Raw genomic sequence first — 56,311 nt, 5'->3', positions numbered from 1 at the left:
GGCGTTGTTGTAGGTGACGCCGGAGCTGGTGTCGCCCGCCTTGACCTGGGCCAGCTCGGGGACGATCACCGCGGCGATCATGCCCGGGATGATGATGATCAACGCGATGAACGTCTTGGGGTAGGCGCCGATCAGCGGCGTGCGGCGGGCCGCGGACATGCTCTTGGCCGACATGGCGCGCTGGACCTCGGCGAAGTTCGTGGTCCAGTACCCGAAGGAGAGCACGAACCCGAGGCCGAACACGATGCCCAGCACGCTCAGCGTGGCGTTGCCGATCCCGGTGAGGTTGGTGCCCGGCCACGAACTGAGCTGCGCCTCCGCGGTGGCCGGGTTGGCGGCGGTGATCTTGTCGACCAGTCCCTGCCAGCCGCCGACCTTGTGCAGACCGATGAAGGTGAGCGGCAGCAGCATCGCGACAATCACGAAGAACTGCATCACCTCGTTGTAGACGGCGGCGGACAGACCGCCCAGTGAGGTGTACGCGAGCACGATGGCAGCGGCTACGACGACGCTTAGCCACAATGGCCAACCGAGCAAGAGGTTGACGACGGTGGCCAACGCGAAGAGGTTTACCCCGGCGATAAGAACCTGCGCGGTGGCGAAGCTGAGTCCGTTGACCAGATGGGCGAACTTGCCGAATCTGCGCAAGAGGAACTCGGGGACACTGCGGACTTGGGAGCCGTAGTAGAACGGCATCATCACCAAGCCGAGGAACACCATCGCCGGGATGGCGCCGATCCAGTAGTAGTGCATCGTCGGCAGGCCGTACTGCGCGCCGTTGGCGGTCATGCCGAAGATCTCGACGGCGCCGAGGTTCGCGGAGATGAACGCCAGACCGGTGACCCAGGCGGGCAGCGAGCGGCCGGACAGGAAGAAGTCCAGACTGCTGGAGACCGACCGGCGGGCCAGGTAGCCGATGCCGAGGACCATCACGAAGTAGATGGCCAACAGGATGTAGTCGATGGGGGCCGCGTCGAGTCTCAGGTCGGCGTCCGCCAGAAGGTGCATGTCCTCACCCGCCGTTCACCTCGGTGTGATCGGCATCAGCATGGCCCCGGTGGCGGATTGCCGCACGACGAACTCGATCGTGAGCCGATTTGTCCGGTTCTACCGACGATCGCGGCCCCGCAGCCGGCGCCGGATTGTCCACAGTGGAGGAATGACTCGCCCGTTCGGGTGAGAGCCGGCCGCACGGCGCACCGGCCGTCGACCATGATCGTTCTGTCTCCGGTGGCGGGCCACGCCCGGTGCCGAGGAGGGGTGCCAGGTTGCTGCTAGAGACAGCAACCTGGCACCCCGTCAACCTGGTAGCCCCGGCTCAGGCGGCTCGCGGCCGCCGTCGGCGGTTGCGGTCGACCTGGTTGGCGAGCACCAGGGCGATCGTGCTGCACACAGCCGTGCGCCCCTCCGGGGACAGGGCGTCGAACCAGATCGGCGCGGCCACTATTGGCAACGCCAGCGCGACGAGCCGCAACGGCTGTTCACCACCCGCTTTCCGGGTGATCGCGGCCATCCGGTCGAGCCAGCGTTCACGGGGGATTCCAGGCAGACCTGAGCCGTCGGATTGAGCGCGGGCGACGGAGCGACCGTTCTCGTTCGGCGCACCGAGCGAGAACGTTTTGTCAGACATGCGGTTGAGACCTTTCTGGGTTTCGGAGAGGGGAGAAACGCCGTCTCAGAGCGGGAAGTCGGCCCCCGCGACAAACGCTACCGGGTTGAACAAGCCCCCTGCCGGCGCGCTCTCCCCGCGCGAAGTGCGCCAACCGACGAACGGTCCGCGACGCGCGACAAACGGCCCGAGGTGAATAGTCGGGCAGAATCTTGGACAAATGCTGGAATCACACCATTGGGAAGATCAACATGAATTATCAGCTCCGCTCACACTCACTGCAACATAATTGGGCCAATCGTGAAACCCGAATGGGCGACGACTGGGTGGTAGGTAGCGGCACGTGTTCGATGTGGGGTGCCTCACCCGTACCCCTGGTCAGCCGGTGAAGCTGGCGAAGTAGCCGGCCGCCATGTCGTCGTCGCCGTGCCCGAGCGCGGACGCGCGGGCGAGCCGCTGGGCCCCAGCGGCGGTCGCGTCCAGCCGCACGCCCGCGTGTTCGGCCGCGGCCAGGACCAGGCGGGCGTCCTTTTCGGCGTTGTCGACCGAGAACGCCGTTGTGTAGTCCCCCGCGCGGATCGCGGCGGACTTGGTCTGGAAGTAGCCGTTGTCCAGCGGACCGCCGGTGACCGCGTCGACGAAGTGCGCGGGGTCCACCCCCAGCCCCTTCGCCAAGGCGAGGGCCTCCCCGACGCCGTGGTTCAGGGCGAGGACCCAGGTGTTGAGGACCAGCTTCAGCCTGCTCGCGCTACCCGACCCGGCGTCGTCGGCGACCCAGACCGTCTTCTTCCCGATGGCGTCGAAGAGGGGCTGCACCACACCCCGCACCGCTGGGTCGCCCGCGGCCAAGACCACCAACTGCCCCTGCTCCGCGGGCTGGCGGGTGCCCAGAACTGGAGCGTCCACAAAGGTCAGTCCGCGCTCGGCGGCGAAAGCTGCCAACTCGTCGACGGCCTCGCCGACCGTGCTCAGCTGCACCCAGACGACGTCGTGGGCCAAGCCGGGAGCGGCCGCGGTGACGGCCGCCAGCACCGCGGGAGCGTCCTTGAGGACGGTCAGCACGATCTTGGCACCCGCCACCGCCTCGGCCGGGGTGCCGGCCACCCGCACGCCGTGCGGGGCCAGGGCGGCGGCCTTGTCGCGGGTGCGGTTCCAGGCCCGGACGTCGAACCCGGCCGCGGCCAGGTTGCGGGCCACGGGCGCGCCGATGATGCCGGTGCCGAGTACGGCGATGGTCGGTGTCGCGTCCATTCGGTGCTCCCTCGCGGTTCGGGTGTGCGTCCAGGGTCGGGCACCGCGGCCGACACCGCAGGGATCAGCGCTCGACGAGCCCCTCGAAGACAAGGTCCAGCAGCCTGCGGGGCGACTCCTCGACCACGTGCTCGTAGGCCCACGCGACGCCGGAGATCAGGATGAGGAAGTCCGAGGCGGAGACGTCGGCGCGCACCGCACCGGCCTGTTGCGCGCGTTCGAGCAGGGCCGTGGCCACGGCGCGCATGGAGACGCAGGCGGCGTGCAGGGTGGTGCTCTCGTCGCGCAGGGTCGCGGTGAGCGCGGCGGTCAGGCCGCGGTAGGTGGAGGTCATCGCCACGAACGCCGACACCCAGGTGACCAGCGCGGCGCCCGCGGAGACGTCGTCGAGCAGGTCGCGCCCGGTGGCGGCGAGGGCGTCGAACTGCTCGCGCAGCAACGCCTCCAGCAGGTCCTGGCGGGTCGGGAAGTGCCGGTAGAGCGTGCCGATGCCGACCCCGGCGGCACCGGCGATGTCCTCGAGCGACGCCTCCGTGCCGCGTTCGGCGAAGGCCGCACGGGCCTGGTCCATCAACCGCTCGTAGTTGCGCCGGGCGTCCGCCCGCATCGGCTTCGCGGTGTCGACCACGGCACCCCCTTGTCGAAACGGAGCCTACCTCCGTATGCTGGCGGAGACCAATCGGAGGCAGGCTCCGTTTTAGTTCGCAGGGGGTGGCGATGATCGAGCAGACTCGGGAACGACTGGGCGGCTTCGGGGTGTGGATCTCCCCGGTCGCGCTGCTGAACGCACCGATCGACCAGCAGCGCGAGGGGTTCGCCCGGATCGAGGCACTCGGCTACCGCTCGGTGTGGTTCGGCGAACCACCCGCGGTGGCGCCGGTCGTGGGGCGGGAAGTGATCGCGCAACTGGCCGTCGCGCTGGCCTCGACCGAACGGCTCGTCGCGGCGAGCGGCATCGCGAACATCAGCAGGCGCGACGCGGGCACGACGCACAGCGCCGCGGCGACCTTGGCCGAGGCGTACCCGGGGCGGTTGGTGCTCGGCCTGGGCGGCAAGATCGGCGACCGACCACTGACCGGACTGCGCACCTACCTCGACCAGATGGACGCCGCGGCGGAACTGTCCTCGGTGGGCGTGCCGTACCCGCGGGTGCTCGCCGCACTCGGCCCGAAGGCCCATGCCCTGGCGGCCGAGCGCACGCACGGCGCACACCCATTCCTCCAGCCGGTCAAACACACCGAATCAGCCCGGCAACTGCTCGGCCCGGACCGACTGCTCATCCCACACCAAGCGCTCCTGCTGGAGACCGACGCGGACACCGCCCGAGGCCAGATGCGCACCATGCTCGCCCTCGGCCAGCGCGACGCGGAAACCCCGTACACCCGCCACTACCGGCGCCTCGGCTACACCAACGCCGACATCGCGGGCGAGCGCAGCGACGCACTCATCGACGACACCTTCGCCTGGGGCACCCCAAAAACCATCACCCGCCGGCTGCACGACCACCTGGACGCAGGCGCCGACCACGTACTGCTGCACCCCCTGACCGACGACTTCGCGGAAGTCGTCGACCAACTGGCCGAAATCGCCCCACACCTGCGCGGGTAGCGCCCAACTCACGGATGGCCGACCGCGAGTCGATTCCCCACCAGATAAATCCGGACACCGACGCACGGAAACCGGAGCGCTTTCCGACAGCATCGGCAAATGGCCGATAACCGCGACCCACCCGGCCTGATGACAGCTTCGGAAAAGCTTCTGCCCGGGCGGGAGATCTGCCATGGTGTAACACGCTACCGACGCACCGCGACGTGACCAGCGGTGTGGCTGGCCACCCGCTGTTGTGGCAAGATCAACAGCCTGAACGGACGAGGTGCCCCGACAAGTGTCCCGCCTGCTCGGTGGTCCCGCCCCGGTGGGACCGGACCCCGTTCGACCAGTGTCGTTGGAACGGACCCCGACAATGCCCGGCCAGCGCGGAGCCCGCCGTGTCCGATAAACCGGCACCGCGCGGTGCGACAAGGATAGCCGGCGGCCTCTTGGCCACGCTCATCACCGCGATACTGCTCCAGATCACTGGGAACCCGATTCTCGCGCTGCTACTCGGCGCGGTTTTCGCGTTGTCCATCGGGGTGGCGATCGACCCGATCACCGGGCGCCTTGGACCTGACCGCGAAGTGTCGGACCACTTCCCCCAACCCGAGCACACCGGTGAGTCCGGCAGTGGCCCACATCGTGTTCAGCGGACCCCAGTGGAGCACCAGCAAAAACGGGCCACCTAGCAAGACCAGCCACGTGACGACGCCCAGCACGCGCAGGTGGACCATCTCGTGGGTCAACCAGTCGTTGAGCCCGCGGAGAGCCCGGCCCAGAGTCGTGCCGTACCAGTCCAGCAGCCGCAGCCTGCCGACCACCTGGACCGACGGCGGCGGATCGGGCAGCGGAACCGGCGGTCGCGGGTCATCGGGCGCCACCGGGTCGGCGCGCGCGGCCACCGCGGTCGGCGACGGGTCGCGGACCGGGACACCTGGCCGCGCGCGTTGCCGGGAGCGACGGGTCCGCTTGGAGCGGGCCTTGCCTGCCATGGGGACTCCGGAAAACGGGGACGGGGGAGGGATTTCTCGCGTCGCGGGGGCGCTCACGCGGACAGCTCAGTCGCCAACCGGTCCCGCAGCTCGGCGATGAGCGACCGGGACGCCGGGGCGTCGAGCGCCTGCGCGGCGGCCGCGGCGTAACCCGCGCGGAACTCGGCGACTCGCGGGTCACCGCCCCGGATCAGGTGCTCGCTGTCGCCCACCTCGCGGTAGAGGACGGTCTCCCGCAGCGTGTCGGTCAGCGGCGACCCGGGGATCTCCATGATCATGAACGGCTCCCACAGGCCGAGGTGCTCGCCCGCGGTCAGCGGGATCACGCGCAGCTCGACGGCGGACCCGGCGGTGATCCGGTGCAGGTGCGCGAGCTGGTCGAGCAGCACCGCGGGGCCGCCGACGCGGCGGTGCAACGGCGCCTCGTCCAACAGGAAAGTGAACCGCGGGCCACCGTCCTGCTCGAGTAGCCGCTGCCTGAGCACCCGGGCGTCCACCAGCGCCGCCACCTTCTCCGCCGGGTGGCGCAGCGAGAGCAGTGCCCGCGCGTAGCCGGGGACCTGCAACAGGCCCGGCACGACGACCGTGTCGATCGACCAGACCTCCGACGCCGAGCCCTCATAGGACAGCAGCACCTGGTACACGTCGGTGAGGTGCTTGCGGTAGGGGGCGAAGGCGTCCCGACGACGGGCCTGCCTGGCCATCGCGAGCAGGCTGTCGGTCGTCTGCCGGTCGGCCATCCCGTAGAGGTCCACGAGCGCCTTCGTGTCGGTCACCGAGATGCCGACGACGGCGGTCTCGATCCGCTGGAGCTTCGAGGCAGACCACCCGAGCCGCTCCGCCGCGGCACCCTGGCTCAGGCCCGCGCGCTCGCGGTCGGCCCGCAGGTGCTCGGCCAGCCAGTGGCGCAGCACCAGCAACCGGGGGTCGCCCGGCGGCTCGTTCATGATCACTCCCAGTCGCCCGATCCAGCTTCAGCCATCCGAGTGAGTGGCTGGACCGCAATGTGCGGTCCAGCCACTTAGGTCCAGCACGGGGGACGTTAGCACGATCGCCGCAGGTCCACGCGGAGCGACCGCGCGGCGAGCCGACAGTCCATGGTAGAGCCGGAGGGCACAGTGCTAGTAACCCTGAGTAGTTGCCGTGCCGGTCGGCCCGCGCGGCGGGCGAGCCGTGAGCGGACGGCGTACGGACTCACACCCACTCAGCGGATCCCACCATTTCCGAACCACTCGATAATGGGAGACCGCCCGGCAGGAATGGCAGCACCCGAGGGGGACACCGTGCGATCGGAAAACACCGGTTGGCGCCGCAGTTCGCGGTCGATGAGCGGCAACTGCGTGGAAGTCGCCTGCACAGCGACCGGCGCGCATATCCGCGACTCCAAGAATCCACGACAGATCTTGGACATTCCCAGGACACCGGTGGCGGAATTCATCCGGCACATCGCACTGGGCGCCCGCTGATCGCCATCCACCCGCCCCGCCATTTCGGCGGACTTCCCGACGGCGTCACCCAGCAGGCCGAACTCGGCGCGGCAGGCGCCGCTAGAACAGGCGGAACTCGTCGGACTCGATGCCGCGGAGGGTGTCGTAGTCGAGGGACACGCAGCGGATGCCGCGGTCGGTGGCGAGGACCCGGGCCTGGGGTTTGATGATCTGCGCGGCGAACACGCCCTGGACCGGCGCGAGCAGCGGGTCGCGGTTGAGCAGTTCCAGGTAGCGGGTGAGCTGCTCGACCCCGTCGATCTCGCCGCGGCGCTTGATCTCCACGGCGACCGAGCCGCCCGCGGCGTCGCGGCACATGATGTCGACCGGGCCGATCGCGGTGGGGAACTCGCGGCGCACCAGGGTGTAGCCGTCGCCGAGGGTGGTGATGTGCTCGGCGAGCAGTTCCTGCAGGTGGGCCTCGACGCCGTCCTTGACCAGGCCGGGTTCGGCGCCCAGTTCGTGGGCCGAGTCGTGCAGGATCTGCTCGATGGAGATGATCAGCTTCTCGCCCGCCTTGTTCTGCACGGTCCAGACGTCGCCGTCCTCGACGAGCCAGCAGGGCGGCGTCATCCAGTTGAGCGGCTTGTAGGCGCGGTCGTCGGAGTGCACCGACAGCGAGCCGTCCGCCTTGACGAGCAGCAGGCGGTTGGCCATCGGCAGGTGGGCGGTGAGCCGCCCGGCGTAGTCGACCTGGCAGCGAGCGATCACGAGACGCACCGCAGCAGGTTAGCCCGCCGTGACGGGGCGGGTGCGGCGGGGCAGGATCTCCCACCGTGGAAGCACTCGACTCGACCCAGGTCTACGCGAACGCGTGGATGACCGTCCGGGAGGACGCCATCCGGCGCCACGACGGCAGCCCCGGCATCTACGGCGTCGTCGACAAACCGGACTACGCGCTGGTCATCCCGCTCGACGGCGAGCGGTTGATGCTCGTCGAGCAGTACCGCTACCCGCTGGGCGCGCGCCGCTGGGAGTTCCCCCAGGGCACCGCCCCCGACCGCGCGGAGCTCGACGCCGCGACGCTCGCGGCGCGGGAGCTGCGGGAGGAGACCGGGCTGGCGGCGGGCCGGATGACCCACATCGGCACGCTCGACGTGGCGCCCGGGATGAGCAGCCAGCGCGGCAACGTGTTCCTGGCGACCGAGCTGGTCGAGGGGCCCGCCGAGCGCGAACTGGAGGAGCAGGACATGCGCGCGGCGTGGGTCCCGCGCGCGGAGTTCGAGGCGATGATCCGCGACGGCCGGGTGACCGACGCGCAGTCGATCGCCGCGTACACCCAGCTGCTGCTGCACGAACACCACGGCTGACCGGCACTCGTCACAGCTGCCGTCCCCCGAGCACACCGGGCCAGACTCGCTAGCCGACGAGGCCCGCCTCCTGGGCGAGGACGGCCGCCTGCACCCGCGAACGCAGGTCGAGCTTGGTGAGCACCCGGGACACGTGCGTCTTCACCGTCGCCTCGCCGATCCCCAGCCGCCTGCCGATCTGCTGGTTGGACAGCCCCTCGCCGACGCACACCAGCACCTCGGCCTCCCGATCCGTGAGCTGGTCCAGGCCCGCCGGGCGCACCGGCTCGCGCGGCTCGGCGGCGGCGAACGCTCGGATGAGGCGGCGGGTGACGCTGGGTTCGATCACCGCGTCGCCCGCCGCCACCACGCGCACGGAGTCGATCAGGCGGGGGGCGTCGACGGACTTGAGCAGGAAGCCCGCCGCCCCCGCGCGTAGTGCGCCGTACACATAAGAGTCCATGTCGAACGTGGTCAGCACGAGCACCGGGCAGACTTGCGCGTCCACCAGTTGCCGCGTCGCCTCGATACCGTCCACGCCGGGCATGCGCACGTCCATCAGCACCAGGTCCGGGCGCAGCGCTATCGCCTTTCGGACCGCCGCGGCGCCGTCCTCGGCCTCGGCGACGACCTCGATGTCCGGGGCGCCGTCGAGGATCATGGACAGGCCCGCGCGGATGGCGGCGTGGTCATCCGCCACCAGGACCCGGATCACCGGCGCTCCAGCGGCAAGCTCGTGCGCACTCGCCAGCCCTCGGCGCACGGGCCTGCTTTGAGCACGCCGCCGACAGCGTCGGCCCGCTCGGCCATGCTGATCAGCCCGGTGCCGCCCGCGTGGTGCGCGGCAGGGCGCCCGTCGCTGCGGACCTCGATCTCCAACATGCCTCTTTCCCGTCGCACGCACACCGATACCTGACTACCTGGAGCGTGCTTTACCGCGTTCGTCAGCGCCTCTTGGACAATCCGGTACGCGGATAGGTCTACCGCCGCGGGGAGGTCGTCGACACCATCGACGGTGCAAGAGACCGCCAACCCCGCCGCGCGCGCCGAACGGACAAGAGCGTCCAGTTCGCGTAACCGAGCAGGGGCAAGCGGTCCGTCCGGGTGGCCCTCGCCGGAGCGCAGCAGTCCGATCATCGCGTGCATCTCCGACAGCGAAGCGACACTGTTCTCCCGTACGGACCTGAGCACACCGCGCACCCGCGCGGGGTCGCTGTCGGGCAACGTCAACAGCGCCTCGGACTGGATCGCGATGGCGGACAAGTGCCCGGCGATGACGTCGTGCAGGTCGCGGGCCATGCTCGCGCGCTCGGCGTACACCGCCGCGGCCCGGTCCAGCTCGGCGATCTGGGCGAGCTGGTCGGCCCTGGCCCGCTCGGCCTCGGCGATCTCGCGCTGCTGGCGGACGTTGAGCGCCCACCACACCGGCAGCACCGGCAGCGGGCACACGCCGAGCACGATCAGCACCGAATCGCGCAGCGTGTCGCTGACGACCAGCGCCACGACCGCGACGCAGCAGCCGAACACCCACACCGCGGCCAGAACCGCACGGCTGCCGCGGCGGGAACCGTGCAGCACGGCCAGGTAGAGCAGGTCGCCGAACCCCAGCAGCGCGGCCAGTGACACACCCATCGCGGCGTCCAGGCCGAGCAGCGGCAGGCCGGCCAGCAAGGCGGTGATCGGCGCCCGGTCCCAGAGCAGCTGCAACGCGCCCAACGCGACCAGCACGAGCAGCCGCGCCCAATCCGGCCCGGGGATGAACGCGTGCTCCGAGACGGGCGGGAAGTCGATCGCCAGCAGCAAGGCGCCGAACCCGACGCCCAGCACCGCGTGCCACATCGGGGTGCGCCATGACCTCACCACCCCATCACAGCACAACCGCCCCGCGAGCAAGTCCACCTTGGTCGCACGACCGGGTCCGTCGAAGTGATGACCCGATGTGCGGCGACTCGCTGACGCGACGCGGGTAGCGCAAGAGGCAGCGTTGGTGTGGTGGGGAACCTCTTCGACAATCCGATGGTCTTGCTGATCGCTTGCTGCGAGGTCGGGTTTTGGGTGTTGTTGGGCGCCGGGCTGCTCGCGCGGTACGTGCTGCGGTGGCGGCGGGTGGGCGCGGTGCTGCTCGTCGCGACGCCGGTGGTGGACGTGGTCCTGATCGTCGCCGCGGTCCTGGACATCGGCCGCGGCGCGGAGGCGACCACCGCGCACGCGCTGGGCGCGGCATACCTGGGCTTCAGTGTCGCGTTCGGACACAGCATGGTGCACTGGGCGGACCAGCGGGTGGCGCACCGGTTCGCGGGCGGGCCGCCGCCGTCGCGCCCGCCCAAGCGCGGGCCGGAGCGGGTGCGTCACGAGTGGCAGGAGTGGCGGAAGTGCTTGTTGGCGTGCTCGATCGGGGTCGCGATCCTCGCCCTGCTGTCCTTTGTGGTCGGCACGCCCGAGCACACAGAGACGCTGTGGCGCGACTGGATCCCCAAACTGGGCCTGGTGGCACTCGTCTGGTTCGTCATAGGTCCTCTGTGGACGATGCTGGACCGGCGCACGACCTGAGCGCGGGTTCGCGGTACACCACACGGTTCCCGGCGCGCACCACCGGCACCACCGCCCGACAAGCGGGAACCGGGGTGGTCCAGCCGAGAACTGGGAACCAGCTGGCCAACCGTTCGTCGACCCGGGGGTTGACAGGCGCAGTGGTCTAGTCCATTTTGAGGTGGTCTGGATCACCCTGCACCTGCACATGCCCCTTTGGAGGCAGCCATGACGTCCCACGCGAAGCGTGCGCTCGTCGCCCTGCTGTCCGCCCTGTCGGTCACCGTCGGACTCGTCCTGGCGTTCTCCGGCAGCGCGGCGGCGGCCAACCTGGTCAACAACCCCGGCTTCGAGACGGGCGCGCTGTCCGGCTGGGCCTGCAGCGGCGGCGGAAGTGTCACCAACAGTGACAAGCACACCGGTTCGTACGCGCTGACCGCCGCCCCGGCCGGGTCAGACAACGCGCGCTGCTCGCAGACGGTCACGGTCAACCCGAGCTCGAAGTACACCCTCACCGCCTGGGTGAAGGGCTCCTACGTGTACCTGGGCGCCACCGGCACCGGCACGACCGACGTCAGCACCTGGACCCCCGGCGCGACGGCCTGGTCGCAGCTGTCCACCAGCTTCACCACGGGCGCCTCCACGCGCTCGGTCACCATCTACACCCACGGCTGGTACGGCCAGCCCGCCTACCTCGCCGACGACATCAGCCTCGACGGCCCCGGCACCCCGCCGACCAGCACGAGCACCACCGTGACGACGACGTCGACCACCACCACGAAGCCGTCGACCACGACGACGACCACGACCACCACTCCCCCGTCCAGCACGACGACGACCACCACCACACCGCCGACGACCACCACGTCCACGCCGCCCGGCCCGCTGCCCAAGCACGTGCTGACCGGCTACTGGCAGAACTTCGACAACGGCGCCAAGACCCTCACCATCGCCCAGGTGCCGACCACCTACGACATCATCGCGGTGGCCTTCGCCGACGCGACCGCGAACCGCGGCGAGGTCACCTTCACCCTCGACCCCGCCCTGGCCACCAAGCTCGGCGGCTACACCGACGCGCAGTTCAAGGCCGACATCAAGACCGCCCAGGCCCGCGGCCAGAAGGTGATCATCTCCGTCGGCGGCGAGAAGGGCACCGTCTGGGTCGGCGACTCGGCCTCCTCGAGCGCCTTCGCCAACAGCGTGTCCAAGCTGATCCGCGACTACGGCTTCGACGGCGTCGACATCGACCTGGAGAACGGCGTGAGCTCGCAGTACATGGGCGCCGCGCTGCGCACCATCTACGCCAACGGCGGCAAGGTCATCACCTTCGCGCCGCAGACCATCGACGGCCAGTCCGCCCAGCAGCCGTACTTCCAGCTCGCGCTGGCGGTCAAGGACATCCTGACCATCTGGAACATGCAGTACTACAACTCCGGCACCATGAACGGCTGCGACGGCAACGTCTACAGCCAGGGCACGGTCAACTTCCTGACCGCGCTGGCCTGCATCCAGCTGCAGGGCGGCCTGCGCGCCGACCAGGTCGGCCTCGGCCTGCCCGCCTCGCCGTCCGGCGCGGGCGGCGGCTACCAGAGCCCGGCCAACGTCAACAGCGCGCTGAACTGCCTGGCCAAGGGCACCGGCTGCGGCACCTTCAAGCCGTCCACGACCTACCCGGGCATCCGCGGCGCGATGACCTGGTCGATCAACTGGGACGCCTCGAACGGGTACGCGTTCGCCAACTCGGTGGCCGCGAACCTCGACACCCTGCCGTAAGGGGCGGACCAGAAGGGCGTGCGCGGCGGGGCGAGGGTGCCCGCCGCGCACGTCCGTTCAGGCACCGCCCGGCCCACCCCCCGGCGGGTCGGGCGGGTGGTCAGCCGAGCTCGCCCAGCACGGTGGCCGTGTCGGTCACCCGGGCGAACCCGCCGCCGTGCAGGTTCACCACGGTGGCCCGGGACAGCTCGTCGGCGCTGAGCCGCAGGCCGTCGGGACCCTCGAGGTCGAAGGTGAACGTCGCGTCGAGGGCCACCGTGACCTGGTAGCCGAGGTTGCCACCCACCCGGGCGGTGGTCTCGACGCACATGTTGGTCTGGATCCCCGCGAGCACGATCCGGGTGATGCCCCGACCGGTCAGCCACGCGTGCAGGTCGACCGCGCCGTGGAACGCGGAGTTGACGTGCTTGGTGAACATCAGGTCCGGGCGGGCCCCGTCCAGCTCGGACTTGAACGCCGCGCCCGGGGAGCCCTCCGCCAGCGGTGAGTCCGCGATGAGGGAGTCGTGGCGCACCAGCACGAGCGGCTGGCCCGCGGCCGCCCAGGCCTCGAGCAGCGCGGTGATGTTGGCCTCGGCCCCGGGGTTGTTCCGGGTGCCGCAGCGCGGGTCGTCGAACCCGCGCTGGACGTCGATCAAGATCAGTGCCGTGGTCGTCATGGCGACAACAGTGCCGGGTCCACGGCCGATCGGGACAGGTGCAGGATCAGCGCGATACGGTACTTTCCTGCCATGCGCACGATCGGTGTCCTGCTGCTGCCCGGTACCCGGGTCTTCGACTTCGCCGTGGTGAACGAAGTGTGGTCGGTCGACCGCGAGCAGCACGGCGTCGGACCGTTCGAGATGCGACTGTGCGCCCCGGGCAAGCGCCCGGTCCCGCTGCACCCGGCGGGCGAGGCCCGGCCAACCCACGGTCTCACCGGCCTGACCGGCTGCGACCTGGTCATCGCACTGGGCCGAGCCGACCCCGGCGCACACGTACCCGCCTCGGTTCGGGTCGCCCTGCGCGCGGCCCACCAGTCGAACGCCACCGTGGCCGCGCTCTGCTCGGGCGCCTTCACCCTGGGCGCCGCTGGCCTGCTCGACGGCAGGCGCGCCACCACCCACTGGGCACTGCTCGACGCGCTCGCGACGGCCTACCCGGCGGCCGAGGTCGAACGGGACGTGCTGTTCACCGAGCACGACGACATCCTGACCTCGGCGGGCGTCGTCGGCGGCCTCGACCTGTGCCTGCACCTGGTCCGCCGCGACCTGGGCCCACGCGCGGCCAACACACTGGCCCGCCGCATGGTCATGCCCCCGGTCCGCGAGGGCGGTCAGGCGCAGTACGTCGACGCCCCGATCCCGACCAGACCCGACCGCGGCGACATAGCGTCCACGGTGGACTGGGCGATGGCCAGACTGGGCGACCCGATCGCGATCCCGGACCTGGCGGCGCGGACCAGGATGAGCGTCCGAGCCTTCCACCGAGCCTTCATCGCGGCGATGGGCGACACCCCAGGCAGATGGCTCCTGTTGCAACGCCTCCGCCGTGCTCAGCTGCTGTTGGAGACCACGGACTTGTCTGTCGAACGAGTGGCGGCGAGATGCGGCCTGGGCACACCGGCCAACCTAAGAAGACGAATGCGCGCTGAGTTCGGAACCGCACCCGCGGCATATCGCCGCACTTTCGCCGCATCTTGACACTACGCGCGGAACGCACGTGACAGCAGGTAAAGCGGGTAGCCGCGAGCCCATAAAGAGAAAAAGTCCACGCCCAACTAGGCGCAGCGCGAACAGCCAAGCGCTCGATCAGGTGGATCAGCTTTGTCTGGGGAGAAAAGAGGCGCTAGCCTGGCCCAGGCGGTGGGTATCCCTTTCCCACCCGCTTTACCCACGGCGCCTCTTTTCTTAGGGGCCCCAGACAAAGCTGATCCACCTGATCGAGCATGCCCACGTGAGCAAGCGCCGACGGGCTGCCGCATGAGACCGCCCGATGCTTACTCGGCGGGACACCCGATGGGCTGCCGAGCCGACTTGGTTGGGGGGCTGCCGCCCCGGCCTACTTGGCGGGGCATGCTCGATGGGCTGGAGTGGCTTTGTTCGGGGCCCCTAAGAAAAGAGGCGCCGGGGTGAAGCGGGTGGGAAGGGATCACCCACGCCGAAGCCAGGCTAGCGCCTCTTTTCTCCCCAAACAAAGCCACTCCAGCCCATCGAGCACTTGGGCGGAGAGGTGGCGGCTGAGTGGGAGTCGAGCTGAGGAAAGCTGAAAGAAATGGCCTTGAGCTTCGGGCATTTGGCAGTGGCGACGGGACCGGTCTAGGTGTTTGGGAACAAGCTTATCCATCACGCACCTGGGCCGGGCTGGTTGTCATGTTGCCGAATTGAGGCTCGCCCATCGAGTTCGCGGCAGCGCGCGGCGCGGGCCGGACTGCTGGTCGCGCTGAGCAAAACCGGGCTTGCCGCGCCCACATCGATCCAGAGTTGTCGCGCTCCTACTTGGACTCCTCAAGCCGCGCGCGCAGGCGGTCGCGGATCTCGTCCGGTGTATAGGCGCGACGCTGGCGTTCGGCGCGGGTGACCAGTACGCCGGTGGCGGCCACGCCGAGCACACCCGCGAGGCCGAGGAACTTCCACAGGTTCCGCATCAGCCCAGGCTAGTCCTCGGGCGCGGCCCTAGGCTGGCCCCATGTCCACGATCGACCTCGATGAGGCAGTGCGCCTGGCGCGTACGGGCGATCTCTGGCTCTTCCGCGGCCGTGCCCCGGCTGACCGGGCGATCCGGGCACTGACCAATGCGCCGGTCAACCACGTTGGTATGGCTGTGGTCATCGAGGATCTGCCGCCGCTGATGTGGCACGCCGAGTTGGGGCGGTCGTTGCCCGACCGGTGGACTGGTACGCACCAGCGCGGTGTGCAGTTGCACGACCTGCGGGACGCCGTTGTCGTGTGGGCCACTCGGTACGGACAGCGCGCGTGGCTGCGGCAGTTGGAGTCGCCGGTGACCCGGGAGCAAGAGGACGCCGTGCTGCGCACGATCGCGCGGTTGGACGGCACGCCGTTCCCGTCCACCGCGCGCCTGGCGGGTCGGTGGGCGCGCGGGCGTGTCCCCAAGTTTAGGTGGCAGAAACCGCACCAGGGTGACCTGGAGTCGGCCTACTGCGCCGAAGTGGTGGCGGTGACCTACGAGGCGATGGGGCTGCTGCCCGCGGGCGAGCGACCGAACTCCTACGACCCCGGCCGGTTCTGGAGCGGCGACGACCTGGACCTGCGCTCGGGCGCGCGGTTGAGCGCCGAGATCACCGTGGAGATCCCGCCGGGGAGCACTCCGAGCGCGGGGTGAGGATACGGTCGGGTCATGGCCTACCAGCACATCTTGGTCGAGCGCGTCGACCGGACCGCGCGGATCACCATGAACCGGCCCGCCCGGCGCAACTCGCTGTCCGCGGACCACCTGACCGAGCTGCTCGACGCGTTCACCGCGGTAGCCCGCACGGACGCCACCGGGATCGTGCTCGCGGGCGCGGGCCCGGTGTTCTCCGCCGGGCACGACTTCGCCGACGTGGCCGCCCGCGACCTGCTCGGGGTGCGCGAGCTGCTGCGGCTGTGCACGGAGGTGATGCGCACCATCGAGTCGGTTCCGCAGGTGGTGATCGCCCGCGTGCACGGCCTGGCCACGGCCGCGGGCTGCCAACTGGTGGCCTCGTGCGACCTCGCCGTCGCGGCCGCCTCCGCGGGCTTCGCCCTCCCCGGCGGCAAGGGCGGCTGGTTCTGCCACACACCGGCCGTGCCGGTGGCCCGCAACATCGGGCGCAAACGTTTGATGGAGCTGGTCCTCACCGGCGACGTCATCGATGCGGCCACCGCGGAGCAGTGGGGCTTGATCAACCGCGCGGTACCGGACGCGGACCTGGACGCAGCCGTGGACGACCTCCTCTCCCGCGCGACCCGGGGCAGCGCCGCGTCGAAGGCCTTGGGCAAGCAGACCGTGTACGCGCAGCTGGACCGCCCCGAGGCCGACGCCTACGCGATCGCATTGGAAGTCATGGCCGCCGCGTCCCAGCTCCCCGACGCACGTGAGGGAATGGCCGCTTTCCTGGAGAAACGCCCGCCCGTCTGGCCATGAGCCACCCCGTTTGTCCACAGGGCCAGCGCCAATTCATCCACAATCGCCGCAGCCATCCACTGATTCACCGACGCCCTTTCGGCCGCTTGTCCGCTCACCGAAACTTGGTCCAGACGGCCTGACCGAGGCCGGAGGTGAGACGAGGTGATCGGTGATGGGCCGTGGAATGGCCACCCTTTCGGTGGGCTGGCGTACTCGTGCCACCGCGCGTGCCCGGCCAGCACGGCGCCCGGGCAGGTGGCGTGCCCGGGCGTGGTCAGACGCGGGGGCAGGTCGGGTCACCGGCCCGCACCACCAGAACTGGCTCTATGCCGGGAAAACCCGGCGATCACCGGGGTGCCTGCCGCGCTCGCCCGCGCGGCCCGGCAGGCAGCCGCGGTTCCTAGCGCACGGTGACAGCGACGCGTTGGGCCATGTTGTTGGCCATGCCCTGGGTGTTCCACGGTTGGTCCACCGGCTGGGCCGCGCCGAGCTCGTCGGTCGCGCGGACGAGCAACTCGGTGTCGCCCAAGGTGTCCGCGAGCCAGCGGTGGGTCCAGGCGCGCCAGGCGTAGCGGCCCGCGCTCGGGCTCAGGTCGGCCTCGGTCCAGGAGCGGCCCGCGTCGGTGCTGACCTCGACCCTGGTCACCGGGGCCCGGCCCGACCACGCGCGGCCGAACAGGTCCACCGGGCCCGCGGCCACGACCCGGCGGCGGGTCATGAAGTCCGGGAAGCCGGGTGGCACCACCAGGGCTCGCGGGTTGATCTTGGTGACCGGCACGCCGCGCTCGTCGGTGGCGTGTTTGATCCGGTAGGCCGTCTCGTTCTGGAAGCCGGTGAACCGGTGGTCGAGCACCGAGATCCCGCGCAGCCACTTCACGCTGGCCATCCCGTACCAGCCGGGCACCAGCAGCCGCACCGGGGCGCCGTGCTGCGGGGGCAGGGGCGCGCCGTTCATCTCGTAGGCCACCAGCACGTCGCCGTCGAGGGCGTCGGTCAGCGACAGGCCGCGCTGGTAGTCCTGCTCGACGCCGCGGTCGAGGCCGTGGTCGTGGCCGGTGAACACCACGTCCACGGCACCGTCGAGCACGCCCGCCTCGGCGAGCAGCGGGGCCAGCGGGGTGCCTGCCCAGCGCGCCGTCCCGACCGCCTCGTCGAGCCAGGGCTGGCTCACCGGGCGGGGGTGCAGGCGGGCGCGGCCGTTGCCCGCGCACTCCAGCGTCACGGTCAGCTCCACCCGCTCCCGGGCGTGCAGCGCGTCGAGGTCCAGCTCCAGCGGGCGCTCGACGTGGCCGTCCACGCCCAGCCGCCACCGGGCCGGGTCCAGGTAGGGGATGTCGTAGTGGATCAGCAGGTAGTGCAGCCCCGGGGGCGTCAGGTCGTAGCGCAGGGCCTCCAACGGCATCCCGTGGTTGCGGGCGGCCAGGCGCAGCTCGTCGAGGGTGATGCCCTCGTCTGGCGCGGCGATCCGGGAGGCCTCGGCGGGGCGGGTGGTCGAGGTCATGCCCGACAGCCTCACACGGACGGCCCATCGGTTACCAGGGATTCCACCGCTCGGCGCGCTCCGATCGGCGGTCGCGGCGACCGGGGCGGGCTAGTAGAACTGGACCACTGTCCAGCCGAGGGGAAGAGGTCATGATGCGTGTGAAGCGCGGAATGGGCGCGTTGTCAGCCGCGGTGGTCGCCGCGGCCCTGCTGCCATCGGTCGCGGGGGCGACAACACCACCGCTGGTCAAGGCACCGGTGGCCCAGGGGTACGGGGGCGCGGTCGTCTCCGACACCGTCCAGGCCACCCAGGCGGGCCTGGACGTGCTGCGCCGGGGCGGCACGGCCGCGGACGCCGCGGTCGCGGTGGCCGCGACGCTCGGGGTCACCGACCCGAACATGGCGGGCCTCGGCGGTGGCGGCTACTTCGTCCACTACGACGCCAAGACCCGCAAGGTCTCGACGATCGACGGCCGGGAGACCGCGCCGCGCAGCGCGGACGCCAACCTGTTCATCAACCCGGCCACCGGTCAGCCCTACCCGTTCGCCGACGCGGTGACCAGCGGCCTGTCCGTCGGGACGCCCGGCCAGCTGGCCATCTGGGAACGCGCGCTGGATCGCTGGGGCCGCTACGACCTCGCCGACGTCCTCAAGCCCGCGATCAAGGTCGCCGAGCAGGGCTTCCCGGTCACCCCGCAGCTGCGCAAGGAGATCGAGCAGAACCAGCCGCGGTTCAAGCAGTTCACCTCCACCGCCAAGCTCTACCTGCCCGGCGGCAACCCGCCCGCGGTGGGCTCGACGCTGCGCAACCCGGACCTGGCCAACACCTACCGCGAGATCGCCCGCGACGGCGTCGACGCGTTCTACGGCGGCAAGATCGGCCGCGACGTCGCGAACACCGTGCAGCACCTCCCGCTCGCGGCCGACGTCACCGTGAAGCCGCCCGTGGGCAAGCTGTCGGTCGAGGACCTGCGCCGCTACCGCGCCCTCGACCAGGCGCCGACCAAGGTGGGCTACCGCAACGTCGAGGTGTACGGCATGGCGCCGTCCTCCAGCGGCGGCACCACCGTCGGCGAGTCGCTGAACATCCTGGAGACCACCAAGCTCGGCTCGCTCAACCGCACCCAGGCGCTGCACTACTACCTGGAGGCCACCAAGCTCGCCTACGCCGACCGCGGTCGCTACGTCGGTGACCCGAAGTTCGTCACCGTGCCGACCCGGGAACTGCTGTCGGACTCCTTCGCCGCCGTCCGGGCCTGCCGCATCGACCCGATCCGGGCCACCCCGGCGCCGGTCGCCCCGGGCAACCCGCTCGACCCGGGCCAGTGCACCCCGCCGCCGCCCGCGGCGACCCCGACGCAGGAGAACGAGGTCCACACCAACCACTTCGTGGTCGCCGACGCCCGTGGCGACGTCGTGTCCTACACCAACACCCTGGAGCAGGTCGGCGGCAGCGGCATCGTGGTGCCCGGCCGCGGCTTCCTGCTCAACAACGAGCTGACCGACTTCAACTTCACCCCCACCCAGGGCACCGCCCCGGACCCGAACCTGCCCGCCGCGGGTAAGCGGCCGCGGTCGAGCATGTCGCCGACGATCGTGCTCAAGGACGGCCGCCCGTGGCTCGCCCTGGGCTCCCCCGGCGGTTCCACGATCATCACCACCGCCCTGCAGATCATCCTGAACCGCGTCGACTTCAAGCAGTCCCTGCCCGACGCGGTGGCGGCACCGCGGGCCAGCCAGCGCAACACCCCGACGGTCACCGCCGAGCCCGGCTTCATCACCGCCAACCCGGGCCTGGCGACCTACGGGCACAAGTTCACCGAGCAGGCCGAGATCGGGGCCGCCGCCGCCCTGGAGTTCCTCGGCCACGACCAGATCCTCGCCGTCGGTGAACCCGTCCGCCGCAGCGGCACCTCGGCGGGTGTCGCCTACCCGGCCAAGTAACCCTGCGCCGCGGCCGGGTGTGGACCTGCCACCCACCCGGCCGCGGCCAGACCCACGACTCCAGGACCCCACCACGCCGACCGCGCGACCAACCGCCGGTGATGACGCCACCGCAAGTGGGCTGTGCGTTCGTAGCGATGATCGCGGGCACCAGTGGTCAACGGGTGGTGGCGCCGAGCGTGGTCAGGCCGATCAGGTGGAGAAGCGAGCAGGGTCGGGGCGAGCGGGGTCCGGCTGGTCGACAGCAGGACTCCGACGCGGACCGACCACAGCGGACAGGACGGGCCGCCGCGCGGACGAGCGCGGCGGGCCTGTGCTGCACCTATCCCTTGTGCAGCAAGGAGCTCCAGTGAGCAGACCACGCTCGTACCGCAGCCAAAGGCCGACCCCGCTGGTACGCAACAGGATCTCCACCCCGCTGGAACGCGAGGCCCGCTACGGATGCTCGATCTAGTGGACTCGCTTCGTGTGGGGGGAGAGCACCGCTAAACTTGACCGGTGGTGGGGAATGCCCTTCACCCGCCCTTTTTTCACCACCGCGGTGCTCTAGGGGCCCCACACGAAGCGAGTTCACTAGATCGAGCCTCGCTCGAAACCCAGGCAACGAAGACGGCAACGCCAAGGCGACCCCACGACACCACCCAAAACGACGAGCCCAGGTAAGAGCAGGGCTCGATCGGGCGAATGCCTTCGCGCGGGGCCCACCTACGGCAGGGCCAGTGCCCTGTCGATGCCCGTCTCCCGCGGCCCCAGGAACCGCGGGTCCGGGTCGACCATCGCGTCCAGGACCGCCTTGATCCCGGCCGGGACCTCCCGGACCCAGTACCGCGTGTCCTCGTTCCCCGGCGCGGGCGAGGCGACGCCGCGGGCGTCGATCCCCGCGTCGCGGCAGAGGAAGACCGCTCGGCGGACGTGGAAGGCCTGGGTGATCACCAGGGCCGAGGTGACCCCGAAGATCCGGTGCGCGCGCACGCACGAGTCGTAGGTGTCGAACCCCGCGTGGTCGGCGACCACCTTGGCCTCGGGCACCCCGTGCGCGGTCAGCCACCCGGTCATCGCGGCCACCTCGTCGTAGCCGACCCGGCCGTGGTCGCCGGAGACGAGCAGGGCGCGCACGCGGCCGGACTGGTAGAGGGTGAGCGCGTCCGCCAGGCGGGCCTCCAGGTAGGGCTTGGGCGTCCCGTCCGCCTGCAGCCCGGCACCGAGCACGATCCCCACCGAGGCGGACGGGGCGTCAGCCGCGGCGTAGACCTCGCCGCCGGTGGCCACCCGGATGGTCAGCACCGGTCCGAACAGCACTAGGGCCAGCACCGTCACGACCCCGCTGAACCACACCCGCAGCCGACGGCGCCCCCACCAGGCCCACCCCCGCGCGATCACCGCACCCGCCCGTTGGGCCGTCAACCACCTGCTGGACTCCCCCACGCCGACTCCCCCTCGCCCCTGGACGGCACGCGACGCGGCGCCGCGCGGCCTGGAACACGTACCCGCCGCCGCGCCCACCCGCACGCTCGTCACTACAAAGACGCCGCAGTGACTCGCCGCGTTGCCGCGGTGACGGAGTCGCTGTCAGTCGTCGAGCAGGGCGGCGATCGCGGCCCGCTCGTCCGCCGGGAAGACCAGCACCCGCAGGCCCTCGCCGTCCTCGGCGGGCACGGTGGTGGCCCGCACGCCCGCCGCCTGCAACCGCTCCTCGACGAACCGGGCCGCGGTCTGGCTGGGGACCTTGGCCACCTCGCGCAGCAGCCCGTAGTCCTTGCGGCGGTCGTCGGTGGTGAACGCCCAGCGCAGGACCAGACCGAGGACGCCCACCACCAGCAGGGCGACCAGCGAGAGGTAGGGGGCGGGCAGGTCCATGGGCACATCATCGCAACCCGCCCGGGCCTGTGAGCAATTGCACGGGCGCGGAACCTGTTACCGACCAGTACTGTCAGCCGGAAAGGACTGATTAACGGAGGTTAACCGGTGCCGTATCCCGCAGACCGAGAGCGCGACCGTCCGTGGGTCATGCGCACCTACGCGGGGCACTCCTCCGCCGCCAAGTCCAACGAGCTCTACCGGCGCAACCTCGCCAAGGGCCAGACCGGTCTCTCGGTGGCCTTCGACCTGCCCACCCAGACCGGCTACGACCCCGACCACGAGCTGGCCCGCGGTGAGGTCGGCAAGGTCGGCGTCCCGGTCAGCCACCTCGGCGACATGCGCACGCTCTTCGACGGCATCCCGCTCGGCGGCGCCAACACCTCGATGACGATCAACGCCACCGCGATGTGGCTGCTCTCCCTCTACGTCACCGTCGCCCAGGAGCAGGCCGAGGCCGAGGGCACCGACTGGCACGAGGTGGTCGCCAAGCTCGCGGGCACCACCCAGAACGACATCATCAAGGAGTACCTCTCCCGCGGCACCTACGTCTTCCCGCCCGGGCCGAGCCTGCGGCTGATCACCGACATGGTCGCCTTCACCGTGGCCGCCGTGCCGAAGTGGAACCCGATCAACATCTGCAGCTACCACCTGCAGGAGGTCGGCGCGACGCCGGTGCAGGAGGTCGCCTACTCGATGTGCACCGCGATCGCGGTGCTCGACGCCGTGCGCGACTCGGGGCAGCTGCCCGCCGACGAGTTCGGCGACGTGGTCGCGCGGATCTCGTTCTTCGTCAACGCGGGCGTGCGGTTCATCGAGGAGATGTGCAAGATGCGCGCCTTCACCCAGCTGTGGGACGAGATCTGCCGCGACCGCTACGGCATCACCGACCCGCGGCAGCGCCGGTTCCGCTACGGCGTGCAGGTCAACTCGCTGGGGCTGACCGAGGCGCAGCCGGAGAACAACGTGCAGCGGATCGTGCTGGAGATGCTCGCCGTGTCGCTCTCGCGCACCGCGCGGGCCCGGGCGATCCAGCTGCCCGCGTGGAACGAGGCCCTCGGCCTGCCGCGGCCGTGGGACCAGCAGTGGGCGCTGCGCATGCAGCAGGTGCTCGCCTACGAGACCGACCTGCTCGAGTACGAGGACATCTTCGACGGCTCCCCGGTGATCCAGGCCAAGGTCGACGAGATCCTGGTGGGCGCCCGCGCGGAGATCGACCGCGTGCAGGCCATGGGCGGCGCGGTCGCGGCGGTGGAGAGCGGCTACATGAAGACCCAGATGGTCGGTTCGCTCGCCGAGCGGCGCAGGCGGATCGAGGCGGGCGAGGAGACCATCGTGGGGGTGAACAAGTTCGGCACCACCGAGCCGAGCCCGCTGCAGGCCGAGGGCGCCAAGGCGATCGAGACCGTCGACCCGGTCGCCGAGCGGGAGGCCGTCGCGGCGATCGCCCGGTGGCGCGCGGAGCGGGACAACGCCGCGGTGGACGAGTCGCTGCGGGTGTTGCGCGAGGCGGCCAAGACCGACGCGAACCTGATGGCGGCCACCCTGACCTGCGCCCGCGCGGGTGTGACCACCGGCGAGTGGTCGGCGGCGCTGCGCGAGGTGTTCGGCGAGTACCGCGCCCCCACCGGCGTGTCCGGCGCGTCAGCGTCCGGGGAGGCGGGCGCCGAGCTGGGCAAGGTCCGCGAGTGGGTGCGGGCTACCGGCGAGGAGCTGGGCGGGCGGCTGCGCATGCTGGTCGGCAAGCCGGGCCTGGACGGGCACTCCAACGGCGCCGAGCAGATCGCCGTGCGGGCCCGCGACACCGGTTTCGAGGTCGTCTACCAGGGCATCCGGCTCACCGCCGAGCAGATCGTGGCCGCCGCGGTGCAGGAGGGCGTGCACGTGGTGGGCCTGTCGATCCTGTCCGGCTCGCACCTGGAGGCGGTGCCCGCCGTGGTCGAGGGCCTGCGGGCGGCGGGCGCGGGCGACATCCCGGTGATCGTCGGCGGCATCATCCCGCCGGACGACGCCAAGATCCTCGCCGAGCGCGGCGTGGCCCGGGTGTTCACCCCGAAGGACTACGAGATGACCGAGATCATGGCCGAGATCGTCCGGGTCATCCGACGCGCGAACGACCTCGACTAGTCCCGCGGCAGAGCCTCGGACGACGCGAGGACCGATCACCAAACCGGCCGTGATCCGCACGGCCGGTGGCTGCTGGGTGCGGCCGCGTCACCACCTCGGCCGGCCGGGACACCGCATCAGTCGACTGTGGACAGTGCGGCGGCGTTCAGCGCGCCGGGTACCGCGCGATCCGAGCCCTGGCTAGGAGATGCGCTCCGGGTCGGCGTCCACGCGGCGGACGTCGGCGCCCAGGCGGCGCATGTTCTCGACGAACTTGGGGTAGCCGCGGTCGATGTGGAAGACGTCCCAGACCTCGGTGACGCCGTCGGCGCACAACCCGGCGAGCACCAGGCCCACCCCGGCGCGGATGTCGGAGGCCCACACCGGCGCGCTGGACAGCCTCGGCACGCCGCGCACGACCGCGTGGTGGCCGTCGGTGCGGGCGTCGGAGCCGAGCCGGATCATCTCCTCGACGAACCGGAAGCGGGCCTCGAACAGGTTCTCGGTGATCATCGAGGTGCCGTCGGCGATCGCGGTCAGCGCGATCGCGAAGGGCTGCAGGTCGGTGGCGAAGCCCGGGTAGGGCAGCGTCACGAAGTCGACCGCGCCCGGCCGGTCGTGCTGCACGACGCGGAAACCGTTGTCCAGGATGGTGATCTCGGCACCCGCGGTGCGCAGCTTCTCCAGCACCAGGTCGAGGTGGTGCGGGTTCACCCCGTTGATGGTCAGGTCGCCGCGGGTCATCACCGCGGCGAAGGCCCAGGTGGCGCCGACGATCCGGTCGCCGACCACGCGGTGCTCGGTGGGCGTGAGCGAGGTGACCCCGTGCACGGTGAGCGTGGAGGTGCCCGCGCCCTCGATCTTGGCGCCCATCTGCTGCAGCATCAGGCACAGGTCGATGATCTCCGGCTCGCGCGCGGCGTTGTCGATCACGGTGGTGCCCTCGGCCAGCACCGCGGCCATCAGGATGTTCTCGGTGGCGCCGACGCTGGGGAAGTCCAGCCAGATCTGCGCGCCGTGCAGGTTCTCCGCCTCGGCGACCACGCAGCCGTGCTCGATCTCGCTGCTGGCCCCGAGCTGGCGCAGGCCGTTCTGGTGCATGTCCAGCGGCCGCGAGCCGATCGCGTCGCCGCCGGGCAGCGCCACCACGGCCCGCTTGCAGCGGCCGACCAGCGGCCCCAGCACGCACACCGAGGCGCGCAGCTTGCCCATCGACGCCGAGTCGGCGCGGTGGTTGAGCTCGGCGGGGGTGGTGATCCGGGTGGTGTCGCCGTCCAGGTCGACCGCGCAGCCCAGGCTGCGCAGCACATCGGCCATCAGCGGCACGTCCAGGATCTCCGGGCAGTTGGTCAGCGTGGTGGTGCCCTCGGCCAGCAGCGCGGCGGCCATCAGCTTGAGCACGCTGTTCTTCGCCCCGACGACCTCGACCGTGCCGACCAGCCGCGCGCCGCCGTGAACCTGGAAGTGCTCTGTCACGGGGGCAATGATGCCCCAGGCCACTCGGAGCCGGGCAGGCGGGAGACCGGAGTCAGTAGGCTCGGGGTATGTCGGTTCGGATCAATCGCGTGTACACCAAGGTCGGCGACAACGGCACGACCGCGCTGGGCGACGGCTCCCGGGTCGCCAAGACCTCGCCGCGGCTGGCGGCCTACGCCGACGTCGACGAGGCCAACTCCTCGATCGGGGTGGCGATCGCCCTCGGCGCCCTCACCCCGGAGCTCGCCGAGGTGCTGCGCGGCGTGCAGAACGACCTGTTCGACGTGGGCGCCGACCTGTGCGCCCCGATCGTCCCCGACCCGCCCTACCCGCCGCTGCGGATCACCGAGGAGTACGTGACCCGCCTGGAGGGCTGGATCGACGGGTTCAACGAGCGGCTGGGCAAGCTCACCTCGTTCATCCTCCCCGGCGGCACCGCGGGCGCCGCGCTGCTGCACGTCGCCCGCACCGTCACCCGCCGCGCCGAACGCGGCGCCTGGGCCCTGGTCGAGGACGACGCCGACCGCACGAACGTGCTGGCCGCGAAGTACCTCAACCGCCTGTCCGACCTGCTCTTCGTCCTCGCCCGGGTCGCCAACCCCGACGGCGACGTCCTCTGGCAGCCCGGCGGCGGCCGCTGACCCCAGGTACGGCAGCGGCGGGGCTCGTCGACCTATGAGCCCCGCCGCGAAAGCCGACACACCGGCACGTCGCCGGTGGGGTGAATGACCCTGGTGCGCTCAGGAGGCCCAGGGGAGGCGCTTGCCGGGGGGCGCGCTCTCCATCCAGGACAGGAAGCCGGTGAGGGCGTCGGTGCCCATCGCCAGTTCGACGGCCTGGGCGCCGGGCAGCGGCTCGAACCGCAGGACGCGGGAGCCGTGCGGCAGGTTGGGGGTCTCGATGTGCTCCGGGTCGCGGCGGGCGGCGATCTCCAGGCCGTCGCGGTGGATGATCCGGTCCGGGCCCGCGCGCAGGCTGATCGCCCGGAACCAGGCGAACTCGTCGCCCTGGTAGCGGCCGACGCCCAAGTGCCAGCCGCGGCCCGAGTCGTCGAAGTCGGTGCGCAGGGCCACGTGCACGCCACCGGCGCGCAGCAGCCGCAGGCGGCGCAGGACGAGCAGCAGGAGCACGAGCAGGACGGCGGCCAACAGCGCCACGACCACGGTGCTGATGTCCACTGGCCGCCTCCTGCCCGCTAGGCCGTCATCAGACCGTTTGCTCGGCCGCGCGCAGTCGCGCCGCGGCCCAGTTGCGCTCGTCGGCGTCGCCGTCGCCCAGGGCGGTGCGAGCGGCGCTCACGTCGATCTCGGTGGAGAGCTCGGCCGACTCGGCCAGGATGCTCACCGCTTCCGCGGTCACCGAGAGGAAGCCGCCGTGCACGGCGGCCACGATGGTCTCGCCGCCGGTCGTGCGGATCTTGACCACGCCACCCTCGACCAGCTGTCCCAGCACCGGCTCGTGGCCGGGCAGGATGCCGATCTCACCCTCGGTGGTCTGCGCGACGACGAACGTGCCGGTACCCGACCACAGGCGTCGTTCCACGGCGACCAGCTGGACGGACATCTCAGCCACGTCGATCTCCTTCAGGCTCGCGGTTGTCCGCCAGTCTAGTCGGAGTCCTGACAACCTCCCCAGCCAGCCCGGTGTCGAACAGGGCAACAAGACAAGACGAACACGGGGGGTGAGCACGATCGGACCCGACGACCAGTTCGCCGAGTTCGTCGCGCACCGGTCGACGGCGCTGTTGCGCACCGCGTACCTGCTGTGCGCGGGGGACAGGCAGGCCGCCGAGGACCTGCTGCAGGACGTCCTCGAGCGGGTGTACGCCCGCCGCGGCCGGGTGCGCGGTGATCTTGAGCCCTACGTCCGCGCGGCCCTGGCCAACGCCTCGGCGAACCGGTGGCGACACCGGTCCCGCCGGGTGGCCGAGGCGCCGCTCGACCAAGCCGCCGACCTGGGGGTGGGCGGCTTGGAGAGCGGCGTCTTGGACCGCGACCAGCTCACCAGGGCGCTGGGCGCGTTGCCGCCGCGGATGCGGGCGGTGCTGGTGCTGCGCTTCTTCGACGACCTGAGCGAGACCGACACCGCCGCCGCGCTCGGCTGCTCGAACGGGACGGTGAAGAGCCAGACAGCCCGGGGCCTGGAGCGGTTGCGCACGGTGCTGGGCGCCGAGAACCTGTTGAGGGGATGAGGATGGACACGACCGAGCTCTCCCGCGCGCTGCGGGAGGCGACCGAGGGCATCGAGCCCCGGATCGGCTTCACCCCGGAGGTCCTCCGGGGTGGCAGGCGGCGCAGGTTTCGCCGCCGAGCGACCGTGGCGGGGGCACTGGTGGTCGTGGTCGGGGCGGGGTGGTCGTTGACGCCCCTGCCCGGACCCACGACCACGGCAGGCGCACTGGCCACCGCGGCGCCCGACCCGATGCTGACGGCGCCGACCGCCGGTGACCTCGCGGGCGACCAGGAGTACCTGCGCACCGCGGCGAACGCTTTCACCCGGGGCATGGCGGTCGCACCGGGCGCCGCCGACCCGGGTATGCGGCTGGTCGGGGCGCCGCGGGTCTACTGGGCCGGGAACACCCCGGTCGGCCGGGTGGCGCTGGTCGTGCAGCAGCGGATCGGCGAGTCGGGCATCGCGATCAAGCCCGACGGCACCCGGTTGGACCTGGCCACCGTGCAGCGCACCGTGCTGGGCCTGGTCACCGGCGACCAGGCTACGCTGGTCAACAGCGCTCGCTCGGGATACGGCAGCGACCGGGGTGTGGCCTTCCTATTCGGCCCGAACGACCAGTACGCGATCGCCACCGGCCCGGTTCCCCTGAGCGCGTCACCGCGCTGGGAGATCGGCGCCGACGGGAAGGGCAGTCGGAACTGGACGGACATGGCGGACCTGGGTGGCGTGTGGTTCAACGCCTTCCCGCAGCCCGTCGAGGGCGGCGACGTGCGGGTGGTCCCGACCGCGTACCGGACCAGCGGGGAGACCCAGCGCGCGCTGCTGGTGCTGCCGGCCTCCACCTACGCCGAGGGCTTCGACCACCAGAGCAAGCCGATCCCGAGGCGCACCTCCAGCTTGCCGCAGAAGCGGTACGCCGTGGGGAGCAGCGCATCCCCCGGCATGTCCTCGAAACTGGCCGAGCAACTGGAGCAGGCGGGCTACGCCGACCCCTACGCGGTGGCCGCGGTGACCGGTTTCGAGGTCGTCGCCGACCTCTCCAGCACCGAGCACGCGGTGGCCGTCGAGTACGTCCCCAGCTTCGCGGGCAGCAAGCTGTACCTGGCGGTCGTCGACTCCGGTGGGACAGTCCTGCGCTGGGTCTACGGCGGGCCGGTGCTGCCAGACGCCCCGTTGCCCGTGTCGGTCCTGCTGCCCGACGAGCGGGGCAGGCTGGTCTTCAGCCTGGACGCGCGGCTGCGCTTCCGCTCCACGGTGGATGGACCGTGGACCGCGGTCGACAGCTTCGGGGCGGTGATCCCGGTCGACGCCAAGCAGGTCGAGGTCACCAGGGGCGGCGCGGAGCCGGTCGTCGTCACCCTGTAGGAACGCGAAGAGGGCCGGTGTCCACAACGGACACCGGCCCCTCGTTGCTCGCGCGGCGCTACTTCTTGCCGGTCAGCTGCTGGTACTTGCGCTCCAGGTCGTCCAGGCCACCGATGGAGAGGAAGGCCTGCTCCGGGACGTGGTCGAACTCGCCCTTGGCGACGCGGTCGAAGGCCTCGATGGTGTCGGAGACCTTGACGAACGAGCCCTCCTCGCCGGTGAACTTCTGCGCGACGAAGAAGTTCTGCGACAGGAAGCGCTCGATGCGGCGGGCCCGGTTGACCGTCACCTTGTCCTCTTCGGACAGCTCGTCCATGCCGAGGATGGCGATGATGTCCTGCAGCTCCTTGTACTTCTGCAGGATCCGCTTGACCTCCTGGGCCACCCGGTAGTGCTCGTCACCGACGACCGAGGGGTCGAGGATGCGCGAGGACGACGAGAGCGGGTCGACCGCCGGGTAGATGCCCTTCTGGGAGATCGGACGGGAGAGCTCCGTCGTCGCGTCCAGGTGGGCGAAGGTGGTCGCCGGGGCCGGGTCGGTGTAGTCGTCGGCGGGCACGTAGATCGCCTGCATCGAGGTGATCGAGCGACCCCGGGTCGAGGTGATCCGCTCCTGCAGCTCGCCCATCTCGTCGGCCAGCGTCGGCTGGTAACCCACGGCCGACGGCATCCGGCCCAGCAGGGTCGACACCTCCGAACCCGCCTGGGTGAACCGGAAGATGTTGTCGATGAACAGCAGCACGTCCTGGTTCTGCACATCGCGGAAGTACTCCGCCATGGTCAGCGCGGACAGCGCGACGCGCATGCGGGTGCCCGGCGGCTCGTCCATCTGCCCGAAGACCAGCGCGGTGTCCGGGAGGACGCCCATCTCGGCCATCTCGAGGAAGAGGTCGGTGCCCTCGCGGGTGCGCTCGCCGACCCCGGCGAACACCGAGGTGCCACCGAAGTTGCGGGCGATACGGGTGATCATCTCCTGGATGAGCACCGTCTTGCCCACGCCCGCGCCGCCGAACAGGCCGATCTTGCCGCCCTCGACGTACGGGGTGAGCAGGTCGATGACCTTGACGCCGGTCTCCAGCACCTTGGTCTTGCCCTCGAGCTGGTCGAAGGGCGGCGGGCGGCGGTGGATGCGCCAGCGCTCGGCGTCCGCGGCGTGGCCCGGCTTGTCCAGGCACTCGCCCAGGGCGTTGAACACGTGGCCCTTGACGACGTCGCCGACCGGGACCGAGATGGCCTCGCCGGTGTCGGTCACCGGGGCGCCGCGCACCAGCCCGTCCTGGGGCGCCATCGAGATGCAGCGCACCAGGTTGTCACCCAGGTGCTGGGCGACCTCGAGGGTGATCTTCTTGCGCAGCGACTCCAGTTCGACCTGGACGGTCAGCGCGTTGTAGAGCTCGGGGACCGAGTCGCGCGGGAACTCCACGTCGACGACCGGACCGATCACCCGGACGACGCGGCCGACCGCGTTCTTGGTGCCTGGTTCCTGAATGGCAGTCATCACTCATCACTTCCTGCGGCAGCGAGCGCCTCGACGCCACCGACGATCTCGCTGATCTCCTGGGTGATCTGCGCCTGGCGGACCTGGTTGGCAACACGGGTGAAGCTCTTGACCAGTTCGTCGGCGTTGTCCGTCGCGGCCTTCATGGCCGTGCGCCGGGCGGCGGACTCCGATGCCGCCGACTCCAGCAGCGCCGCGTAGATGCGGGTGTTGATGTACTTCGGCAGCAGGTTGCCGAGGAGGACCTCGGCGCTGGGCTCGAAGGAGTAGGCCGCGGACACGCCGCCACCGGACTGCGCCGGGTCGACGTACTCCAGCTCCAGCGGCGCGATGCGGGTGGCCACCGGGCGCTGCGAGAGCATCGAGCGGAACTCGGTGTAGACGATGTGCAACTCGTCCACGCCCAGCACGCCGTCGCTGCCCGGGGTGTCGTCCACGTCGTCCTCGCCGTGCAGGAACGACTGGATCATCGTCCCGCTGGCGGCGGCGGCGTCGGGGTAGGTGGGCCGCTCGGAGAAGCCGGTCCAGCCGTCCTTGACCTCGCGGCCGCGGAACCTGAAGTAGTTCAGCCCCTTGCGGCCGATCACCCACACGACCGGGGACTTGCCCTGGTCCTGCAGCAGCGAGATGAGCTCCTCGGCCCGCTTGAGCGCGTTGGCGTTGTAGCCGCCGCACAGGCCGCGGTCGGAGGTGACCACGAGCACGCCCGCGCGCCGGTACTTCGGCCGCTCGGCCAGCAGCGGCGAGTCCAGGTTGGACGCCCCGGTCGCCAGTGCGGTGAGCACCGAGGTGATCTCGTCGGCGTACGGCTTGGCCGCGGCGACCCGGGCCTGCGCCTTGCTGATCCGCGAGGTGGCGATCAGCTCCTGCGCCTTGAAGATCTTCTTGAACGACTGGGCCGACTTGATCCGCTGTCGGATCTCCCGAAGTTGTGCCATGGCAGGCCCTTACTCGGTGGGGGCGGGCTTGTTGACCTTGACGGTCTCCTGGCCCACCTCGTCGGCGGCGAGCGCGGCCGCGTCGGCGCCGCGCGCCGAGTCGGCCTTGCCCGCGGTGAAGTTCTGCTTGAACGCCGCGACCGCCGCGACCAGCCGCTCCTCGTTGTCCGGGGAGAACTTCCCGGACACCCGGATCTCCTCCAGGATGCCCTCGTGGCGGTGGCGCAGGTGCTCGTGCAGCCCGGACTCGAACCGGCGGACCTCGGAGACCTCGAGGTCGTCGAGGTAGCCCTTGGTGCCGATGAAGATCGAGACGAACTGCTCCTCGACGGCCATCGGCGAGAACTGGCCCTGCTTGAGCAGCTCCATCATCCGGGTGCCGCGGGCGAGCTGGGCCTTGGAGGTGGCGTCGAGGTCCGAGGCGAAGGCGGCGAACGCCTCCAGCTCGCGGAACTGGGCCAGCTCGAGGCGCAGCGTGCCGGAGATCGACCGCATCGCCTTGGTCTGGGCGGCGCCACCGACCCGCGACACCGAGGTACCGACGTTCACCGCCGGGCGCTGCCCGGAGTTGAACAGGTCGGACTCCAGGAAGCACTGGCCGTCGGTGATCGAGATGACGTTGGTGGGGATGTAGGCGGAGATGTCGTTCGCCTTGGTCTCGATGATCGGCAGACCGGTCATCGAGCCGCCACCGAGCTCGTCGGAGAGCTTCGCGCAGCGCTCCAGCAGGCGGGAGTGCAAGTAGAAGACGTCGCCGGGGTAGGCCTCGCGGCCCGGCGGGCGGCGCAGCAGCAGCGAGATCGCGCGGTAGGCCTCGGCCTGCTTGGTCAGGTCGTCGAAGATGATCAGGACGTGCTTGCCCTGGTACATCCAGTGCTGGCCGAGCGCGGAGCCGGTGTAGGGCGCGAGCCACTTGAAGCCCGCCGAGTCCGAGGCGGGAGCCGCGACGATGGTGGTGTACTCCAGCGCGCCCGCCTCCTCCAGCGCGGACTTGATGCCCGCGATGGTGGAGCCCTTCTGGCCGACGGCGACGTAGATGCAGCGGACCTGCTGCTTCGGGTCGCCGGTCGCCCAGGCCTTCTTCTGGTTGATGATGGTGTCGACGCAGACCGCGGTCTTGCCGGTCTTGCGGTCACCGATGATCAGCTGGCGCTGGCCGCGGCCGATCGGGGTCATCGAGTCGATGGCCTTGAGGCCGGTCTGCAGCGGCTCCTCCACCGGCTGGCGCTGCACGACCGTGGCGGCCTGCAGCTCCAGGGCGCGCTGCTCGTCGGCGACGATCTCGCCGAGGCCGTCGATCGGGTTGCCCAGCGGGTCGATCACGCGGCCGAGGAAGCCGTCGCCGACCGGGACCGAGAGGACCTTGCCGGTCCGCTTGACCTCCTGGCCCTCCTCGATCTTGTCGTAGTCGCCGAGGATGGCCGCACCGATCTCGCGCGCGTCGAGGTTCAGCGCCACGCCCACCACGCCGCCGGGGAACTCCAGCAGCTCGTTGGCCATGGCCGAGGGCAGGCCCTCAACGTGGGCGATGCCGTCGCCGGTGTCGGAAACCGTTCCGACCTCTTCCCGGTTCACGTCCGGGGAGTAGCTGGAGACGTAGTTTTCGATAGCACTGCGGATCTCGTCCGACGAGATCGTCAGCTCCGCCATGAGTTCCTGCTCTCGCTTCGTTATCTGGGAAAGTGTGGGGGTCAGCCGGAGAACCTGCGCCGCAGCGCGTTCAGCCGTCCGGTGGTGCTGCCGTCGATGACCTCGTCGCCGACCTTGATGACCAGGCCGCCACCGAGGCCGGGGTCGACCTCGAGGTGCAGCGCGATCGGCCGGGCGTAGATCCGCTGCAGGGACCCGGCGAGCCGGTCCTGCTGCTCGGCGGAGAGCGGTCCGGCGGAGATCACGTGCGCCACCGAGCGCTCGCGGCGCTTGGCGGCCTCGGCCGCGAGGGCCTCCAGGCCGGTGACCAGCTGCCTGCCGCGCGGGTGCTCGACGAGGTTGGCCACCAGGATCTCGGTGACCTTCTCGACCTTGGCGCCGATCAGCTCGTGCACCACCGCGAGCTTCCCGGCGACGTCGCCGGTGCGGTTGGCCAGCACCTGCTCGAGCTCGGTCTGGTCGGCGACGATCCGGCCCAGCCGGAACAGCTCGTCCTCGACCGTGTCCAGCCTGCCCGCGCGCTCGGCACCCACCAGCAGCGCGGTGGTGCCCAGCGACTCCAGCCCGTCGACCAGCTCGCGCGGGCTCGACCACCGGGCGCCCGCCGCGGTGCCCGCCACGCGCAGCGCGCCCGCGCTGACCTTGCCGCCGAGCAGGTCGGCGACCAGCCGCTCGCGGGCCGCCGGGTCGGTGGAGGAGTCGGCCAGCGTCCGGCGCAGACCCACCTCGCGCTCGAGCAGGCCGACGACGGCGAACAGCTCCTCGCCGAGCGTGCTCGCCGCGGCCGCGTCGCCCTCGAGCACGTCGAGCAGCGTGAGCTCGACGGCGGCGAGGGCTTCCCGGCTCGCGGCGTGCAGCGTGGCGGCCGCGGTTGATGTCGCAGTCATCGAATGCGTCCCCTAGCTCTTCGCCGGCGCGGAGACCGAGTCGAGCTCCGCGAGGAAGCGGTCGACCGTGCCGCGGCGCCGGGCCTCGTCCTCGAGGGACTCACCGACGACCCGGCTGGCCAGCTCGACGGCGTGGCGGCCGAGGTCGGCGCGCAGCTCGGCGACGATCTGGGCCCGCTGGGCCTCCAGCTGCGCCTGGCCCTGCGCGACGATCCGGGCGGATTCCTCCTGGGCCTGGGCGCGCAGCTCTTCCTTGATCTGCTCGGCCTCGGCCCGGGCGTCGTCCCGGATGCGCGCGGACTCGGCCCTGGCCTCGGCCAGCTGCGCGTTGTACTGCTTGAGCGCGGCCTCGGCCTCCTGCTGGGCCTGCTCGGCCTTCTCGATCCCGCCCTCGATCTTGGCGGTCCGATCGGCGTAGAGCTTCTCGAACCGGGGCGTGACGAACTTCGAGATCACGAACAGCAGCAGCAGGAAGGCCACCAGGCCGAGGATGACCTCGGCCATGTGCGGCAGGACCGGGCTCGGGCTCTCCTCCGCGGCCAGGATGAATGCGTTCACCACGTCGTCTCCCTAAACGAAGAAGGGCTGATCAGGCGGTGGACGCGATGAAGTAGACGACCAGGCCGATCAGGGCGAGCACCTCGACGAGGACGAAGGTCGTCCACGCGATGCTCATGAGCTTGCTCTGGGCCTCCGGCTGACGGGCGGTGCCGTTGATGACGGCCGCCCAGATCAGACCGACACCGATGCCGGGGCCGATGGCGCCGAGGCCGTAGCCGATGGCCGCCAGACCCGCGTTGAGGTTGGTGGTGGCGGCTTCCTGAGCGAGGAGAACACTGCTCACTTGTGTATCCCTTTCCAACTCGGTCCGCGGGAACCCGCGGATCGGGGGCTTGTTTCCAGCTGGGTGTGTCTGGTCAGTGGTCTTCGGCGAGCGCGCGGCCGATGAAGCTGGCCGTCAGCAGCGCGAAGATGTAGGCCTGCAGGATCTGGATGAAGGCCTCGAGGAAGGTCATCGCGATGGCGAAGGCCCAGGCCACCAGCGACACCGGCTTGAGCGGCGCGGCGGCGTGCAGGAGCAGGAACTCACCGCCCAGGGTGAACACCAGCAGGATGAGGTGCCCGGCGAACATCGCGGCGAACACCCGGATCGCCAGCGTGATCGGGTCCATGAAGAACTTGAGGAACAGCTCGATCGGGGTCAGCAGCACGTAGACCGGCGTGGGGACACCGGGCGGGAAGAGCTGGTTCTTCAGGTAGCCGCCCAGACCGAACTTCTTGATCCCGACGAAGTGGTAGACCGGGTAGACCACGAGAATCGCCAGCGCCAGCGGGAAGCTGATCCGCGCCATCGTCGGGAACTGGAAGATCGGAATGACCCCGAACAGGTTGTTCACCAGGATGAAGGTGAACAACGAGAGAATGAGGGGCACGAAGGGCTTGAACTCCTTCGAACCGATCTGGTCGCGGGCGATGTTGTTGCGCCCGAAGTCGTAGACCGACTCGGCGGCGAACTGCCAGCGACCCGGAACGATCTTGAGGTTCCGGGAGGTAATGAGGAAGAAGGCCGAGACGATGATGACCGACAGGACCAGCAGCACCATCGGCTTCGTGACATCGCCGAAGATCGGCGGGAGGAAAAAGTCCTTGACACCGGGGGGTGAGAACACGTCACCCTCGGCCAACACCAGCCTGCCCAACGGTGGGCTCCTTCCGGTTCTCCCGGCCGGCGTTCACTCCGCCGGGGGAATCGTCACGATCAGGACGTAACGTACCTGACGAACATGGCATGTCTTCAGGCGGCTACCCGGATCCCGGATAAGCCTCGGCGGGCGCGCAGGTACCTCGGCAGCCCGCCGTTAGCGCGAACGATAGCAGGACCTTCCGGCACTCCGGACGGGCGTACTGCTTGTCACCTGTTCCCAGGTAAGCGGTTACTTCTCGTTAGCCGGAATGATCGTCAGCAGCTTCGTCCGGCGGAACGCGAGCGCCTCGGCGCCCGCGGCCACCAGCACCACGGCGATCATGGTGATACCCAGGGACTTGGGGTCCAGGGCGTCGACCCCGCGCAGCGCGGTCATCACCAGCAGCAGGACCAGCAGCTTGCCGACGAAGCCGCCGAGCGAGGCGGCCATGGCGATGTGCGGGCCCTGGTTGGCGGTCTTGCGCATCAGGGCGAGGGTGAGCAGCGAGGAGAAGCAGGCCAGCGCACCGCCCACCAGGGCGCCGAACACACCGGGCGTGCCCTTGAGCACACCGAAGACGACCGCGCCGAGGACCAGGGTGGCCAGCGAGGGCCACAGGGCGTAGCGGAACATCGCCCTCGCCAGGGTCAGCAGCGCCTGGGTATGGGGGTCGGCCTCGGGCCGGGACCGCATCTCCTCGGACGGTGCTGCCCCGGACTGCGCGGTCCGGGTGCTCAGGTCGTCGTCGCTCATCGTGACCTCAGTCTAGGGATCGCCGAGATGATCACCGCGACCAGGACTCCCGCACCCACGCCCCAGACCACGAACGAGATGTCGTAGAGGGTCACCGCGACCGCGCCGAAGGCCAGCAGACCGGCCCACAAGTAGATCAGCAGCACCGCGCGGCGCTGGGAGTGGCCGATCTCCAGCAGGCGGTGGTGCAGGTGCATCTTGTCCGCGGCGAACGGGCTGACGCCCCGGCGGGTCCGGCGGACCACGGCCATCAGCAGGTCGAGCACCGGGATGAACAGCACCGCGGCCACGATCAGCAGCGGGGAGAAGATCGCGATCGCGTCGGTGGCCCCGTAGAGCGAGGGGTTGGCCTTGCCCGAGGCGGTGGTGCTGGAGGCGGCCAGCATCAGGCCGATCAGCATCGAGCCCGAGTCGCCCATGAAGATCCGGGCGGGTTGGAAGTTGTGCGGCAGGAAGCCCAGGCAGGCACCGGCCAGGGTGGCCGCGATCAGCGCGGGCGAGTAGGTGCCCACGTCGCCGCCGGACTGGTCGAGCAGGTGCAGGGAGAACACGCAGGTGGCCGAGGCGGCGATCAGGCCCACCCCGGAGGCCAGCCCGTCCAGCCCGTCCACGAAGTTGATCGCGTTGATCATCGTGACGGCCAGCAGGATGGCCAGCAGGCCGCCCTGGTTCTGGTCCAGGATGAGCACCGAGCCGACCACGCCCTCGTCGCCGCCCCAGGGCACCCAGAGCACGAACCACTGGATGCCGAAGAGCACCAGGATGCCCGCGCAGGTGGTCTGGCCGGCCAGCTTGGTCAGCGAGTCCAGCTCGAAGCGGTCGTCGAGCATGCCGATGCCGACGATGATCCCGCCGCCGATCAGCACCGCGGTGGGGTCGAAGGAGTAGTCGAACGCGCGGCGCAGCACCGGGAGCTGGTGGGCCAGCAGCATGCCGCCGCAGATGCCCAGGTACATGGCCAGGCCGCCGAGCCGGGGCATCGGGACCACGTGCACGTCGCGTTGACGGGGGTAGGCGACCGCGCCGATCCGGATGGCGAACACCCGGACCAGGCCGGTGAGCAGGAAGGTGAGCACCGCGGTGACGAGGGCGACCAGCAGGTACTCGCGGACCGGCAGGCCCGCGGGAGCGAAGCCGCTCGAGGGGTTCACGCGCGCGAGTCCCTCGCGCGGACCTGGTCCTGCGAGCGGGGGCGGGCCGCCGGGTGGGGGGCCCTGGGCGACGTGGGCACGTCGGGTCGCGTCTCCTGCGTGTCGGGATGTGAGGGGTTCTTGTCTTTCGCGAACACTAACGCGCCGAGCGGACCTCGGTGCCGAGCGCCTCGCGGAGCGCGGGGAGGCTCACCGCGCCCTCGCGCAGCACCAGTGGTTCGTCGCCGGTGAGGTCGACGATGGTCGAGGGCACCAGGTCACCGGACGGGCCTCCGTCGAGGTAGACGCCCACCAGGTCCTGGAACTGCGTCACCGCCTCGGCGGCGGTGGCCGCGGGCGGCTGACCCGAGCGGTTGGCGCTGGAGACGGCCATCGGACCGACCTCGCGCAGCAGCTCGATGGCCACCGGGTGCAGCGGCATCCGCAGCATCACGGTGCCGCCGGTGCGGCCGAGGTCCCAGTTCAGCGACGGCGCGTGCGGCAGCACGATCGACAGGTCACCGGGCCAGAACGCCTCGACCAGCGTGCGCGCGGTGTGCGGCACCGAGAGCACCAGGCCGTCGATGGTGGCCCAGGAGCCGACCAGCACCCCGACCGGCATGTCCGGACCGCGGTTCTTGGCCGTGAGCAGGGCGCTGACCGCGGTCGGGGAGAAGGCGTCGCAGCCGATCCCGTACACGGTGTCGGTGGGGAGCACGACCAGCCTGCCCGAGCGCACCGCGCTCGCCGCGGCACCGAGGCCGTCCTCGCGCTGCCCGGGGTCACCGCAGTCGTAGACCGTCACCCTGGCGAGCCTAGCGGTGCGCGCGCGGGCGCGATCACGAGCCTCGGCCGACCGCTCAGGCGCCCTGCCGGGTGATCCTGGGCGCCATCGCCTCGGCCTGGACCCGCCACACCTGCCTGCGGAAGCGCAGCACGATCAGGTACAACAGGGCACTGCCGAGCACGATGCCGAGCACGACCAGCGCGACGCTGCCGGTGACCCCGCCGACCGCGACCAGGGTCAGCCCGAGCGAACCGGCCAGCACGGCCAGGCTCACCGCGATGCCCTCCGGCCGCCACTGCCACCGGCGGCTCGCGCGCACCTCGGTGAGCAGCCGCTCGGCACCGCGGCGCAGCTCGTGGTCCTCGACGTCGAGGGCCAGGATCCGCTCGGCGGCGTGCTCGCAGGTCAGCAGCTGGTGCTCGCTGGTGATCACCAGGACCTCGTCGGCGGTGCCGGAGCGGACCTGGTCGGCGGCCGAGCACCAGGTGCTGGCCAGGTAGTAGCGCAGCACCGGGTCCGCGGACGTGCCGAACCGCTCCTCGAGCTCCTCGGCCGCCCCCTCGGCGTCCGCCCCGGCCACCCGGGCCTGGGACAGCCCGAGGACCGGCAGTGGGCCGTGCGGGTCGAGCTCGGCGGCCCGCCGGTAGTGCGCGGCGGCGGTGCGCCAGCGGCCGCGCGCCAGCAGCACATCGCCCATGCCCACCTGGTCGTGCGCGTGCGTGCGCAACAGCGCGGCCTGCTCGAACCCGGCCATGGCCTCGTCGAGCCTGCCCGCGAGCAGCGCCGTGCGCGCCCCCGCGAAGAACTGCGCGGCCTCGGTCGGACCGCTCCCGTCGTCACCACCGGCGAGTCGCCACTTGGCGATGACGTCCTGCCACGTGCGAAGCATTGGATCACCCTGCCGGGCACGCTACCCTCGGTACGCCATACCGGGTCTTTCGCGTCCAGGGGAGTCGCCACGAGCAGCCGAGCAACCCGCCGAGTCGCCCAGCCGAGCTCACGTTGGCTGGCGTCCTCGCTGGTCGTCGCCTACGCGGCCGTGAGCGCGGCCGTGGGTACCGTGCTGCTCAACGCGCCGAAGGACCCCGACCCGGGCGGCCTGGCCTTCCCGAGCTACGTCTACACGCAGTCGCCGTCCGCGGGCGCTCAGCCGAGTGAGACCGGCGCGCCGAGCCCGTCCCGGGTGGCCATGCCGGTCCCCGAGGGCTTCGCGCGGGTGGCCGGTCCCGGGGGCATCGTGACCACCATCCCGGTCGGCTGGTTGGTCACCCGCTCCAGCGGGCCCGGCGCCATGCAGGCCACCGATCCGGCCGACCCGAACCGCTACGTCCGCTACGGTGGCGCGCCGGTGCCCAGCACCGATCTCGTCGAGTCGCACGTGGACTACGAGCGCACGTACTCGGCCACCCGCAAGAACTTCCTGCGGTACAGCCTGGGCACCACGACCTACCACGGCGTGCAGGCGCTGGACTGGGACTTCGAGCACGACGTGCCCGACGGCAAGCGGCGCGCGCACTCGATGTACTGGCGGGTCAACGGGATCGAGTACTTCCTCTACGCCAGCTCCACCACGCCGCGCTGGCCGGAGACGCTGCCGATCTTCCACACGATGATCGACAACACCACGCCGTAGCCCGGGTTCCCCCGCGCCACCACCGATCGCGACCCGCGTGAAGCGCAACACCCCGATCCTGACCATCCAGTTCGGACAGTCCTAAGCGGATGTCCTTCGGGCGGTGGCGAAGCGCGGCCTGCCCGCCAGGTCCAGGTGATCCTCCACATCGGACAGGACGCGCCGCGCGGCGAGCAAGGCGGGCACCGCCTCGCCGTGGGTGTCGTCGTGTTCGATGGCCACCGCCGCGCCCGGGCGCAGCAGCCGGGCGGCCGTGGCGACCACCGAGCGGATCACGGTGAGACCGTCGGCGCCCGCGAAGACCGCATGCGGCGGGTCGTGGTCGGCCACCTCCGGGGGCACCGGGGTGCCCTCGGGGACGTACGGCGGGTTGCACAGCACCAGGTCGACCCGGCCCTCCAGGTCGGCGAGCAGACCCGGGGCGGTGACATCGCCGGAGTGCAGCCGGATGGGCGTGTCCCCGGCGGCGACGCGGGTCTCGGCGTTGCGGCGGGCCCAGGCCAGCGCGGAGACGTCCAAGTCGACCGCGTGCACCACGGCGTCCGGGCGCGCGTTCGCCACGGCGAGGGCCAGCACGCCCGAGCCGGTGCACAGGTCGACCACCACCGGGGCGCGCACGTCGGTCAGCGTGGCCAGGCCCCAGGCGAAGAGCAGCTCGGTCTCCGGCCGCGGCACGAACACCCCGGGGCCGACGGCGACCTCGACCGCGCCCAGGTACGCCGAGCCGGTCAGGTGCTGCAGCGGTTCGCGGCGGGCGCGCCGGGCGACCAGCGCGCCGATGGCCACGACCACCGGCGGGTCGACCAGCGGCACCATCGGCAGCTTGCCGCGCTCGACGCCGAGCACGTGCGCGGCCAGCAGCTCGGCGTCGACGCGCGGGGAGTCCACACCGGCCTCGGTGAGCGCGCGCTCGGCGGCGAGGATGGCCAGCCGCAGCGGTTGCCTGCTCATCAGCCCGCCGAGCCGGCGAGCCGCTCGGTCCGGTCGGCGTCGGCCAGCGCGTCGAGCACCCCGTCGAGGTCGCCGTCGAGCACGGCCTCCAGGTTGTGCGCCTTGTAGCCGACCCGGTGGTCGGAGATCCGGTTCTCCGGGTAGTTGTAGGTGCGCACCCGCTCGGACCGGTCGACCGTGCGGATCTGGCTGCGGCGCGCGTCCGAGGCCTGCCGGGCGGCCTCCTCCTCGGCGGCGGCGAGCAGCCGGGCGCGCAGCACCTGCATCGCGCGGGCCTTGTTCTGCAGCTGCGAGCGCTCGTTCTGGCAGGACACCACGATGCCGGTGGGCAGGTGGGTGATCCGGACGGCGGAGTCGGTCGTGTTGACGCTCTGCCCACCCTTGCCGGAGGAGCGGTAGACGTCGACCCGCAGGTCCTTGTCCGGGATCTCCTCGATCTCGGTGTCGGCCTCCACCTCGGGGACCACCAGCACGCCCGCGGCCGAGGTGTGGATGCGGCCCTGCGACTCGGTGACCGGCACCCGCTGCACCCGGTGCACGCCGCCCTCGAACTTCAGGCGGGCCCACACCCCGTCCGGGTCGGTGCCCTTGCTCTTGATCGCGACCGTGACGTCCTTGTAGCCGCCCAGGTCGGACTCGGTGCCGTCGAGGACCTCGGCCTTCCAGCCGTGCCGCTCGGCGTAGCGCAGGTACATCCGCAGCAGGTCGCCCGCGAACAGCGCCGACTCCTCGCCGCCCTCGCCGGACTTGACCTCCAGCAGCACGTCGGAGCCGTCGTGCGGGTCGCGCGGGAGCAGCAGCTCGGTCAGCTTCGTCTCCAGGCCGGGGATGCGCGCGGCCAGCTCGTCGGCCTCGGCGGCGAACCCCGGGTCCTCACCGGCCAGCTCGCGGGCCGCCTCGAGGTCGCTGCGCGCCGCCGCCAGCTCGCGGGCCGCCTTGACCACCGGACCCAGCTGGGCGTAGCGGCGGCCGAGCTTGCGGGCCCGGTCCTGGTCGGTGTGCACGGCCGGGTCGGCGAGCTCGCGCTCGAGCTCGGCGTGCTCGGCGAGCTGCTCGGTGAGCGAGGATGAGTCCACGGTGGCCCTCCGGTCGGTTCCACTGCTGCGGGAACCACAACAGCACGGACAACACAACGGCGCCCGCCCGGGTGTCCCGGGCGGGCGCCGTGCGCGGAGCTACTTGGCGGCGGTCTTGTCCCGCTTGCCGTAGCGGGCCTCGAACCGCGCGACCCGGCCGCCGGTGTCGAGGATCTTCTGCTTGCCGGTGTAGAACGGGTGGCAAGCGGAGCAGACCTCGACGAAGATGCTGCCGGAAGTCTTGGTGCTGCGCGTGGTGAAGGTGTTGCCGCAGCCGCACGTCACATCGGTGCTGACGTACTCGGGGTGGATGCCGTTCTTCACGGTTGGTCGCCTCTCATTCGATGGCCGCCGGGTCCCGAAGGATCTTGGGGTGAACCGGAGCCGGACTCGACCCGCAAGTCTGCCAGATGGCCAGACACCCGCTTCAACACGGGCCGCCGACGCGGTATTCCAACCGCTCGTCGGACGGGGTCGACCTCCCGCCGCAGGTGCCCACCCGCTCACCGACGGTAGTCTGACGCGCCGACCGCACGGCACGCAGACTTGCCGGGTGCGCTTCGTGGTGGGCGAACCGATCTCGATCCGGGCCTGGCTGGCCACGCCGCTGTTCTTCGCCGCCGCCGTGCTCGGGCTCACCGCGCTGGGCGGGCTGCTGCTCGGCGCGTCCTGGCAGGTCACGCTGTCCAGCGCGCTCTTCGGCGGGGCCGCGGCGGTCACCCTCGCGCTGGCCACCTCGGTCGGCTGGCACTCCGCCGAGCAGCGCGGCGCGCTCGCGCCGACCTACCCGGTGCTGGTATTCGCGGCCGGGCTGGTGCTGCACGACGTGCGCGTGCCGACGCTCTGGGCGGTCACCATCGGTGTTCCCGCCGCGGTTGTGCTGGCCGTGGAAATGACGAGTCCCCGCGCGCCGTGGGCGCGCGGGGACTCGAACCGCGACTGACTAGTCGTCGTTCCCGGACGGGGTGGTCTTGGCCACCTGCATCAGGAACTCGATGTTCGTGCGGGTCTTGCGCAGCCGGTCGAGCAGCAGCTCGATGGCGGCCTGGCTGTCCAGCGCGTGCAGCACGCGGCGCAGCTTCACGGTGACCGCCAGCTCGTCCGGGGAGAGCAGCAGCTCTTCCTTGCGGGTGCTGGACGGGTCCACGTCGACCGCCGGGAAGATCCGCTTGTCGGCGATCTTGCGGTCGAGCTTGAGCTCGGCGTTGCCGGTGCCCTTGAACTCCTCGAAGATCACCGTGTCACCCGCGGAACCGGTCTCCACCAGCGCGGTGGCGAAGATGGTCAGCGAGCCGCCGCCCTCGATGTTGCGCGCCGCGCCGAGGAAGCGCTTCGGCGGGAACAGCGCGGTCGAGTCGACACCACCGGACAGGATGCGCCCGGACGCCGGGGCCGCGAGGTTGTACGCGCGGCCCAGCCGGGTGATCGAGTCGAGCAGCACGACCACGTCGTGGCCCATCTCCACCAGGCGCTTGGCGCGCTCGATGGACAGCTCGGCCACCGTGGTGTGGTCGCCCGGCGGGCGGTCGAAGGTCGAGGCGATGACCTCGCCCTTGACCGACCGCTGCATGTCGGTGACCTCCTCCGGCCGCTCGTCGACGAGCACGACCATGAGGTAGACCTCGGGGTTGTTGGTGGTGACCGCGTTCGCGATCGCCTGCAGCACCGAGGTCTTGCCCGCCTTGGGCGGGGACACGATGAGCGCGCGCTGCCCCTTGCCCACCGGCATCACCAGGTCGATGACGCGGGTGGTGAGGATGTGCGGCTCGGTCTCCAGGCGGAGGCGCTCGTTCGGGTAGAGCGGGGTCAGCTTGGTGAACTCGGGGCGGTTCTTGGCCTGCTCCGGCTCCAGGCCGTTGATCGTCTCCACCCGGACCAGCGGGTTGAACTTCTGCCGCTGGGCCTCGCCCTCGCGCGGCTGGCGGACCAGGCCGGTGATGGCGTCGCCGCGGCGCAGCCCGTACTTGCGGACCAGCGAGAGCGAGACGTAGACGTCGTTCGGCCCGGCGAGGTAGCCGGAGGTGCGCACGAACGCGTAGTTCTCCAGCACGTCCAGCACACCCGCGACGGGCAGCAGCACGTCGTCGTCGCGCACCTCGGTGTCGTTCTGACCCGTGGTGCCCTCGGGACGGCCACCCCGGCGGCGGCGGTCGCGGAACCGACGGCCGCGACGGCCACCGCGCTCGTCGTCGTCGTCATCGTCCTCGGGACCGGTGGCGCGGTTGTCTTGGCCGCGGACCTGCTGGCCACGGTCCTGCTGCCTGCCGTCCTGCCGGTCGCCGCGGTCCGGGCGGTCACCGCGGTCCTGGCGGTTGTCCCGGTCCTGCCGGTTGTCCTGCCGGTCCGGGCGGTCCTGCCGCTCGCCGCGCTCGCCCCGGTCCGGGCGGTCACCGCGGTCCTGGCGGTCACCCCGGTCCTGGCGGTTGCGGTCGCCGCGCTGGCGCTCGCTGCGCGGCGGGCGCTCGCCCGGGGCCCGCTCGCCCGGGGCCCGCTCGCCCTGGGTCCGCTCGCCCTGGGTCCGCTCGCCCTGGGTGCGCTCGGGCTGCTGGCGCTCCTCGACGCGCGCGGGCCGCGCCTGCTCCGGTGCCTGCTCGACGACCGGGGCCGCGACGGCGGCGGGCGCCTCCGGGCTCCCGGCGGCGCGGCTGGCACCGCGGCGGCGGCGGTTGTCCCGACCGCTCTCGCGGGCCGCCTCCTGCGGCGCCTCGGCCGGGGTTTCCGCCTTCTCCGGCGCGGGGACCTCGACCGCGGTCTCGGTCGGCCGCACCTCGGCGGGCTGCTCGGCCTTGGCCGCGCCCCGCTTCGGCTTGGTGACCGGCGCCGGGGTGTCGGTGCCGTTGAGGGGCAGCTGCTGGGCGGTGGCCCCGCCCGGGCCACTCCCCTGCCGCTCCTTGATGGCAGCGATCAGATCGCCCTTGCGCATCCCCGCGGTGCTGGCGATCCCCAGCGTCCCGGCCAGCTCGCGCAGCTCGGCGAGCACCATGCCGGAAAGCCCCGCCCGCCGACGGGGCGCGGCCCCGTTGGCGGACTTCTCAGCGGGGGCCTGCGACTCGGCGGCGTCGCTGCTCAACAGATCGGTATTGCTCACACATGTCCTTCCTGACCGGTCCCCGCCTCCTACGTGGACCAGCGGACCGCCGTCCGTCGGAATGCGAGACGGCGTATCTCTGCCCCGTGTGCGCGCCATCGTCGCGAGCTGGGCCACTGAACCGGGCCAGTCGGACGACTCGGTCGCCAACAGGGAGCATCTGGTCACCACGGTCGTCGGGTACCTGCGAGCCCCGGCCCAGCCTCGGTGAGGACAGAGCCGATACCCCGGCAGATGATGCGACCCCGGGAAGAGGTCCCGGGAACGACACCGGGCGCCCGTGCGCGCGGTGACTGAACGACCCCGAGGGTAGACGGCCGTCACTCAAGGTGCAACAACCGGCTCACAGCGCGTCGCCCCGGAAAGCCGCTGTGGCGCGGTGATCTGAGTCACCCGGCCCTCTTGGCGGCCGATAACGTCCAGGTCACAGGCGCTGTCCCGACTCATCCGAGTGGGTCCACGCGTACACCCACACGGTCCACGGCCAGCGGACGGACGGTGAACCCCGCGAGGTCGACGCCCGGCGGCAGGGCACTGTCCGTGGTCAGTGCCAGGACCGTCGGCCCAGCCCCGGAAACCGCCGCGGCGACACCGTGCGCGCGCAGGTCGCGCACCACGCGCAGGGTGTCCGGCCAGGCCTTCTCCCGGTAGTCCTGGTGCAGCGTGTCGGCCGTCGCGGGCAGCAGCAGGTCCGGTCGCTCGGCGATGGCGTGCACCGCGAGCGCGGCCCGCCCGGCGGCGAACGCGGCGTCGCCGTGCGGGACCAGACCCGGCAGCAGCCCACGCGTCACGTGAGTCGCCGACTGTCCGGATGGCACGATCGCGACCGGACGCAGGTCCGCGTGCGGTTCCACCCGGACCGCGCGGAACCGGGAACTTTCACACCAGGCCAGCACAAGGCCACCGAGCAGGCTGGCCGCGACGTTGTCGGCGTGGCCCTCGAACTCGGCCGCCAGATGCAGCGCGTCGTCGTCCAACGGCTTGCCCGCGAGGCCGTAGCCCGCCGCGACACCGGCGACGATCGCCGCCGCCGAGGACCCCAGGCCGCGGGCGTGCGGGATGCCGTTGACGCAGTCCAGCACCAGACCACCGGGCTTGAAGCCGAGGTGGTCGCAGGCCGCGCGCAGCGCGCGCAGCACCAGGTGGGTCTCGTCGAGCGGCACCTCGTCGGCGGCCTCGCCGGTGACCCGGACGGTCAGGCCGTCCGGCGCGGGCCGGACCTCGACCACGTCGTAGAGGCCCAGTGCCAACCCGAGCGCGTCGAAACCCGCGCCCAGGTTGGCCGACGAGGCGGGGACCCGGACGCGGACCCCGCCGCTCACCTCAGGTCCAGCGCGGAGGCCACCGCCGAGGCGTCGACCGGGACCGGCTCCACCTCGACCAGTCCGCGCAGCGCGGTGTCGGGGTCCTTGAGCCCGTGGCCGGTCACGGTGCAGACCACCACGGAACCCTTGGGGAGCCGCCCGTCCGCCGCGGTGGCGAGCAGGCCCGCCACGCTCGCGGCCGAGCCCGGCTCGACGAACACGCCCTCCCGCAGCGGGAGCAGCCGGTAGGCGTCGAGGATCTGCTCGTCGGTGACGGCGTCGACCAGCCCGCCGGACTCGTCGCGCGCGGCCACCGCGCCGGCCCAGGAGGCCGGGCTGCCGACGCGGATCGCGGTCGCCACCGTCTCCGGGTCGGGCACCGGCTCGCCGCGCACGATCGGCGCGGCACCGGCGGCCTGGAAGCCGAACATCCGCGGTGTGCCCTCGACCAGCCCGTCCTCGGCGTAGTCGCGGTAGCCGCGCCAGTAGGCGGTGATGTTGCCCGCGTTGCCGACCGGCAGGCAGTGCACGTCCGGCGCGCGGCCGAGCACGTCGCAGATCTCGTAGGCGGCCGACTTCTGGCCGATGAGCCGCACCGGGTTGACCGAGTTGACCAGGCCGACCGGGTACTCGGCCGAGGTCTTGCGGGCCAGCTCCAGGCAGTCGTCGAAGTTGCCGTCGATCTGCAGGATCCGGGCGCCGTAGGCGACCGCCTGGGCGAGCTTGCCCTGCGCGATCTTGCCGCGCGGCACCAGCACCGCGGAGGTCAGGCCCGCGCGCGCGGCGTAGGCCGACGCCGAGGCCGAGGTGTTGCCGGTGGAGGCGCAGATGACCGCCTCCAGGCCCTGGGCCAGCGCGTGCGTCATGGCCACGGTCATCCCGCGGTCCTTGAACGAGCCGGTCGGGTTGTGCCCCTCGACCTTGAGGTAGACGGTGCTGCCGGTCAGCTCCGAGAGGTGCGGCGCGGGCAGCAGCGGTGTGTTGCCCTCGCCGAGGGTGATCACCTTGGCGCCCGGGGGAACGGGGATCCGGCCGGGGTAGGCCGCGATGATGCCCGGCCAGCCCGGGCGGACACCGGTGGGGGTGGTCATGAGTCCTCGCCTTCGACGCGCATCACGCTGACCACCTCGTGCACGAACGGCAGCCCCGCGACCTTGTCCACAGTGGAGCGCAACGCGGCATCCGGCGCGGAGTGGGTCACGATGACCAGACTCGCGTCGGTGGCCCGCCCCTCTTGGCGCACGGCCGAGATGCTCACGTCGTGCTGGGCGAACACGGCGGCCACGGCCGCCAGCACGCCCGCGCGGTCGGCCACGTCCAGGCTGATGTGGTACCTGGTGGAGGCCTGCGCGATCGGGCGCACCGGCAGGTCGGCGTAGGCCGACTCGCGCGGACCGCGCCCGCCGACGACCCGGTTGCGGGCTACCGCGACCAGGTCACCGAGGACGGCGCTGGCGGTGGGTGCACCACCGGCGCCCTGCCCGTAGAACATCAGCTGCCCGGCGGCCTCCGCCTCGACGAAGACCGCGTTGAACGCCCCGTTGACCCCGGCCAGCGGGTGCCCGCGCGGGATCATGGCGGGGTGCACGCGCACCGCGACGGACTCGCCGTGCTCGTCGGCCACCCGCTCGCAGATGGCCAGCAGCTTGATCGTGCGGCCCAGGCCGCGGGCGGCGGCCACGTCGGCCGGGGTGACCGCGGAGATGCCCTCGCGGTAGACGTCGCCCGCGGTGACCCGGGTGTGGAAGGACAGCGAGGCCAGGATCGCGGCCTTGGACGCGGCGTCGTAGCCGTCCACGTCGGCGGTCGGGTCGGCCTCGGCGTAGCCCAGCCGGGACGCCTCGTCGAGGGTCTCGGCGTAGCCGGCGCCGGTCTCGTCCATCGCCGAGAGGATGAAGTTGGTGGTGCCGTTGACGATGCCCATCACCCGGGTGATCCGGTCGCCCGCCAGCGACTCGCGCAGCGGCCGCAGCAGCGGGATGGCACCGGCCACGGCGGCCTCGAAGTAGAGGTCGGCGCCGGAGCCGTCGGCGGCGGCGAACAGCTCGCCCGCGTGCTCGGCCAGCAGCGCCTTGTTCGCGGTGACCACGGACTTGCCCGCGGCCAGCGCGGCCAGCAGCCAGGTGCGGGTGGGCTCGATGCCGCCGATGACCTCGACGACCACGTCCACGTCCGGTCGGGCGACCAGCCCGGCGGCGTCAGTGGTGAGCAGCTCGGCGGGCACCTCGCGGTGCTTGTTCGGGCGGCGGACGGCGATGCCGACCAGCTCGACCGGGGCACCGATCCGGGCGGCCAGCTCGCCCGCCTGGTCGGTGAGCAGCCGGACGATCTGGGTGCCCACCGTCCCGCAGCCCAGCAGCGCGACCCTGATCGGTTTGGCGGCCTCGCTCGTCACGTCGTCGTCTCCAGTCGTAGCAGGTCGGCCACGGTCTCCCGGCGCAGCAGCAGCCGCGCCGAGCCCCCGCGCACGGCCACCACCGCGGGCCGGGGCAGCCGGTTGTAGTTGCTCGCCATCGAGTAGCAGTAGGCGCCGGTCGCGGCCACCGCCAGCAGGTCGCCGGGAGCAAGGTTGTCCGGAAGCCAGCAGTCTCGCACCACAACGTCGCCGGACTCACAGTGTTTGCCCACGACTCGGGACAGCACGGCCTCGGCGCCGCGCTCGCCCTCGGCGCTGGAGCGCGAGACCAGGCGGGTCTCGTAGACCGCGTCGTAGAGGGCGGTGCGGATGTTGTCGCTCATCCCGCCGTCGACGCTGACGTAGCGGCGCCGGGTGTCGTGGCCGAGCCGGACGTCCTTGGTGGTGCCCACCTCGTAGAGGGTCACCATGCACGGCCCGACGATGGCCCGGCCCGGTTCGACGGCGATCCGCGGCGGGTCGAGCCGGGACTGCTCGCACTCCTTGGTCACGATCGTGCGCAGCTGGTCGGCCAGCCACTGCGGCGGCGGCGGGTCGTCCTGGGCGGTGTAGGCGATGCCCAGGCCGCCGCCGAGGTCGACGGTGGTCAGGTCGGTGAGCGCGGCGGCGCCGTGCTCGGCGTGCAGCTCGGCCAGCAGGCCGATGACCCGGTGCGCGGCGACCTCGAAGCCGTCGGCGTCGAAGATCTGCGAGCCGATGTGGCTGTGCAGCCCGACCAGGGCCAGCCCGCCCGCCTTGAGCACCCGGCGGGCCGCCTCGGCGGCGTCGCCACCGGCCAGCGAGAAGCCGAACTTCTGGTCCTCGTGCGCGGTCGCGATGAACTCGTGGGTGTGCGCCTCGACCCCGACGGTCACCCGGATCAGCACGTTGGCGACCACGCCGCGCTCGCGGGCCAGGTGGTCGAGCCGGGCGATCTCGAAGAACGAGTCGACCACGATCGCGCCGACCCCGGCGTCGAGCGCCTCGGCCAGCTCGGCCGCGGACTTGTTGTTGCCGTGCAAGGTGATCCGCTCGGGCGGGAACTCCGCGCGCAGCGCCACGGCCAGCTCGCCGCCGCTGCACACGTCGATGCTCAGGCCCTCGTCGGCGACCCAGCGGGCGATGTCCACCGACAGGAACGCCTTGGACGCGTAGTGCACCACCGCCGGGTCGCCGAAGGCGGCCGCGTGCTCGCGGCAGCGGGCCCGGAAGTCGTCCTCGTCGACGACGAACAGCGGCGTGCCGTAGGTCTCGGCCAGCTCGCGCAGGTCGACGCCGGCGATCCGGACGGCCCCGTCCTCGTGCCGGACGGCGTTTCTCGGCCAGACCGACGGCACCAGGTTGTCGAGCGCGACCGCGCTGGTGGGCCGTTCGCTGGCGGTGTTGCTGGGCGGCAGGACTTCCGCGTGCCGCGGCCCAGCCGGGTGTGCCCTCATCGATCCCTACATTCGTTCCGGTGCGGTGGTTCCCAGCAGGGCCAGGCCGTTGGCCAGGACCTGCCGCGCCGCCGCGCACAGCGCGAGCCGCGCCGCGTGCGGCGGGCCGGGTTCCTCGTCCCCCTGGGGCAGGACCCGGCAGTTCTCGTAGTGCCCCTGGGCGGCCTCGGCGAGGTCGGCGAGGTGGCGCGGCAGCCGGTGCGGCGCGGCGGCGGCCCGGGGGAACCCGGCGATGACGCGCGCCAGGGCCACCTCAGTCGGGTGGTCGAGCAGTCGCAAGTCCGAAGTGGACGGCGCGAGTCCGAAGTCGACACCGTTGCGCAGCAACGAGGACAGCCGCGCGTGCACGTACTGGACAGTGCTCAGGTCAACGGCCGGATCGCGGTCGGCGGGCGTGCCGCCGCCGTACGCGGACCCGGCGGCGAGCACCTCGCGGACGACGCTGTCGACCTCGCCCGCGGCCAGCCGCAGGTTGACGAACCCGGGCGGCACCGCCTCGGCGTCGGCGATGGCGTCCTCGGCGCGCAGCAGCCCGGCCAGGCGGTCGGCCAGTTCCAGCGCGGGCACGCCGGTGTCCTTGGCGACCCGCAGCGCCACGCTGGTGGCGTAGTCGCCGTGCCCGGGGTCGCGCGGGCGGCTGACCTCGACCGCGGCGGGCACGGCGGCGGTGTCGAGCCCGCGCTCGCCCAGCGCCCGCACGGCGGCGGAACGAACCAGGTCAGCGAGCACGGCTGGGGTCACCGGGCAAGTCTAGGTATCCGGCTCCCCGGGGCGGCCCGGGGTCCATAGACTCACCCGCATGATGCGGTACGTGCGGCACCTGGCGCTGGGCGCCGCCTGCCTCGCCCTGCTCGGCTGCGGGAGCACCGAGTCGGGCACCCCGGTCGGGGTGGGCGCGAAGACGACCCCCGCCACCAGCGACGAGACCACCGCGGGTGATTCGACAGCGGGCAAGCCGACGGCGACCAAGAAGGCGTCGGGGGGCTTCAAGCCCAGCGACAAGGACAAGGACCCGACGAACCGGATCGACGGCGTCACCGAGCAGAAGTACGTCGCGGGCCAGCACGTGCGCACCCCGCAGCGGGTCGCCTACGACCACACTCCCCCGCTGGGCGGCGCGCACGACGCGGTCTGGGCGGCGTGCAACGGCGTGGTCTACGCGAAGGCCGTGCGCACCGAGCACCTGGTGCACTCGCTCGAGCACGGCGCCGTGTGGATCACCTACGACCCGGACAAGGTCAGGGGCGCGGCCGTGCGCACGCTGGCCGCGAAGGTCGACGGCGAGCCGTACACGGTGATGTCGCCCTACCCCGGTCAGCCCAAGCCGGTGTCGGTGCAGTCCTGGGGCAAGCAGCTGCAGGTGGACGGGGTGGACGACGCGCGGATCGACCAGTTCGTCCAGGCCACCCGCGCCAACCCGTACCTGACCCCGGAGCCGGGCGCCAGCTGCGACTCGACCACCTTCGACCAGGACGACCCGCCGCCGTTCGACCCGTCGCCGCCGGGGCCCGACGCGGTGCCGCCGACCGGCCGCTGACGGTGGTTGACACCGACCAGACACCGGTTGCCTAGACTGGCCTCCGCACCTGCCCAGGTGCGGTTTCCCCGTGACCCGGGGGAGCCAACTCCTCACGTCAGGTCCGAGGGACTTCCATGGCCAGCGGGACGCAGAAGCAGGGCCCCAAGAACGCCCGGGGCAAACAGAGCGCGGTGAAGGCGGCCCGGGCCTCGGTTGTCACCAAGAAGGGCACGCCCTGGGGCACCATCGCCGCCGTGGTGGCCGTGGTCCTGCTCGCGGCGGGCGTGTTCAGCTACGCCTACATCAAGGTCTCGGCGGCCGAGAAGTTCGTCGCGTCCGAGGACAACAAGGACCCGTCGAGCCAGATCCAGGGCGTAGTAAAGGTCGACTACGCCTCCGGGCAGCACGTGCAGTCCACCCAGCGGGTGGCCTACGACCAGAGCCCGCCCTTCGGCGGGCCGCACGACGGCGTGTGGGCCGACTGCACCGGCGTGGTCTACCCGACCCCGGTGCGCAACGAGAACATGGTGCACACCCTCGAGCACGGCTCGGTGTGGATCGCCTACAACCCGGACAAGGTGACCGGCGCGGCGCTGGACAAGCTCAGGGACAAGGTCGAGGGCACCCCGTACATGGTGATGTCCCCCTACCCCGGCCTGGACCGGCCGATCGCGCTGTCGTCCTGGGGGCACCAGCTCAAGCTGGACAGCGCCGACGACGAGCGGGTCGACCAGTTCATCAAGTCGCTGCGCACGAACAACTACGAGAACCCCGAGCCGGGCGGTCGCTGCGACAGCAACCAGACCGGGTTCGACTCGGCCAACCCGCCGCCGTTCGTGGCCGAGAAGCCCGGCGCGGACGCGGTCGGCATGGACGGCAAGGCCCCCGGCGCCGCCAGCGGTGCCCCCACGGCGCCCGCCACGACCCCCGCCGCGCCCGTGAGCACCTCCGCGGCCCCGCCGTCGCAGTGACCGAGGTCGACGAGCTGGAGGGCCCGCCCGAGTCCGCTCGGGCGGGCCGGTCCACCGTCGTCTACGTCGCGGCCGCCGTCGTGGTGCTCCTGGTGGGCGCCGCGATCGGCATGCTGATCACGCTGAGCGCGGTCGGCGGTGACGAGACCCCGGGCACCGACTCGATCGACGTCGGCTTCGCCCAGGACATGCGGGTGCACCACCTGCAGGCGATCACCATGGCGGGCCTGGCCCGCGACCGCAGCGACGACCCCGAGGTCCGCCAGCTGGCCTTCGACATCGAGTCCACCCAGCTCGACCAGAGCGGCCAGTTCAGCGGCTGGCTGACCATCTGGGGCCAGCCGACGCTGCCGCCCGCCGACCAGCCGCACATGCGCTGGATGGCCGGTGCCACGCACAGCCACGGCGCGGGCGAGTCGGGTGTGGAGCTGATGCCGGGCATGGCCACCAGCGCGGAGCTGGCCAAGCTGCGCGGCCTCAAGGGCACGGAGTTCAACGTCTACTTCCTGCAGCTGATGCTGCGCCACCACCACGGCGGCCTGGAGATGGCGGGCTACGCCGCGGGCCACGCGCGGTTGGACTACGTGCGCAACCTGGCGTCGAAGATCCAGCAGGGGCAGACCGCGGAGAGCACGTTGTTGACCAACATGCTCACCGACCGCAAGAGCCAACCCCTGCCGAACTAGCTCCGCGCGCGATCGCTTGCCGGACAACGCATTCGGCCGGCTGGGGCGGTGTCCGGTGTGGCCGGTCCGCCGAGCGGGGGCATTCCCGGGTCACCACTCCCGGGTCACTCCCGGTCACCAGGACAGTTGGCGGCACTTGGTGGCCGAGTCCGGCGCCTCGACCTGCAGCGTGGCGTGCTCGATCCCGTAGGAGTCGTGCAGCAGCTCACGCGCCGCGTCGAGCACCTCGGCCTGGGCGCACTGGCCGTTCATGGTCAGGTGCGCCGAGGCGACCTCCATGCCCGAGGTGAGCGTCCAGACGTGCAGGTCGTGCACCTCGGTGACGCCGGTGAGCGCGCCGAGCCGCAGCGCCATCTCCCCCACGTCGACCCGCTCCGGCGCGTGCTGGAACAGGATCCGCAGCGCCCGCTTGGCCAGCGCCCAGGTGCGCGGGAGCACCCAGAGCCCGATGGCCACGCCGATGATCGGGTCGGCCCAGCGCCAGCCGGTGGTCAGCGTGATCAGCGCGCTGACCAGCACCCCGACCGAGCCGACCAGGTCCGCGACGACCTCGAGGTAGGCGCCGCGCACGTTGAGGCTCTCGTTCGCGCCCTCGCGCAGCAGCAGGAACGAGACGAGGTTGGCCACCAGACCCGCGGCGGCGGCCAGCAGCACCGGCAGGCCCGCCACGGCCGGGGGATCGCTGAACCGGGTGACCGCCTCGGCCACCACGTAGCCCGCGACGCCGAAGAGCAGGACCGCGTTCGCCAGCGCGGCGAGCACCTCGGCCCGGTAGAGGCCGAAGGTGCGGTTCGAGCGGCTGCGCGCCCGGCGGGCGACGACGATCGCGGCCAGCGCCAAGCCGACCCCCACGACATCGGTGAGCATGTGCGCCGCGTCGGAGATCAGGGCCAGCGAGCCGGTCGCCACGCCGACCGCGAACTCCACCACCATGATCGCCGCGGCGATGCCGAACGCCGCCCAGAGCCTGCCCGCCAGCCGCCCCGAGGCGCTGGCGGTCGGGATGCCGTGCCCGTGCCCGTGTCCCACTGTGTCGCTCCCCTTCCGCGCCTCGTCGGCCAACATATAGTCGCATGCGCATGAGTTCAAGGTGACGTGACCCGATCGGGGGCGATCTCCACTCGAATGAGCGATCATGTTCCGCTCAGCGCGATCCGCAGTGCCCGCGCTGGTAGACGAAGCGGGTGGCCACACCTCGAAACCGCACCGTCCTGGGTACCGGCGGCGTGCGTCCCGTCACGGCGCTCGCGCTCGTCCTGCTGTCCATGGCGGCCTCGGCGGCGTACACGCCGACCTCCGCGCAACCACCGCCCGCCGCGGCGGCGGTGGTCGTGGCGCCCACGAGCGGACCGGTCGCGGGGACACGAGCGGGCAGCACAACCTCGCCGGTGCTGAACACGTTCACCGCGGTCGGCCCCATCGCGCAGCTGGCGCCGCTCCCCGCGGCCGCCCCGCCCACCGCGGAGCGCGCGGGGGTGCCCGAGAACGTGCTGGCGGCCTACGAGCGGGCGGAGAAGGCGCTGGCGGCCAGCCAGCCGGGCTGCGGGCTGCGCTGGTACCACCTGGCCGGGATCGGCAAGATCGAGTCCGGGCACGCGCGCGGCGGCCGGGCGGACGAGCGGGGTGACACCGCGCCGCGGATCATCGGGCTGGAGCTGTCCGGCGCCGGGGTCGCCGCGATCCCGGACACCGACGGCGGCGCGCTCGACGCGGACACCGACTGGGACCGCGCGGTGGGGCCGATGCAGTTCATCCCGTCCACCTGGCGCAGGTACGCCACCGACGGCAACGGCGACGGGGTCGCCAGCCCGCACAACATCTTCGACGCGGCGCGCGCGGCGGGCGACTACCTCTGCTCGGGCGGCTTGAACCTGGCCGACCCGGCGGGCCTGCGCGCGGCGGTGTTCCGCTACAACAACTCCGACGCGTACGTGGCGTCGGTGCTGACCTGGATGTTCACCTACTCCAACGGCGCCACACCGACCCCGCCCGCCCCGCCCGGGGCGGAGGAGCCGCCGCCGGTGGTCGTGCACCCGGTGGAGCCGCCGGAGCCGTTCCCGCTGCCGGAGCCGACCGAGGAGGCCAAGCCGGTCCCGTCGACGGTGCCGCTGCCCACCGAGCCCGCGCCGACCGAGCCCACGGTGCCGACCGACCCGTCGGTGCCCGCGGAACCGCCCACGGAGCCGTCGGTGCCCGTCGAGCCCACGCCGTCGGTGCCCCCGGCGGACCCGGCGGCGGTCGCGGAGTGCGGTCTGGTGATCGACGTCCCGGGCGCGGTGGGACCGGTCCCGCTGGACCTGTGCCCGGAGCCCGGCGCCGACGAGGGCACCGGGCTCTAGCCCGGGGTCAGGTCAGATCAGGCGGTCGCCGCTCTCGGGGTGGAAGACGTGGATCTCCTCGGGGTGGCGCAGGACCACCCGCACGGTCTGCCCGAGGCTCGGCGGCGTCCGCCCGTCAGCCCGCAACACCAACCGCGGCGCGGTGGGCTCACCGGCGAGGGAGCCGTGCACGAGCGCGTCGGCACCGAGCTCCTCGACCAGCTCGACGACCAGGTCGAAGGCGTTCGGGGTGCCCGGGGCGACCAGGCCGAGCGACTCGGGCCGGAACCCGAGGGTGACCTCGCTGAGGTTGTGCTGGCGGATCGCGGCAACGGTGTCCCTGGTCAGCGGCACGTTCAGCGCCCCGAGCCGCAGCGCCCCGTCGGCCACGGCCACGTCGCGCAGGTTCATCGACGGTGACCCCATGAACCCGGCCACGAACGCGTTCGCCGGCCGGTCATACAACGCACGAGGCGTGTCGCACTGCTGCAACAACCCATCCTTGAGCACGGCGACACGATGACCCATCGTCATCGCCTCCACCTGATCGTGGGTCACATAAATGGTGGTCGTCCCCAACCGCCGCTGCAGAGCGG

General features: G+C 71.6%; 58 protein-coding genes (1 of these 58 cut by a window edge). 19 read left to right on the top strand and 39 right to left on the bottom strand.

Annotation, left to right across the window (positions count from 1 at the left end; all coding sequences use genetic code 11):
* The 4 genes from QSK30_RS13695 to QSK30_RS13680 form a co-directional block, all read right to left on the bottom strand.
* Positions 1-1,008: the 5' portion of a sodium:solute symporter family protein gene (locus tag QSK30_RS13695; protein ID WP_285502832.1), read on the bottom strand. Its footprint begins 684 nt before the window's first position; the window shows 1,008 of its 1,692 coding nt (coding positions 1-1,008); the start codon lies at positions 1,006-1,008; the stop codon falls past the left edge of the window.
* Between the two features lie 310 nt (positions 1,009-1,318).
* A complete protein-coding gene (locus QSK30_RS13690) occupies positions 1,319-1,630 on the bottom strand; it encodes a hypothetical protein (RefSeq protein ID WP_285502830.1) in 312 nt (103 codons plus the stop codon).
* A gap of 357 nt (positions 1,631-1,987) precedes the next feature.
* Complete coding sequence (locus QSK30_RS13685) at positions 1,988-2,860, bottom strand: NAD(P)-dependent oxidoreductase (protein ID WP_285502829.1); 873 nt, start codon at positions 2,858-2,860, stop codon at positions 1,988-1,990.
* A 64-nt stretch (positions 2,861-2,924) separates the two neighbouring features.
* A complete protein-coding gene (locus tag QSK30_RS13680; protein ID WP_285502828.1) occupies positions 2,925-3,488 on the bottom strand; it encodes a TetR/AcrR family transcriptional regulator in 564 nt (187 codons plus the stop codon).
* An 89-nt stretch (positions 3,489-3,577) separates the two neighbouring features.
* Between QSK30_RS13680 and QSK30_RS13675 the strand changes: the two genes are divergently transcribed.
* On the top strand, positions 3,578-4,468 hold the full coding sequence (locus QSK30_RS13675; RefSeq protein ID WP_285502826.1) for a TIGR03620 family F420-dependent LLM class oxidoreductase: 891 nt from the start codon (positions 3,578-3,580) through the stop codon (positions 4,466-4,468).
* 491 nt (positions 4,469-4,959) lie between these two features.
* On the opposite strand, the gene QSK30_RS13670 is transcribed toward QSK30_RS13675, so the two are convergent.
* Together QSK30_RS13670 and QSK30_RS13665 are read right to left on the bottom strand one after the other, a co-directional pair.
* Positions 4,960-5,445 (bottom strand): hypothetical protein, encoded by a 486-nt coding sequence (locus QSK30_RS13670; RefSeq protein WP_285502825.1) that lies wholly within the window; start codon positions 5,443-5,445, stop codon positions 4,960-4,962.
* A gap of 53 nt (positions 5,446-5,498) precedes the next feature.
* On the bottom strand, positions 5,499-6,392 hold the full coding sequence (locus tag QSK30_RS13665; RefSeq protein WP_285502823.1) for a helix-turn-helix domain-containing protein: 894 nt from the start codon (positions 6,390-6,392) through the stop codon (positions 5,499-5,501).
* A 150-nt stretch (positions 6,393-6,542) separates the two neighbouring features.
* On the opposite strand from QSK30_RS13665, the gene QSK30_RS36875 reads away from it, so the two are divergent.
* Positions 6,543-6,911, top strand: coding sequence for a DUF397 domain-containing protein (locus QSK30_RS36875; protein WP_352231573.1), 369 nt, complete (start codon positions 6,543-6,545; stop codon positions 6,909-6,911).
* Between the two features lie 81 nt (positions 6,912-6,992).
* On the opposite strand, the gene nucS is transcribed toward QSK30_RS36875, so the two are convergent.
* Positions 6,993-7,652 carry an endonuclease NucS gene (nucS, locus tag QSK30_RS13655; protein WP_285502820.1) on the bottom strand — a complete coding sequence of 220 codons (660 nt, stop codon included), beginning with the start codon at positions 7,650-7,652 and terminating at the stop codon, positions 6,993-6,995.
* Between the two features lie 56 nt (positions 7,653-7,708).
* On the opposite strand from nucS, the gene QSK30_RS13650 reads away from it, so the two are divergent.
* Entirely contained in the window at positions 7,709-8,242 is a 534-nt protein-coding gene (locus QSK30_RS13650) for an NUDIX domain-containing protein (protein WP_285502817.1), read from the top strand.
* Between the two features lie 49 nt (positions 8,243-8,291).
* Here QSK30_RS13650 and QSK30_RS13645 read toward each other — a convergent pair whose 3' ends face one another.
* Together QSK30_RS13645 and QSK30_RS13640 are read right to left on the bottom strand one after the other, a co-directional pair.
* Entirely contained in the window at positions 8,292-8,936 is a 645-nt protein-coding gene (locus QSK30_RS13645) for a response regulator (protein WP_285502815.1), read from the bottom strand.
* Positions 8,933-10,081: a sensor histidine kinase gene (locus QSK30_RS13640; RefSeq protein ID WP_285502814.1), complete on the bottom strand. Its 1,149-nt coding sequence runs from the start codon at positions 10,079-10,081 to the stop codon at positions 8,933-8,935. Before QSK30_RS13640 ends, QSK30_RS13645 begins: the two co-directional genes overlap by 4 nt.
* A gap of 132 nt (positions 10,082-10,213) precedes the next feature.
* On the opposite strand from QSK30_RS13640, the gene QSK30_RS13635 reads away from it, so the two are divergent.
* Positions 10,214-10,771 carry a hypothetical protein gene (locus tag QSK30_RS13635; RefSeq protein WP_285502812.1) on the top strand — a complete coding sequence of 186 codons (558 nt, stop codon included), beginning with the start codon at positions 10,214-10,216 and terminating at the stop codon, positions 10,769-10,771.
* 207 nt (positions 10,772-10,978) lie between these two features.
* Positions 10,979-12,523 carry a chitinase gene (locus QSK30_RS13630; RefSeq protein WP_285502810.1) on the top strand — a complete coding sequence of 515 codons (1,545 nt, stop codon included), beginning with the start codon at positions 10,979-10,981 and terminating at the stop codon, positions 12,521-12,523.
* Between the two features lie 100 nt (positions 12,524-12,623).
* On the opposite strand, the gene QSK30_RS13625 is transcribed toward QSK30_RS13630, so the two are convergent.
* A complete protein-coding gene (locus QSK30_RS13625; protein WP_285502809.1) occupies positions 12,624-13,181 on the bottom strand; it encodes a cysteine hydrolase family protein in 558 nt (185 codons plus the stop codon).
* Positions 13,182-13,253: 72 nt separating this feature from the next.
* Between QSK30_RS13625 and QSK30_RS13620 the strand changes: the two genes are divergently transcribed.
* Positions 13,254-14,204, top strand: a complete 951-nt coding sequence (locus QSK30_RS13620; protein ID WP_285502807.1) for a GlxA family transcriptional regulator — start codon at positions 13,254-13,256, stop codon at positions 14,202-14,204.
* A 791-nt stretch (positions 14,205-14,995) separates the two neighbouring features.
* On the opposite strand, the gene QSK30_RS13615 is transcribed toward QSK30_RS13620, so the two are convergent.
* Complete coding sequence (locus tag QSK30_RS13615; protein WP_285502805.1) at positions 14,996-15,148, bottom strand: hypothetical protein; 153 nt, start codon at positions 15,146-15,148, stop codon at positions 14,996-14,998.
* Positions 15,149-15,189: 41 nt separating this feature from the next.
* Between QSK30_RS13615 and QSK30_RS13610 the strand changes: the two genes are divergently transcribed.
* Complete coding sequence (locus QSK30_RS13610) at positions 15,190-15,843, top strand: hypothetical protein (RefSeq protein WP_285502803.1); 654 nt, start codon at positions 15,190-15,192, stop codon at positions 15,841-15,843.
* Between the two features lie 15 nt (positions 15,844-15,858).
* Entirely contained in the window at positions 15,859-16,626 is a 768-nt protein-coding gene (locus tag QSK30_RS13605) for an enoyl-CoA hydratase-related protein (RefSeq protein WP_285502801.1), read from the top strand.
* Positions 16,627-17,008: 382 nt separating this feature from the next.
* On the opposite strand, the gene QSK30_RS13600 is transcribed toward QSK30_RS13605, so the two are convergent.
* Positions 17,009-18,109, bottom strand: coding sequence for a sulfite oxidase (locus QSK30_RS13600; RefSeq protein WP_285502799.1), 1,101 nt, complete (start codon positions 18,107-18,109; stop codon positions 17,009-17,011).
* Between the two features lie 134 nt (positions 18,110-18,243).
* Here QSK30_RS13600 and ggt point away from each other — a divergent pair, with 134 nt between their 5' ends.
* Entirely contained in the window at positions 18,244-20,034 is a 1,791-nt protein-coding gene (gene ggt / locus QSK30_RS13595; RefSeq protein ID WP_502871836.1) for a gamma-glutamyltransferase, read from the top strand.
* A 705-nt stretch (positions 20,035-20,739) separates the two neighbouring features.
* Here the strand turns inward: ggt and QSK30_RS13590 are convergent.
* Together QSK30_RS13590 and QSK30_RS13585 are read right to left on the bottom strand one after the other, a co-directional pair.
* On the bottom strand, positions 20,740-21,459 hold the full coding sequence (locus QSK30_RS13590; RefSeq protein ID WP_285502795.1) for a SanA/YdcF family protein: 720 nt from the start codon (positions 21,457-21,459) through the stop codon (positions 20,740-20,742).
* Positions 21,460-21,603: 144 nt separating this feature from the next.
* Positions 21,604-21,891 carry a hypothetical protein gene (locus tag QSK30_RS13585; RefSeq protein WP_285502793.1) on the bottom strand — a complete coding sequence of 96 codons (288 nt, stop codon included), beginning with the start codon at positions 21,889-21,891 and terminating at the stop codon, positions 21,604-21,606.
* A 108-nt stretch (positions 21,892-21,999) separates the two neighbouring features.
* Between QSK30_RS13585 and QSK30_RS13580 the strand changes: the two genes are divergently transcribed.
* The gene (locus tag QSK30_RS13580; protein WP_285502791.1) at positions 22,000-24,018 is read left to right on the top strand and encodes an ethylmalonyl-CoA mutase; all 2,019 of its coding nucleotides are present in this window, start codon (positions 22,000-22,002) and stop codon (positions 24,016-24,018) included.
* A gap of 180 nt (positions 24,019-24,198) precedes the next feature.
* Here the strand turns inward: QSK30_RS13580 and murA are convergent, their stop codons facing one another.
* Positions 24,199-25,473: a UDP-N-acetylglucosamine 1-carboxyvinyltransferase gene (gene murA / locus QSK30_RS13575; RefSeq protein WP_285502790.1), complete on the bottom strand. Its 1,275-nt coding sequence runs from the start codon at positions 25,471-25,473 to the stop codon at positions 24,199-24,201.
* A 68-nt stretch (positions 25,474-25,541) separates the two neighbouring features.
* Here murA and QSK30_RS13570 point away from each other — a divergent pair, with 68 nt between their 5' ends.
* Positions 25,542-26,114 carry a cob(I)yrinic acid a,c-diamide adenosyltransferase gene (locus tag QSK30_RS13570; protein ID WP_285502788.1) on the top strand — a complete coding sequence of 191 codons (573 nt, stop codon included), beginning with the start codon at positions 25,542-25,544 and terminating at the stop codon, positions 26,112-26,114.
* A gap of 99 nt (positions 26,115-26,213) precedes the next feature.
* On the opposite strand, the gene QSK30_RS13565 is transcribed toward QSK30_RS13570, so the two are convergent.
* Both QSK30_RS13565 and QSK30_RS13560 read right to left on the bottom strand, forming a co-directional pair.
* Complete coding sequence (locus tag QSK30_RS13565; RefSeq protein WP_285502787.1) at positions 26,214-26,651, bottom strand: DUF2550 domain-containing protein; 438 nt, start codon at positions 26,649-26,651, stop codon at positions 26,214-26,216.
* A gap of 28 nt (positions 26,652-26,679) precedes the next feature.
* Positions 26,680-27,045, bottom strand: coding sequence for a F0F1 ATP synthase subunit epsilon (locus tag QSK30_RS13560; RefSeq protein WP_285502786.1), 366 nt, complete (start codon positions 27,043-27,045; stop codon positions 26,680-26,682).
* Between the two features lie 109 nt (positions 27,046-27,154).
* Here QSK30_RS13560 and QSK30_RS13555 point away from each other — a divergent pair, with 109 nt between their 5' ends.
* Both QSK30_RS13555 and QSK30_RS13550 read left to right on the top strand, forming a co-directional pair.
* Positions 27,155-27,664, top strand: coding sequence for a SigE family RNA polymerase sigma factor (locus QSK30_RS13555; protein WP_285502784.1), 510 nt, complete (start codon positions 27,155-27,157; stop codon positions 27,662-27,664).
* A gap of 2 nt (positions 27,665-27,666) precedes the next feature.
* Positions 27,667-29,010, top strand: coding sequence for a hypothetical protein (locus QSK30_RS13550; RefSeq protein WP_285502783.1), 1,344 nt, complete (start codon positions 27,667-27,669; stop codon positions 29,008-29,010).
* 58 nt (positions 29,011-29,068) lie between these two features.
* Here the strand turns inward: QSK30_RS13550 and atpD are convergent, their stop codons facing one another.
* The 11 genes from atpD to QSK30_RS13495 form a co-directional block, all read right to left on the bottom strand.
* Positions 29,069-30,508, bottom strand: a complete 1,440-nt coding sequence (gene atpD, locus QSK30_RS13545; RefSeq protein ID WP_285502782.1) for a F0F1 ATP synthase subunit beta — start codon at positions 30,506-30,508, stop codon at positions 29,069-29,071.
* Positions 30,508-31,446 carry a F0F1 ATP synthase subunit gamma gene (locus tag QSK30_RS13540; RefSeq protein WP_285502781.1) on the bottom strand — a complete coding sequence of 313 codons (939 nt, stop codon included), beginning with the start codon at positions 31,444-31,446 and terminating at the stop codon, positions 30,508-30,510. The genes atpD and QSK30_RS13540 overlap by 1 nt, the downstream gene beginning before the upstream one ends.
* A gap of 9 nt (positions 31,447-31,455) precedes the next feature.
* Positions 31,456-33,096, bottom strand: a complete 1,641-nt coding sequence (atpA, locus tag QSK30_RS13535; protein WP_285502780.1) for a F0F1 ATP synthase subunit alpha — start codon at positions 33,094-33,096, stop codon at positions 31,456-31,458.
* Positions 33,097-33,137: 41 nt separating this feature from the next.
* On the bottom strand, positions 33,138-33,983 hold the full coding sequence (locus QSK30_RS13530) for a F0F1 ATP synthase subunit delta (RefSeq protein WP_285502779.1): 846 nt from the start codon (positions 33,981-33,983) through the stop codon (positions 33,138-33,140).
* A gap of 12 nt (positions 33,984-33,995) precedes the next feature.
* On the bottom strand, positions 33,996-34,541 hold the full coding sequence (locus QSK30_RS13525) for a F0F1 ATP synthase subunit B (RefSeq protein ID WP_502871835.1): 546 nt from the start codon (positions 34,539-34,541) through the stop codon (positions 33,996-33,998).
* 31 nt (positions 34,542-34,572) lie between these two features.
* The gene (locus QSK30_RS13520; RefSeq protein ID WP_285502777.1) at positions 34,573-34,827 is read right to left on the bottom strand and encodes an ATP synthase subunit C-like protein; all 255 of its coding nucleotides are present in this window, start codon (positions 34,825-34,827) and stop codon (positions 34,573-34,575) included.
* A gap of 73 nt (positions 34,828-34,900) precedes the next feature.
* Positions 34,901-35,683, bottom strand: a complete 783-nt coding sequence (gene atpB, locus QSK30_RS13515; protein ID WP_285502775.1) for a F0F1 ATP synthase subunit A — start codon at positions 35,681-35,683, stop codon at positions 34,901-34,903.
* Between the two features lie 234 nt (positions 35,684-35,917).
* Entirely contained in the window at positions 35,918-36,421 is a 504-nt protein-coding gene (locus QSK30_RS13510) for a Cg1360 family ATP-synthase-associated protein (RefSeq protein WP_285502773.1), read from the bottom strand.
* Positions 36,418-37,572, bottom strand: coding sequence for a glycosyltransferase family 4 protein (locus QSK30_RS13505; protein ID WP_285502771.1), 1,155 nt, complete (start codon positions 37,570-37,572; stop codon positions 36,418-36,420). The genes QSK30_RS13510 and QSK30_RS13505 overlap by 4 nt, the downstream gene beginning before the upstream one ends.
* A gap of 136 nt (positions 37,573-37,708) precedes the next feature.
* On the bottom strand, positions 37,709-38,356 hold the full coding sequence (locus tag QSK30_RS13500) for an L-threonylcarbamoyladenylate synthase (RefSeq protein WP_285502769.1): 648 nt from the start codon (positions 38,354-38,356) through the stop codon (positions 37,709-37,711).
* A gap of 55 nt (positions 38,357-38,411) precedes the next feature.
* On the bottom strand, positions 38,412-39,227 hold the full coding sequence (locus QSK30_RS13495; protein ID WP_285502768.1) for a hypothetical protein: 816 nt from the start codon (positions 39,225-39,227) through the stop codon (positions 38,412-38,414).
* Positions 39,228-39,377: 150 nt separating this feature from the next.
* On the opposite strand from QSK30_RS13495, the gene QSK30_RS13490 reads away from it, so the two are divergent.
* The gene (locus QSK30_RS13490) at positions 39,378-39,971 is read left to right on the top strand and encodes a hypothetical protein (RefSeq protein ID WP_285502767.1); all 594 of its coding nucleotides are present in this window, start codon (positions 39,378-39,380) and stop codon (positions 39,969-39,971) included.
* 81 nt (positions 39,972-40,052) lie between these two features.
* Here QSK30_RS13490 and prmC read toward each other — a convergent pair whose 3' ends face one another.
* The 3 genes from prmC to rpmE all read right to left on the bottom strand — a co-directional run bounded on the left by prmC (position 40,053) and on the right by rpmE (position 42,322).
* Complete coding sequence (gene prmC / locus QSK30_RS13485) at positions 40,053-40,922, bottom strand: peptide chain release factor N(5)-glutamine methyltransferase (RefSeq protein ID WP_285502765.1); 870 nt, start codon at positions 40,920-40,922, stop codon at positions 40,053-40,055.
* A complete protein-coding gene (gene prfA, locus QSK30_RS13480) occupies positions 40,922-41,998 on the bottom strand; it encodes a peptide chain release factor 1 (protein WP_285502763.1) in 1,077 nt (358 codons plus the stop codon). The genes prmC and prfA overlap by 1 nt, the downstream gene beginning before the upstream one ends.
* A gap of 99 nt (positions 41,999-42,097) precedes the next feature.
* Positions 42,098-42,322, bottom strand: a complete 225-nt coding sequence (rpmE, locus tag QSK30_RS13475) for a 50S ribosomal protein L31 (RefSeq protein WP_285502761.1) — start codon at positions 42,320-42,322, stop codon at positions 42,098-42,100.
* Positions 42,323-42,551: 229 nt separating this feature from the next.
* On the opposite strand from rpmE, the gene QSK30_RS13470 reads away from it, so the two are divergent.
* Positions 42,552-42,941, top strand: coding sequence for a hypothetical protein (locus tag QSK30_RS13470; protein ID WP_285502759.1), 390 nt, complete (start codon positions 42,552-42,554; stop codon positions 42,939-42,941).
* Here QSK30_RS13470 and rho read toward each other — a convergent pair whose 3' ends face one another.
* From rho to QSK30_RS13440, 6 genes are all read right to left on the bottom strand, one after another.
* Positions 42,942-45,086, bottom strand: coding sequence for a transcription termination factor Rho (rho, locus tag QSK30_RS13465; protein WP_285502757.1), 2,145 nt, complete (start codon positions 45,084-45,086; stop codon positions 42,942-42,944).
* A 443-nt stretch (positions 45,087-45,529) separates the two neighbouring features.
* A complete protein-coding gene (thrB, locus tag QSK30_RS13460; RefSeq protein ID WP_285502755.1) occupies positions 45,530-46,408 on the bottom strand; it encodes a homoserine kinase in 879 nt (292 codons plus the stop codon).
* Positions 46,405-47,481: a threonine synthase gene (thrC, locus tag QSK30_RS13455; protein ID WP_285502754.1), complete on the bottom strand. Its 1,077-nt coding sequence runs from the start codon at positions 47,479-47,481 to the stop codon at positions 46,405-46,407. The genes thrB and thrC overlap by 4 nt, the downstream gene beginning before the upstream one ends.
* Entirely contained in the window at positions 47,478-48,785 is a 1,308-nt protein-coding gene (locus QSK30_RS13450) for a homoserine dehydrogenase (RefSeq protein WP_285502752.1), read from the bottom strand. Before QSK30_RS13450 ends, thrC begins: the two co-directional genes overlap by 4 nt.
* Positions 48,782-50,221, bottom strand: coding sequence for a diaminopimelate decarboxylase (gene lysA, locus QSK30_RS13445; RefSeq protein ID WP_285502750.1), 1,440 nt, complete (start codon positions 50,219-50,221; stop codon positions 48,782-48,784). The genes QSK30_RS13450 and lysA overlap by 4 nt, the downstream gene beginning before the upstream one ends.
* Before the next feature lie 6 nt (positions 50,222-50,227).
* Complete coding sequence (locus tag QSK30_RS13440; RefSeq protein WP_285502749.1) at positions 50,228-50,962, bottom strand: DALR anticodon-binding domain-containing protein; 735 nt, start codon at positions 50,960-50,962, stop codon at positions 50,228-50,230.
* 58 nt (positions 50,963-51,020) lie between these two features.
* On the opposite strand from QSK30_RS13440, the gene QSK30_RS13435 reads away from it, so the two are divergent.
* The 3 genes from QSK30_RS13435 to QSK30_RS13425 all read left to right on the top strand — a co-directional run bounded on the left by QSK30_RS13435 (position 51,021) and on the right by QSK30_RS13425 (position 53,397).
* The gene (locus QSK30_RS13435) at positions 51,021-51,758 is read left to right on the top strand and encodes a thioredoxin-like domain-containing protein (protein WP_285502747.1); all 738 of its coding nucleotides are present in this window, start codon (positions 51,021-51,023) and stop codon (positions 51,756-51,758) included.
* A gap of 116 nt (positions 51,759-51,874) precedes the next feature.
* Positions 51,875-52,711 (top strand): thioredoxin-like domain-containing protein, encoded by an 837-nt coding sequence (locus tag QSK30_RS13430; protein WP_285502745.1) that lies wholly within the window; start codon positions 51,875-51,877, stop codon positions 52,709-52,711.
* A complete protein-coding gene (locus QSK30_RS13425) occupies positions 52,708-53,397 on the top strand; it encodes a DUF305 domain-containing protein (RefSeq protein WP_285502743.1) in 690 nt (229 codons plus the stop codon). Before QSK30_RS13430 ends, QSK30_RS13425 begins: the two co-directional genes overlap by 4 nt.
* Positions 53,398-53,511: 114 nt before the next feature.
* Here the strand turns inward: QSK30_RS13425 and QSK30_RS13420 are convergent, their stop codons facing one another.
* The gene (locus QSK30_RS13420; protein WP_285502741.1) at positions 53,512-54,426 is read right to left on the bottom strand and encodes a cation diffusion facilitator family transporter; all 915 of its coding nucleotides are present in this window, start codon (positions 54,424-54,426) and stop codon (positions 53,512-53,514) included.
* A 155-nt stretch (positions 54,427-54,581) separates the two neighbouring features.
* Here QSK30_RS13420 and QSK30_RS13415 point away from each other — a divergent pair, with 155 nt between their 5' ends.
* A complete protein-coding gene (locus QSK30_RS13415) occupies positions 54,582-55,736 on the top strand; it encodes a lytic murein transglycosylase (protein ID WP_285502739.1) in 1,155 nt (384 codons plus the stop codon).
* Between the two features lie 12 nt (positions 55,737-55,748).
* On the opposite strand, the gene QSK30_RS13410 is transcribed toward QSK30_RS13415, so the two are convergent.
* Positions 55,749-56,311 (bottom strand): ABC transporter ATP-binding protein (locus QSK30_RS13410; protein WP_285502737.1); only part of this gene is annotated, 563 nt, incomplete at its 5' end.

It is taken from the genome of Actinokineospora sp. NBRC 105648, assembly GCF_030269645.1.
In the GTDB taxonomy this organism is placed as follows: domain Bacteria; phylum Actinomycetota; class Actinomycetes; order Mycobacteriales; family Pseudonocardiaceae; genus Actinokineospora.
This window is presented reverse-complemented; position numbering and strand designations above follow the sequence as displayed.

Coding starts and splice junctions, on each gene's coding strand:
- QSK30_RS13530 (WP_285502779.1), bottom strand. CDS start 33,983: ATGACTGCGACATCAACCGCGGCCGCCACGCTGCACGCCGCGAGCCGG.
- atpD (WP_285502782.1), bottom strand. CDS start 30,508: ATGACTGCCATTCAGGAACCAGGCACCAAGAACGCGGTCGGCCGCGTC.
- QSK30_RS13605 (WP_285502801.1), top strand. CDS start 15,859: ATGGCCTACCAGCACATCTTGGTCGAGCGCGTCGACCGGACCGCGCGG.
- prmC (WP_285502765.1), bottom strand. CDS start 40,922: ATGAGCAGGCAACCGCTGCGGCTGGCCATCCTCGCCGCCGAGCGCGCG.
- QSK30_RS13435 (WP_285502747.1), top strand. CDS start 51,021: ATGATGCGGTACGTGCGGCACCTGGCGCTGGGCGCCGCCTGCCTCGCC.
- QSK30_RS13430 (WP_285502745.1), top strand. CDS start 51,875: ATGGCCAGCGGGACGCAGAAGCAGGGCCCCAAGAACGCCCGGGGCAAA.
- lysA (WP_285502750.1), bottom strand. CDS start 50,221: ATGAGGGCACACCCGGCTGGGCCGCGGCACGCGGAAGTCCTGCCGCCC.
- atpA (WP_285502780.1), bottom strand. CDS start 33,096: ATGGCGGAGCTGACGATCTCGTCGGACGAGATCCGCAGTGCTATCGAA.
- QSK30_RS13615 (WP_285502805.1), bottom strand. CDS start 15,148: ATGCGGAACCTGTGGAAGTTCCTCGGCCTCGCGGGTGTGCTCGGCGTG.
- QSK30_RS13510 (WP_285502773.1), bottom strand. CDS start 36,421: ATGAGCGACGACGACCTGAGCACCCGGACCGCGCAGTCCGGGGCAGCA.
- QSK30_RS13675 (WP_285502826.1), top strand. CDS start 3,578: ATGATCGAGCAGACTCGGGAACGACTGGGCGGCTTCGGGGTGTGGATC.
- thrC (WP_285502754.1), bottom strand. CDS start 47,481: ATGACCACCCCCACCGGTGTCCGCCCGGGCTGGCCGGGCATCATCGCG.
- QSK30_RS13495 (WP_285502768.1), bottom strand. CDS start 39,227: ATGCTTCGCACGTGGCAGGACGTCATCGCCAAGTGGCGACTCGCCGGT.
- QSK30_RS13665 (WP_285502823.1), bottom strand. CDS start 6,392: ATGAACGAGCCGCCGGGCGACCCCCGGTTGCTGGTGCTGCGCCACTGG.
- QSK30_RS13550 (WP_285502783.1), top strand. CDS start 27,667: ATGGACACGACCGAGCTCTCCCGCGCGCTGCGGGAGGCGACCGAGGGC.
- QSK30_RS13630 (WP_285502810.1), top strand. CDS start 10,979: ATGACGTCCCACGCGAAGCGTGCGCTCGTCGCCCTGCTGTCCGCCCTG.
- QSK30_RS13685 (WP_285502829.1), bottom strand. CDS start 2,860: ATGGACGCGACACCGACCATCGCCGTACTCGGCACCGGCATCATCGGC.
- QSK30_RS13610 (WP_285502803.1), top strand. CDS start 15,190: ATGTCCACGATCGACCTCGATGAGGCAGTGCGCCTGGCGCGTACGGGC.
- QSK30_RS13600 (WP_285502799.1), bottom strand. CDS start 18,109: ATGACCTCGACCACCCGCCCCGCCGAGGCCTCCCGGATCGCCGCGCCA.
- QSK30_RS13570 (WP_285502788.1), top strand. CDS start 25,542: ATGTCGGTTCGGATCAATCGCGTGTACACCAAGGTCGGCGACAACGGC.
- QSK30_RS36875 (WP_352231573.1), top strand. CDS start 6,543: ATGGTAGAGCCGGAGGGCACAGTGCTAGTAACCCTGAGTAGTTGCCGT.
- QSK30_RS13690 (WP_285502830.1), bottom strand. CDS start 1,630: ATGTCTGACAAAACGTTCTCGCTCGGTGCGCCGAACGAGAACGGTCGC.
- QSK30_RS13620 (WP_285502807.1), top strand. CDS start 13,254: ATGCGCACGATCGGTGTCCTGCTGCTGCCCGGTACCCGGGTCTTCGAC.
- QSK30_RS13625 (WP_285502809.1), bottom strand. CDS start 13,181: ATGACGACCACGGCACTGATCTTGATCGACGTCCAGCGCGGGTTCGAC.
- QSK30_RS13585 (WP_285502793.1), bottom strand. CDS start 21,891: ATGGACCTGCCCGCCCCCTACCTCTCGCTGGTCGCCCTGCTGGTGGTG.
- QSK30_RS13540 (WP_285502781.1), bottom strand. CDS start 31,446: ATGGCACAACTTCGGGAGATCCGACAGCGGATCAAGTCGGCCCAGTCG.
- ggt (WP_502871836.1), top strand. CDS start 18,244: ATGCGTGTGAAGCGCGGAATGGGCGCGTTGTCAGCCGCGGTGGTCGCC.
- QSK30_RS13670 (WP_285502825.1), bottom strand. CDS start 5,445: ATGGCAGGCAAGGCCCGCTCCAAGCGGACCCGTCGCTCCCGGCAACGC.